Consider the following 57,671-nt stretch of genomic DNA (forward strand, 5'->3'; position numbering starts at 1 on the left):
GTGCTGCTTGCTCTTTTGTTTATTTACATCCGTTTGATTTTATGATAATTTGATTGTCCACTTTTTCATAAGTGGATTCTAGTGCTAGGCAAATCAACTTTATTTTTTCAAGCAATGGCTCGTCCGATAAATAGGCAGTGAGCTTGCAGTGTGAAAGCTTTTCTTTATCGTAGATGATCTGCACATTATATGCGTTTTCTAAAATATTGAAAATCTCGGGTGCTGGTTTGTCATCAAAATCAAAACCGAGCTTTTGAATTGGCATTAAAAGTTCTGAAGGCTCAACTTTTAATGGTTGTCCAATTTTATAGTCATTTCGATTTATGGAAACTTTTTCATTGGCACTTAAAACCATACCTGTTAAATTATTTCCATTTAACTTTTCTTCTTTATCAACATCATTTTGCATAAAAACAGCCACTTTTCCCGTTTTTACAATCACCTGTGTCTCTTCTGATTTTGGCTGTGCTATTATGGTAAAACTTGTACCTAATACTTTTGTAATCATTTCATTAGAATAGACAACGAAAGGTACATTTGCATTTTTCTGAACTTCAAAAAAGGCTTCTCCCGAAAGAATCACTTCTCTTTTAATCAAATTATATTCTTTTGGCGAATAGCTAATTTTACCATTGGGTTGGAGCAAAACAGTACTATTATCTGGTAAGCTCACCAGTAAAGGCTCTTGGGATAAATTAATTTTTTCATAAGTTTCCCCTGCCACCATTTTAGTCTGCTTCACCAGTTTATCGTACGAATTATTATTGTTTTTTGGTAAATAGTTAAAACCTATCAGGCTTAAAATAAACACAATAGAAGCCGCGGAAAACCAGTAATAATTAACACTAATTCTCCACTTTTTTTGCTTGACAACTACACTTCCCTTCGTAACATTTGAAGATGCTATTTTTTCCTTTATTCTAACTCTACCATTTTCTGGATTGAATGTATATTGAGGATGTTCAGATTCCCATTGATTTAGAAACTGATAGTATAGTTCCTTGTTTCCGTTATCCTTTAGCCATTCTTCTATCATTTTATATTGAATAGTAGAATGCTTCCCATCAAAGTAGTCGAATAGTATTTTTTTTGCTTGAGATGAGTTCATCTTTTTTTGAAGTTATGTATAGTTTTTAGCTTAAAATGAAAAACAAAGTAGCACTGAGAAGCCATTCGGATCTGAGCTCTTTTCGAATTGTTGATAATGCTCGGCTTATCAACTTCTCCACGGCACTTAAAGTAATCTGCAACTCCGCCGCTACCTCGGCATACTTTTTCCCTTCAAGTCTGTTTAATTGAAATGCTTTTCTTGCTTGTTGAGGAAGATTTTGAATTGCGAAATCTAATTTCTTTGTTAACTCATCAAAATGAAGAATTTCGTCCGGTTGAAGAACCAATGAGTCCTCGGAGTGTAAGTTGTCTTTAAAATTTGATTTACGATTAATTTCGAATTTTATAGTGTTATATGCACGAAATCTAATCGATGAATACAAATAGGAACGGTAAGATGTGGAGATGTTTTTATAGACACTATTTTGCCAAAAATTTGCAAAAACTTCTGCAACTATATCTTCAGCAGCCTCTTTGGAATACACAAACCTTACGGTGTGGTTGCATAAATTGGTATAATACTTCTTAAAAAGTAAGTCAAACCCCTTTTGAGGCGATTCCAAAAAACTTCGTTCTATAAAATATTCGTCTGAAATAACCTTGGTTTCCTCTACATTTTCAGAGAGATCCAATATTTCATGATTGAAGCTTATTTTATCTCGCTTTTTTGATAGCATTATTCCTAATTATTTTTGACTAATTCTAAGACAAACTTTTCCTGTTTTACCTCACATACAATTCAATATATTTTCAAAATAGATTTAGAGCTTAAACCAATTAGAAGACTTTTAGTGATTCAAACCAATATGATATTCATACCGTACAGAGGCGTGAACACAGAACAGCATGCTTAACTAAGAAGTTGATTTTATGGATTTTACATCAATATTAGACTAAATATTTTTGAATCCATATAAGTGGTTCAAAACTTTATTTCTCATCAAAAACAATTTTCGAATTAAATAAATAAATATTTGAGTCTAGACGGAAAGTCCGTCGGTTCGGCGATAAAATTAGTGTTATTATCGTTTGGATTTCTGAAATGTTCCAAACATTCCATAGTCATGTGGCGGGACGACATTTCCTTGACTACATCAACGGAAATTTGATACCACATTAATTGACAACCAATGCTTCACTATATACCTACTACTCCAGTGATAGTCACTGTGCTTTTACAAAAAAAGCCTCTAGAAAAAAAGATATGGTTTTGTTTACCTTTTTCTCCAAAGACCTTTATTATTAAAAAATTAATTGAGGAATGTTTTTACTCAACTATGGGTTTACCTTCATAATTGACATTTCTGTAAGGCACCGTTTCTGTTTCATCTACCAAATAATTCCACTTTTTAACATACTCCATACCTGGCAGAAACGCATCTTTTCTCTTGACCAATTCTTTGTTCAAATCACCATCAAGCGTTTTTTGTAGTTTTGTATAATTGGGGTTATCAATCAAATTATTGAGTTGAAAAGGATCCTTTTCGTTATCAAAGAGTAACCAAGGACCATCTAAATCTCTGGTATATGTGTACTGCTGCGTTACGATTCCGCGAAACTCCTTTCCTCCAATTTTCCTATGCCACTGCCCAAAAGGTTGAGCACATGAAATAAGGGTTTGTTTCACTTTATCTTTTTTCTCACCCGTCAAAACTTTCGAAAAATCAATGCCTTCCACTGTATTTGGAATTGGTATTCCACTCAAACCTAGAAGCGTAGGCATAATATCAGGCGAATTGATCAATGCAGGTGACGTTTTGCCTGATTTGCCAAATAATTTTGGATAATGAATCAGGAATGGCACACGAATACTTTCCTCATAAGGTTGCTGTTTATTCCACGAACCATGAGCCCCAAGCAAGTCACCATGATCTGCCGAAAAAACGATAATCGTATTGTCATCGATACCTAAGTCTTTAATGGTTTGCCACATTTTACCAATACAATCGTCAATAGCAGCTATGTGAGCATAATACCCACGTAGGTCATTTTTAACTTTTTCTCGCTTTTCTAGCGGCACATTTTCATTAATAACGATGTCTTTGTCCGCAAACATTTGTCGATATTTTTCTGGGGCAGTCTGATAAGGATCATGCGGACTACCGATAGAAATAAACATCAAAAACGGCTCTTCTTCCTTGGCCTGTTCTGTGAGATAGTTACAGGCATCTTCTGTTTGAGCTATGACATCATAACCTTTCCAAAACAGTTTTTTGTTTGAATCTCCCGCATAATAAGCCGAATTGTTATAATCGTGCGTACATTCTAGGGTTTTCCAATAGGCAAACCCCTGCTGACGAGTAGGCGGAATATAGGTGTTTCTACCGTGGCCATCTAAGTGCCATTTTCCCACAAAACCCGTGTTATACCCTTGATTTTTATACACTTTGGCTATCGTGGTGGCATTGGTATCCAGCAGTACATCATTCATAAATACACCATTAGTTAGCGGGTATTGTCCCGTCATTAAAGATGCTCGATGCGGCGTACAAACAGGTGTTCCAGAAACGGCATTTTTCAGATTTAGACTTTCAGAAGCTAATCGGTCTAGATTAGGGCTATAAACATTTTTATCCCCGGCATAGCCCGTCGCTTGAGCCCGCCATTGGTCCACAAGAATGTATAACACATTGGGTTTCGTGTCCTTTTGAGCAAGTAGTTCTTGACCGCTAATGCACATTAGTATCAAAAACGATATTCTTATTATTCTCATGTATTAATAACCAGGGTTTTGCTGTAACTTATTAATAGAAACCTCATTTACTGGAATTGGAGCTAATAATTTGTTTGAGCTCAAAGCGTAAGATTCTGGATAGAGAAATGTCTTTTTAGCTTTTTCACGAATACCGTGTGCCGTCATAACTTCTACCGCTTTTCCAGTTCTTTTGAGATCATACCATCTCTGGTTTTCAAAGCAAAACTCTACTTGACGCTCTTTTGCAATCACACTTTTAATAGCCTCTTTAGACAATCCTCCTAAAGAATTAGTCAAACCGGCCCTGTTTCTAACTTGCTCTATATAAGAAATAGCTTCGCTAGATTTACCGATTTCATTCAAAGCTTCGGCATACATCAACAAGACATCAGAATAACGTAGTATTGGAAGATTATCTCCACTGCGGTCGTCTGGTGCAGAAATTGGTGCTTTATATTTTGCACAGTAAGGAATTTGACGCACTTGATTATCCCAATCTAAGCCATTCCAATAACCTATTGAAACACCTTTACGTTTATCGCCAGGTTCAAAGGCATCAATGAGGTCTTGAGTGGGTTGATTCCATCCTGCACCTACAATATTTACATTCGGACGCCCAGTAACCGCACCGCCTGATGTATGAGGAGCAAACCAAAAAATAAATCTGTTGGATAACTCTACACTGTTTTCTGAATACTGAATAGAAAAAATAGTTTCTTGAAAATCCTTTTTAGAAGGATTAAAAACATCGGCATAGTTTGCTAAAAGTGTATATTTACCAGAAGAAATCACAGATTTTAAAGTTTGTTCCGCTTCGGTGTATTTACCTGTTGTTAAATATACTTTGCCTAACAAAGCCAATGCACTCATTTCGTTGGCACGACCAACTTCTTCAACGTCTTTGGCATTAGAAAACAGTATGGCGGCTTCTTTCAAGTCATTAATAATGCTTTCATAAACTTGAGCCTCAGTAGAGCGTTTTACGGCAACTGCATCTTGCGAAGAAATAGGTTCCAACACTAAAGGAACACCACCAAACTGGCGTACAAGGTTGAAATAATAAAGCGACCTTAAGAATAAGGCTTCAGCCCTACAACGGTCTTTTATAGACAATTTGGACCAATTCACACCTTCTCTATCTAATTCGCTCAACAGCTTATTAGATCTTGTAATACCGTTATACGAAAAATTCCAAAATGTAGAATAAGCAATATTATCCCCCACTAAAATAAACTGGTCTATCACCCCTCTGGTGGCTTCACCCGTTCTAACATTATTCTGAAAGCTGGCATTATCGGAAATTAATTCAGCCAAAACCCAGTGGTTCGTCTTTTCATAATCACGCATGGGCACATAGCAGCCATTCGCCAACAGCACATATTCCACCTCAGATTGATAGAAGTTCCCCTCATTCAACGTAGCTTTTGGATAAATCTCTAAAAAACTACTTGAACAACCCGATAACAATAAAACAACAAAAGCATATACGATATTTTTCATAATAGTAGAGTTTAAAAAGTTAGATTAACACCAATTGAGGAAGTTCTAGAAAGTGGATAAGACGACATGTCAAATCCTGGTGAAAGCGTATTGTCAATATTTCTTGACTGTGCTTCTGGATTGGCTCCTTGGTATTTTGTAAACATCGCCGCATTTCTAACGGTTAAGTAAAAACGACAATTATTAACGATGTTGGTCTTTTTAACAAACTTGTCTGGAAGTGTATAGCCCAAAGAAATATTAGAAATTCTTAAGAAAGACGCATCTTCCACCCATCTGCTGTTTACACGGTGACCCCAGCTCGGAGTTAACTTAGGTACACCATATAATGTTCCATCACCTGGCTCTTCTGTGCTTTTCCATCTGTTTGCAAACTCTTTGTTTACATTAAAAAAGCCTTGTAGGTTGTCTGTTGTCTGACGTAAACCATTCATTACTTGACCACCATACATACCGTTCATGATTATTCCTAGACTAAGTTTTTTGTAGGAGAAGTTGTTTGAAAAGCCAAAAATAAACTTAGGATGAGGGTTACCGATTAGGGTATAATCCAAAAAGTCATTGATAGTTCCGTCACCGTTTACATCCTTGTATTTGGAGTTTCCTTCATACACTTGGGTGGTTTTTATGAGTTCTGGATTGGCCATATCTTCTGCGGTATAAACACCTTCAGAAATAAATCCAAAAAATTGCCCGATGGGCTTTCCTACCACCGTTACGTGCGTTGGATTGTTGTCATTATTTCCAGATAAAACCCTATCTCCATTTTCATTTAAGGAAAGTACCATGTTACGGTTAAATGCAAAGTTCAGGTTGGTATCCCAGTTCAACGCCCCTGAAACAGGCGTGCCTCCAAGCGATATTTCGATACCTCTATTTCTAACATTTCCCTTGTTGACAACTTGCGAGTTGAAACCTGTAATACCAGGGATAATATCATTAAGTAGCATATTTTTACTCACACGGTTATAGAAATCTAAAACCACTGATAACCTATTATTGAAAAGTTCAACATCTAAACCGGCGTCAAATTGATTGGACTCTTCCCAAGTAAGATATGGATTTGACAAACCCACAAAAGATGCAGAAACTTGATTGGTTCCAAAAACATAAGTGCCCGGACTAATAGAAGCTAAATGAGAATAATTTCCAATGTTATTATTTCCACTAATACCATAACTCGCTCTTAGTTTTAAGTCACTGATAACCTTACTGTTTTTCATAAAATCCTCTTCCGACACTCTCCAAGCTCCAGCCACAGATGGGAAATTGGCATATCTGTTTTTAATTCCAAATCGAGAAGAGCCATCAGTACGGAAAGTTCCGGTTAAAAGATACTTTTCGTTAAACCCATAATTTATTCTTCCTAAATAGGAAATAATACTCCATGCTTCTACATTTTGGTTCCAACTGGTAATGGCTTGAGCTGCATTTATAGTTTCTATCAAGTCATTTGAAAAAGGACTCGCTACTAAGCTGGTGGAATTCGAAACACTCTTTTGGGTTGAATATCCGCCTAATACATTGATTCTATGTTTTCCAAATGTTTTATCATAAGTAAGCGTATTCTCGATCAACCAATTAAAATTATTCGAATTGACCTCAGAAGCTCTACCTGTGCCTGGCAAAGGCTTAACATTAGATCGCCCCACGGTACTCGGCACGTATTGATCAAACTTGGAGGTACTCCAGATGGTATTCAGAGCAGTTTTTGCTTTTAAATTTGGTAAAACAGTCCATTCCATAAATGCAGAACCTAGATTTTGGAATTGGTTTTGGTTTTGAGAAGTTTCTCGTAATACAAAAAGCGGATTGGCGAAACTCCAGGAAGAGTGGTATTTGCTTTGCGGAGAAACCAAATAAGGAACCAGGTTGCCATCACTGTCGTAAGGAGAAACAACTGGATTGGCCCAGTTGGCCACACCAATCACATCTTCACGGTTTGAATTTGTGCTGGTACGTGTTTGATTGATAAAAGTGGGTTGCAAAGAAACACCTATGGTAAGGTTGTTGCTGATGTTTGACTCCATACCTAGTTTTGCATTGTATCTTTCCACTCCCGTGTATTTCAATACACCCTCTTGGTTAAAATAACCGAAGCTAAAGTTTAAACGAGAATCTTCATTCCCTTTTTGCATATTTACGGTATGCTCTTGTATAGCTGCCGATTGCAGCAATAAATCGTACCAGTCTGTACCATCTCCAACCAAATTTTCAGGATTTCGGTATTCCACAGGATAGTCGTTGAGTGTAGTGGCTCTGTTTTCTGCTCTAAGAACTGCTATATCAATTTTATTTCGTTGCAAATCAACAAACTCCTGCTGGTTCATCAGATTAGGTCTCCCTTTCTGCGGAACTTGCTGTACACCTACCATAGACGATACCGTTACTTTCAACTGATTGAATTGTCCTTTTTTGGTTGTAATCATAATGACACCATTTGCACCACGCGAGCCATAAATGGCGGTAGAAGAGGCGTCTTTTAAGATCGATATAGATTCAATATCATTAGGATCTATTAATAAAAGTGGGTTAAAGTCTTGATTTAAACCTGCCGAATAAGGCATTCCATCTACAACATATAAAGGCTCATTACCTGCACCCAATGACCCACTTCCACGAATACGAATAGAGGTACCTGCTCCAGGAGCTCCAGACAATTGCTGAATTTGCACCCCAGCAACTTGTCCAATCATTTTTTGATCAACCGAAGACACTGGCAAATCCTTAATGGTACTTTGGTTTATTGTTGCCACCGAACCCGTTACATCTTTTAGGCGTTGCGTGCCATAACCTACCACCACAATTTCGTTTAGCGTCTTTGTATCTGTCGAAAGAATAATATCGATTCGAGTGCGATTACCCACTTCCACTTCTTGTGGCTCATAACCCACAAAACTAAAAACCAGTTTAGATTTTTCATTTTGCACCGAAATTTTGAATTCTCCATTCTCATCGGTTATGGTACCGTTAGTAGTCCCTTTCACGACCACACTAACTCCAGGTATTCCTTCTTTGCTTCCCGTTTCAGTTACTTTTCCTTTAACACTAATCTCAGCGTTAATAAGGTCAATTCTATCCATCTCTCTAACCCTACTCATTTTGTCAAAAGACACCAATGAAGCGTTAAGGAAGCCTAGCTCCTTAAGTTTTTCTATAGAATTTAGTCCAACTTTATTATCCTTACTTACAAATATGGTGTACGACGTTCGATTGATTTTTTTGTATTTTAAACCAAAAGGAATTAATAAAATGTCCAGATTTTGTTCTAGACTTAAGCCTTTATTAATCGATTTATTAGTAATTGATATTCCTTCTACCGTTTTGGCTTCAAACAAAATATCAGCGTTGTAATGAGACTTAAGCTCATTAAGAACTTCGCCCAGCTTACGCTTGGTGGATTGATTCGGCACTTCCGTGTTTAAGATTTGGCTCGTCATAGCAATCATTTGCGAGCGACCCGGGAATCCTGCAAATAGCAGGAGTACTAAAAACCCCAAACTAGAGGCATTTTTTAGATTTTTTGTCATTGTTTATAGGTTTATTAAGTTGAATATTATTTTTCTGAAAGGTGTACTTTATCTTCTTGTCGCACCACATTTAAATCTAGGAGTTCCGAAATTGTCACTAAAAGCTCGTCTACGTTTTCCGCTCTAAATGAGCCCATTAACTTTCTATGGGCAAGCTCAGGACTTTCAATTGTCACTTTCAATCCGTAAGTTTCTTCCAACATTTGAGCTACATCCGAAAGCATTGTTTCTTCAAAAACAAATCGCTTTTCTTTCCATAAAGACAAATGATTTGTTTGCGTTACTTTTTTAACCAAAGCCTGATTTTGTTTATTAAAAGAAACCAGCTCCCCTGGCTTCATGACGATCTGTTTGTGGGTTTTGCCTTCGTTATAGTTGACCAAAACTTTACCTTTTTTCAACACCACATTAGCTCCTCTAGAACGAGAAAAAACCGAAAACTCTGTTCCCAAAACCACGACTTCAAAGCCCTTATTGGTTTTTACAATAAACTTCTGATTACTTGGCGTATGTGTGACAGAAAAAGCAGCCTCACCATTTAAAGATACCCTACGGGTTGACTCCCCAAATCCAAACCGAGGCACGCTCAATTGAGAATTTGCATTGAGGGTAATCTGTGTGCCGTCCCTAAGAATAAATGACTTTACTTCCCCAAATGTGGTTTGGTAAGATTTGTAGTAGATATTGTCTTGATATTGCCAAAAAGCAATTCCCAAAAGAAAAAAGATGGAAGCAGCAGCTGACCAACGAACTACATGTTTAGTTTGCAGTTTAAATCGCCATTTATGTTTGGGTTGTTCCACCTCAAGTGGACCAGCATTATTACTAAAAAAATCTGTGTAACGCTTAATTAAAGCTTCGCTGTCAGGAGAATATTCCAGATTCTGGTTTTCCCAATCCTCTAGCCATTTATAATATTGTTCCTCGTTTGATATCGATTGTAACCACGTATCAATCTGTTTTCGCTGCAAAGGGGTCGTCTTATTGGCAAAATTATCAAATATTAATTCTTTTGATATTTCTATATTCATGTTCTAAGTGGATGTTTTACTTTAATAATATTAAAAGCAAACTCAATGAAAAACTCAGGTAATCCTTCAATCCCTTTTTTATGGTACTTAAACCCTTGGTTAAATGCGTTTCGATGGTTTTAATAGAAAGCCCCATTTCTTGAGCAATTTCTGGAGCTTTTTTCCCTTCGAATCTGCTCATCAAAAACACCTTTTTACACTGCGGTGGCAAAGCGTCTACCAGTTCTTTTACTCGGTTAAATGATTCATCATATTGCGTGATATTATCTGGACGGAGACTGTCAGAACCTTTGGTGTATATAGAATCATCTAAGCTGGTAAAATCTTTAAATTCAGACTTTAAATAAGAAAAGGCCTCATTTCTTACAGATCGAAAAATATAAAACCGGTAAGAAGAGCTAATGGTTAGGTAAGATTGATTTTTCCAGAATTTACAGAACACATTGCTGACAATATCCTCGGCTATTTCTTTAGAATAAACATACCGCACTGCATGACTGCATAGTGCGATGTGGTATCGACGAAATAGCAACTCACAACCTTTTTCAGGGCTAATCTTGAAGGCCTCTTTAATAAACAATTCATCATCTAAAGAAGTCGCATTTTGGTTTTCAGAATCAGACAAAACCTTACAATCCTTATTTACATAAAGCTTCGATTTTGGCTCACGCTCTGAAAACCTATTATTTTGTGCTTGTTCCATTAAATAAACCTTAAAATTATAATCATAAAATAAATTCGAATAATCATAAAATCTAACCCTATAACTACCAAGACTAAATTCTTCTAAAAAACCCTTAGTCTAAAATATCTTTTTTTTCAAAACGCCTTATATCTACTTGATTTTCAGAAATATAAAACCCGAATATTCTTTATCGGAATATCCATCATAAGGTCTTTTAAAGTTGTATGAGGTAAGATTCTACCTGCTTTTGGCGTAAAACTGGCTTTAGATTTCAAACCATAACGCTATCTACCAAAGAATTAGAAAAACACAGTCCTGCACTTACCCGCTCTAAACCTGTTAGCGTGATATAAGCACCTTTGAATTTTATCCTATCCTATATTGTAATTGGAAATCAGACCTAAATTGGGGGAGCGAGGTATCGCAAAAAAAAAGCCGTCTCAAATAAATGAGACGGCTTTGCTTAGATTATATGTACAGATTTAGTTGTATCCAGGATTATGTTTAAAATTAGGATTGGCATCAATTTCGTTTTGAGGAATGTCAATGTATTCTCTTCCCGGCTGATAAGCACCAGTACCACTGCTAGATGATTTAAGTTCTGGATGTTTCACCAGTCTTTCTTCTATTAAACCCCATCTTAATAAATCGTGATATCTTGTTCTTTCTAACGAAAGCTCTTTTACACGCTCATCTTCTATATCCTTCATCGTCATTGACAATCCCAATGGTGGCATATTAACACGAGCTCTGACTTGATTCACGGCATCTACAGCTGCCTGAGTAGCTGCTCCGCCTTTCCAGCCTCCTATTTCTGCCTCGGCGTACATTAATAGTACATCGGCATATCGCATTAATCGTAAATTATTTCCCGACTGGTGCCAACCTTCCGATTGAGAACCTGTAAAACCTTGTTTCACGTCCAGATGCTTGCTAGCGTAAATGGTTTTTCTACCATCGCTATAAACATCTTTGTAAGATTTTCCTAAATAGGTGCTAGATTTCAAGGTCCTACCTTTATAAGTCGTTGTTTCATTGGTATCCCAAAATAAAGTTTCAAATGCACGTGGGTCAATTTGACCATCTACCGTTTTCTCATCTAAGAAAAGGTCTAAAGTCCATTTGTTTATCTGCATGCCATCTTGACCTGTGAAACCGGCTGGCGATAAGTCTGGATGAAAAGCCGCCCCTTTACCTGTTCCAGCAGCATCTCCACCCCAGCCCTGATTTCCATCAGCAATAAACTGAATCTCGAAAATGGACTCCGCGTTATTCTCGGTATCTTCTGAAAAGTTATCGCCATAATCGGCTGTCAACTTATATTTACCACTATCAATTACTTTTTTCAGTTCCGTTTTTGCATTGGCATAATCTGATTGGTAAAGATATGCCTTACCCAAGAAAGAAGTGGCTGCACCCCAAGTGGCTCTTCCCAAATTGGCAGAATCCCAATCTTTCGGCAACAAGCCTTGAGCAGCTTTAAAATCAGCTATAACCTGTTTCCAAGTTTCTTCTGGAGCCGCTTGAGCAATAGCTTCCGGGTCTGCTATTTCAGAAAAAGGCTTCAAAATCAAAGGAACATTTCTCCAGTTATTCACCAACTGAAAATAATGATATCCTCTTAAGAAATGGGCTTCGCCAACTATGGCGTCCTTCATAGCCTGATCCATTTCAATATTTGGCACATTAAAAATGACCTCATTAGCTCGTGTGATAGCCTGATAATGCGTACTCCAAACCCAAAATGTACCATTACTGGTAGAAATACCATTAAATGCTCCTACTGCTGTCCTTTCTGAAGTACCGTAAGCATTCACCACATCATCGCGATAATCCGAAACAAAAATCTCAAACCTTGAATAATTCCAGATGTGTGTAAAAGGGCTGTAAGCTCCTAATATACCCTTTGTGGCATCATCCGCGGTCTTCCAAAAAGACTTGGGAGTGATGGCATTCGGATTATTCTGTTCTAATATATCTTCATTACAAGAATAGAAAACTCCCGTGCTGAGCAGCATAAATAATGCTGATGTTATTTTCCAATTTATTTTCATAATCTTATTTCTTTAAGTCTCTTTTAAAAATTCACTTGTAATCCTATTTGATAATTCTTTGGCATAGGATATGCTCCTTCATCCACACCCTCATTAAATAATCTTGGATTACTTCTCGTATTACTTCCTACCTCAGGATAATATCCCGTATACTTTGAAAGCGTTAATAGGTTTTGGCTACTGACATAAATCCTGGCACTAGTCATTCCTATTTTGGTTAACATATCGTTAGAAATGCTATAACCTACCTGTACGTTTTTAAGTCTAAAGAAAGAACCATCTTCTAAGTAAAAATCAGAGAATCTTCTATTATAACCTGGGTCTGTTTGCGTATTTCTTGGCACATCCGTGTTGGTATTTGAAGGCGTCCATCCGTTCAAGGCATCGGCCAAATAATTACCTTCTGTATCAAAATACCCTCTATATCTTGTTCCGTTCAATATTTCGTTACCAGCAACACCATCAAACAAGAATGTCATATCGAAACTCTTGTATTCTCCACTGAAATTCAAACCATAGATGATTCCAGGTGCAGGATTACCAATGTATGTCTGGTCACTGTTGTCTATTTTACCATCGCCGTTGAGATCTTTAAACTTTAAATCTCCAGCCTGTGGTTTGTTAAAATCCTTAGCCGCTAAGGCTTCCTCATCTGACTGATAAATACCGTCTGTTACGAAACCATAAAACGCTCCGATTGGATGACCTACGTCTGTTTTAGTAGACTTAAGCCCGTTTGAAGTAAACTGACCTTGAATAATTGGCGTAGCTCTACCTAAAGCAGTCACTTCGTTTTGAAGGGTCGTAAAATTGGCACTTACAGAGTATTTGAAGCTTTTACCGAAGTTGTCGTAATAGTTGGCTTGAAATTCAAAACCGTTATTTTTTATACTCGCGGTATTGAAAGGTACCGCATTTCCAAAACCAGTATAAAGAGGTAAAGAAAGAGCGACTAAAACATCTTCAGAGTTTTTATTGAAATAATCCATCGTAAACTGAAGCTTATTTTGAAGCATATTAAATTCTACTCCAATATCAGTGGTTTTCGTTGTCTCCCAAGTAATATTAGGATTCACTCCTTTAGTAATAGAATACCCTTGGTATCTTGTCTGTCCCGCTCCAATGATATAGTCAGAGTTCAGATTTAATTCAGGGTCGATAGCGTAAGCATTGACGTTATTAGAACCAATCTCACCATAACTTGCTCTCAATTTAAGATTCGTTATAGCGGTTACGTTTTGCATAAAAGACTCATTACTAATATTCCAACCTACAGCTGCTGATGGGAAGGTACCCCATCTTAAATCTTCTCTAAACAAGGAAGAACCATCTCTTCTTAAAGTAGCCGTAAGAAGGTATTTACCATCAATAGTTACATTGGCACGTCCAAAATAAGACAACAAACCAGTTTCATAAGCATTTGAAGGAGCTTGAGCTCTATCAGAAGCAGCAGAAGCCACCCTTATGTCGTTACTAGGGAAGTTTCTTGCGACTATACCTAATGAGCGACCTTTTCCTACTTGGGAAGAATACCCCCCTAAAACATCTACTTGTGTCTTGCCTAATGTTTTAAAGTAGTTCAAAGTATGCTCGGTTAGATAGGACAAAAAGTTAGAATTACTTTCATTTAATTCTGCAAAAGGCTTATTACCCATTGGGGTATCATTATGCTTGTATTTCGGCGTAAAAGTGTAATTATTTGAGTTAGACATATCCACACCCACATTAAACCTATACTTAAGACCTTTCAGTATTTCCAAAGTAGCATCTACGTTTCCAAGTAAGCCATTGCTGGTTACTGTTCTATCTTCAATAGTGGCTAAGCCTAAAGAGTTAATCAAATTACCCACTCCTGAATAATTACCTAAACTTATAGTTTGTCCTGCTGGTACGTTTGTTCCAGTAAACGCTCCGTTCTCATCATAAATAGGCACGGTAGGAATTTGGTCTCTTTCGCGGCTAAAATAATTATTAGGATTATTCACCGAACGGTTTACGCCTAAGGTCTGCTGTAATTTGAATCTACCTTTTGTATAACTTGAATTAACCCTGATGTTTGTTCGTGAGAAATCAGACTCTTTCACAATACCTACTTGTTCCATGTGATTCATAGAGAAATTCATAGTTGTATTTTTAGAACCACCACCCATACTTAATCCAATATTGGAAATTGGTGCATTTCTCAAACTTTCACGTTGAATATCTGAATCTACATTTGGATTAAACTGAGCATCGTTTGAAGGGAATCTTGGATTGCCGTCATTATCTCTCGCTCTGTTCACTATATCTGCATATTGACGTGCATTTGCCCAATCTATCAAATTAGCTGCTTTTTGAATTCCTGTACTTGCATTAAAATTAACAGTCATATCGCCACTTCTTCCTTTTTTAGTGGTTACAATGATAACGCCATTAGCCGCTCTAGAACCATAAATGGCTGTGGCAGAAGCATCTTTAAGTACTGAAACACTTTCTATGTCTTGTGGATTTAAAGAACCCATTCCACTAGTAAGCATACCATCTATAACATATAAAGGACTAGCATCCGATAGTGTACCTGAACCTCTAATTGTGATTTTCATAGGTGAATCTGGTGAACCTCCCTGTGGAGATACTCTCACGCCCGCCATTCTACCTTGAAGCGTTCCTGCCGCATTTGAAGTGGCAAACTTGCCCAGTTCTTCTGCGTTTACTGAGCTCACAGAACCAGTCATGTCGCTTTTCTTCTGGCTTCCGTATCCTATAACCACTACTTCACTAAGTGCATTGGCATCCTCTGCCAATGTTATATTAATGATCGACTGGTTACCCACCACCACCTCTTGGTCTATAAAGCCGATATAACTGAATATTAATTTAGAATCCGCTCCACTAACGTTAATCTTAAAATTCCCATCGAGGTCTGTCATAACCCCATTACTAGTGCCGCTTTGTAGCACACTTGCACTTGGCAAACCAGACTTATCGGCTCCTGAAACAACTTTTCCGGTAACTTGTCTAGACTGTCCAAAAGATTGCCCAATAAATAAACTCAGAACAAAAGCAGTCATTGGAACAGCCTTCATCCAGAGCTTTCGAAATTCATGTAATTTTCTTCTCATAATTAAGAATAGTTTGGTTGTTTTTTAATTCTATTTATCTTCTACCTACGGTTCATCCATTTTAAAACAATGAAACCTCCGATGAAACTGAAAGACTTTGGCCTAGCCCAGAATCAACTTTACAAAATTCTATTATTTATCAGAATTAGTCTATTAATGAAAAAGCATAAGACAATACTATATTACCCTTAGACCAAACGGAGTACAATTGAACTTAAACTAGAAATTAATGTAAATTAGAAGTGTAAATGCCCTTTGAAGAGATATAAATGAGAAAACATGGACTTATTAAGCATAAGTACCGAAAGTAAAATAAATGTTCGATAAGTATTATATCGGGTATATAAAAAACCAAAAACATAGGAATATGCCTCTTTCACTAGAGACATATTCTTTAACTTCACATAATATTATACGTTGTGAAAGATAAAATCGCTTGATTCTCAGGTGCCCGCTAAACCTATGTTTTATCTAATAAAATAGTACTAGTCATTAAGACTCCATATTCACCAAAGCTAATATAGTACTACATTTTACTCATTTGGTTCAACAAAATGCGAGATCTTATCCCTTCAAAGATCAGAGGGAAAGGCGAGTATACCATAAGATATAGGAGACCCAATCAGGCAGTATAACAAACCTTAGTCATAAAAAAAAGGGTGAATCCCTTTTGGAAATTCACCCGATTTACGACTTAAATTTTTAACTATTCGTTATGGCATCTACAATTTCGTCAAAAAGAGATTCTGTCAAAACGCCCGCCTGCCAATCTGAAATAGTGGATGTAATCTGCTCTATTTTTCTAGCACCCATAACCACCCTATTGGCCTCTGTCATAGAAAACAAAAAACGCTGAGCCAGGGTGGAGATCTTCATGCCTTCTCTATCTGCGATGGCTTTAATTATTTCTGCGTTCCGGACATCCTGTTCTGATATCCACTCGTCGTTTGGTGGATTTGTAACATACTGATCGTATTTATTTCCTAAAAGAGAAAAATGAAGTGCAGAAGCCGCATAATAAGCAACCCCTTCTTTATGATTATGTGGTAAATCCTTCTTAAAACCATCTAGATTACATGCATCCACTTTTAAAAAGCCAGAGACGGCTTGGAAATTATCGCTGGTAATATAAGGTCTGAAACCATCTGTCGGGTTTCCTCCTACGCCTAGTGAACGAACATAGCCGTCGGCCACAAAGCCCTTCAATGTATCCAGAATTTCCTCTATCTTATTTAAAGGCACTAAATAGGGCTCATGTAGAAACAATAGATCCACGTAGTCTACACCAAGTGTATCTAAGCTCTCTTCCACACTTTGTCTCATTCTAGCGGCACTATAATCTACAACAGTGTCATGAGCGTTTTCACTTTTTAATCTACCCACTTTGGTAGAAATAAATGGTCTTTCCCCCTTCCATTGCTTAAGAGCTTTTCCCACAACCGTCTCAGACTGATTATAAGACGGCGAAGTATCCAGCGATTTTATACCGTTTTCAAAAGCATATAATAAGCAATCTACAGACTCCTCATAGTTGGTTTCTCCCCACACTCCCCCAAGACCAGAGCAGCCGTACACCAATCTAGAACCATGGGTGAAATCAAAATTCTCTTCGTTAATATCTTTTAAATAAGTCGGTTTCATTATTCAATAGTATTCAATTCGTTGCTCGTCAAAATAGCATCTCTTGCACAAACAACATTATTATAAAACTATCCTCAGATAGACAATGCAAAATTATATGACCCTTCCTAGGTGGCTTGCAGCCCATTTGGCATTTGCAGATATTATTTTGGGAAATACCTATTCTAAGATGAAAATCACCCCTACACACGGATCCCAATAAATCACAAAATCTTGATTTCAACCCACTTACGAACATTTAACCTACACCTGATTGGCCTCTAATCTATAGGTAGTGGCAGATTTACCAGAAAGTTTTTTGAAAACTTTAGAGAAATAGGTTCTATTCTCAAAACCTACTTTGTACCCAATTTCATTGATGCTGAGATCTGAAAATAATAGCAAATGCTGAGCCCTTTCTATACGGACTCTATTGATATAAACAAGAGGCCTAACGCCTATGAACTTCAAGAAAAGTCGACTAAAATAGTCTTCATTATGATGCACAATGCCCGCTATTTTTTTAACAGTTAAATCCTTATCATAATTCTCGTGTATATAAAGGAGTACTTCCGACATCTTATTTAATCCGGCCAGCTCCTTTCTTTCAGAGCCGATCTCAATATGTACAAACCTTGACATCAACTGAAGCACAATACCATTGGTCTCCATAATCCCCGACTCCAAAGACGCTGCCTGAATACTACTCTGTGTCAAATCTACACCCACCTTAGGATTCCAATTCGTCAAGGCTTTTTTTGAATTAATTGACAATAACCTTTCAAGTAATGCCTTATCCAGCTCCGTTACTTTGACTTCGAAAAGCAGTGTATTTCTTTGCTTTAAGGAGGCTTGCGACTTTAGGACCTCTTCTATATGGACATAATGTTGTGTAAAATGAGAAAAGCAATTATAATTGGAAAGTGTAAAGCTGGGAATGAGGTACATATAGCCCTTCTTTATTGTCCTTACCTTATTATCAAAAGTCACTTCCGCTGCTCCATCACTTATATAATAAAGTCGGTAAAATGGACTTATTACATTTTTGTAATTCCAGTTTTCATCTAATTCTAGCTTGCCCGTATTTAGCAATTTAAAGTCGTTCATTGTCCTATATCCTCTTAAATACTAAAAATACATTACCCTATCCGAAGATAAAAATAACACAAAAGTCGGATTTGTTAACTACAAAGTCTTTTTTGATAAATTGCTTTCTTTTAAAGTAAGCTACCTTTATTATCCAATTCAAAACACCTATTTAAATACTTCTAATTAATGACTGGAAGATTCATTCAGCATATAAAGCACACAGGCAAAGCACTGGCATTACTTACATTAATAGCCTGTGGACCAGAGTTGCCACCAGAGTTAGAGCAAGCCCTAGATGAGCTACCGAAAGAATTAGACTATAATATTCATGTTAAGCCTATTTTGTCTGACAAGTGTTTTGCCTGCCACGGACCTGATAAGGCTAAACAAAAAGCAGGACTGAGGCTCGATTTGGCTGTAGGAGCTTATGGCGAATTGCCCGAGAATCCTGGCAAGGTGGCTATAGACCCGGGAAGCTTAAATGGCAGTGAAGTTTTTCATAGAATTACGTCTACAGACCCTGATGTGGTTATGCCCTCACCTGAATCTCATCTCTCACTTTCTGATTATGAAAAAGCCGTACTCATTAGGTGGATAGATGAAGGAGCAGAATACAAAGAACATTGGGCATTTGTAAAACCAGAAATGCCGAAGATACCTTCAGTCAAAAACGAAGAATGGATTAAATCTCCGATTGACAATTTTATTCTAAGCAAAATTGAAGAAAAGAAGCTCACCCCATCTGCTCCGGCAGACAAAGAAACCTTAATCCGGAGAGTCACTTTTGACTTGATAGGTCTTCCTCCTACCTTGAAAGAAATAGAAAACTTTAAAAACGATAAAAGCCCAGAAGCCTTTGAAAAAATAGTAGACAGGCTCCTTAATTCGCCTCATTATGGAGAAAGAATGGCCACAGACTGGCTAGACATAGCCCGTTTTGCAGACACCCACGGGTATACTGTAGACAGGCTTCGAGATATGTCGCCGTATAGAGACTGGGTCATAAAAGCATTTAACGAAAATCAGCCTTACGATAAATTCATTCATTGGCAATTGGCAGGAGACCTCATGCCCAACCCAAGCAAAGAAATGCTAATAGCCACGGCCTTTAACCGTAATCATCAGCAAAACATGGAAGGAGGTATTATAGAAGAAGAGTTTAAAGCCGAGTATGTTATGGACAGGACAAACACGCTGGGAGATGCCTTCTTAGGGCTCTCCGTAGGCTGTGCCAAATGTCACGATCACAAGTATGACCCTTTTTCTCAAAAAAATTACTTTGAGCTTTTTAGCTTTTTCAATAATGTAAAAGAAGCAGGTCAAATCTCATGGGACGACGCACTTCCCACTCCCACGTTATTGCTTCCTACCCAAAAGCAGGAAGAAATTATAAGCTTTATCAATGGGGAGTTGACTTCAGAAGAAGCGAAGCTTGAAAAAATCATTAATAGCGGACAAAAAAACTTCCAAAACTGGATAGAGAAAGAAGGCTATAAGCGTCTTAAAAATCAAAGCATTCCGGAAAGTGGGCTAACCGCCAAATACACCTTTGACCAGAAAAATATTAACAATGCTTTAAATGCGAATCAAAAGGGATTCATGAGCATAGAATCTGGGGCAAAAGAGCAGCCCATTTTTATACCTAGCCCTAACGGAAATGGTTTAAAATTAAATGGAGATGCTTGGCTAAATACCGGAGGTGCAGGAATATTTGGTAAATCAGACGCTTTCACCATCTCTTTAAATACATTTATTCCTACAGAATTCACCGAAGGTGTCATTTTCCATAAAGGAATTTCAGAACGCCTTTACAACTTTAGAGGATACCATGTTTACATCCGGAAGGATGGTATTTTGGAAGCAAACATCGCTCACAATGCTCCCTCCAATGCTATTCTAAAGTCTAGCAAAATAATTATACCAAAGAATAAATGGATCAACTTATCCATGACCTATGACGGCTCCTCAAAGGCCAAGGGACTCCGTATATTTCTGGATGGCAAGGAATTGGAAATGAAAACGGAAACAGATGAATTGACAAAAGACATACTGTTTGACCCTCAAAACTTTAAAAACCAACCATCGCTTCAAATTGGAGCTTGGAGCCGAGGGTATGGTCTTAAAAATGGTCTAGTAGATGACATTTTGATCTATAAAAGAGCATTGATCCCCTTCGAAATCAAAGTGATTGCTAAAACGAATAAATGGGCAGTAATCGCCAATAAAGCTCCTACAGCACTCTCAAAGGAAGAAAAGGATATACTTAGACAATATTATTTCGGGGTCGTTTATGAACCTGCCACCCTACAATTGGCCAAAATCCAAGTTAAACGAAAAACCTTAGCCGACTCCACCGAAAATATTGAGGAAATCATGGTCATGAAAGAAATGGCAGAACCACGTCAAAGCTTTATTATGGAACGCGGAAGCTATGATGCCAGAGGTGAAGACGTTTTCCCAAACACTCCTGAAAGCATTTTACCGATGCCAAAAGACCTTCCTAAAAACAGATATGGGCTGGCACAATGGCTTACAAATCCAGAACACCCGCTAACGGCCAGAGTGGCGGTGAATAGAATATGGCAGAATATTTACGGTAGCGGTTTAGTAAAAACATCTGAGGACTTTGGAAATCAAGGAGAGATGCCCTCCCATCCTAAATTACTGGATTATTTGGCGATTGGCTTCATGGAATCTGGCTGGGATGTAAAGAAACTGGTGAAAGACATGGTAATGACGGCCACCTATCAGCAAAGCTCTACAGCTACAGATCAGCACAGAGAAAAAGATTTAGAAAATCGTTTTTTAGCCAGAGGACCAGCCAATAGACTCACGGCAGAAATGATGAGAGATAACGCATTGGCGGCCTCCGGATTGCTGGTAAAAGACATTGGTGGTAAAAGCGTAAAACCCTACCAGCCTAAGGGACTCTGGGAAATTAACAATACTACTTATACGCCAGACAGTACTGATGCCGTTTATCGCAGAAGCTTATATGTACTCATAAAACGCTCAGTACCAAATCCAACATTGGCTACTTTTGATGGAAACTCTAGGAGTTATTGTGTCATAAGACGTCAAAAAACCAATACGCCTTTACAAGCTCTGGTTACCCTAAACGACCCCACCTATGTGGAAGCATCTAAGGTGATGGGAGAAGAAATGTCAAAAATAAGTGACCCTAAAAAGGCCATCAGCTCTGCTTACATGAAATTAACAGGCAAAACACCAGACAAGAGAGAACTTGATTTGCTTTTAAGTGTACAAGCTAAAGAGTTGGAGAACTTCAAAAAACATCCCGAAAAAACGAAAGGCTGGCTAGAAGCCGGTTATTATAAAGTAGATCAGAAAACGGAGCCTTCTCTTATAGCATCTAATGCAGTAGTTGCGAATCTCATCATGAATTCTGACGCCACCTTAATGAAAAGATAAAATGAGCCATCATCATCACAAAGATTTCAGAATAGATTCGCCAGAGTTTGGCGAAATAAATAAAAAAATTGACCGGAGAAATTTCCTAAACAAGACCTCTCTAGGTTTAGGCACCTTAGCATTAGGCTCCCTGTTTGGTTTTGATAAAATAAATTCAAAATCTCAATCAAGCACAGGAGTCATTTCTGACGAAGAAATGCAGCAGCAAATCTTGGCTAGCCTACCCCATTTTGCACCCAAAGCAAAAAGAGTCGTTTATATGTTTATGAGTGGAGGGCCTTCCCAGTTTGAGACCTTTGATTATAAACCAAAGCTGGTGGATATGATGGGACAAGACCTGCCTGAATCTGTCAGAGGTGGACAAAGACTCACTGGAATGAGTGCCTCTCAAAGTTCCTTACCCATCGCACCTTCTTTTACGGGATTTAAAAAATATGGTGAATCTCAAACCTGGGTGAGTGATTTGCTTCCACATACCGCACAGGTAGTAGACGACCTCTGTATTGTAAAGTCCGTTTATACAGAACATATTAACCACGACCCAGCCATTACGTTTTTTCAAACAGGTCATCAGCTACCCGGGAGGCCTTCCATGGGTTCTTGGATGAGTTATGGCCTAGGTTCCGATAACGAAAATCTGCCCTCTTTTATAGTCCTTGTTTCAAAGAACGGCGGAAAAGACCAGCCACTTTATTCTCGACTATGGGGAAACGGTTTTTTACCAACTGAGCATCAAGGCGTACAGTTTAGAGCAGGGAATGACCCTGTACTCTTCTTAAACAACCCGGAAGGTTATGACGGAAAAGACCGGGAAGAGATGCTAGGCTATTTGAAAAAACTCAATAAGTTTCAAAATGAAGATATCAACGACCCTGAAATTGATGCCAGAATAGCACAGTACGAAATGGCCTTCAGGATGCAAACCTCTGTACCGGAAGTCATGGATACGGCTGGGGAAAGTGAGGCTACTTTTGAAATGTATGGCCCAGATAGCAGAGATTCTGGCACCTATGCTGCCAATTGCCTTTTAGCCAGAAAACTGCTAGAAAAAGACGTGAAATTTGTTCAATTATACCACCAAGGATGGGACCATCACGGAGGTCTACCAGGCGGGATAACCAAACAATGTCAAAACACCGACCAAGCCACTGCAGCATTTATCAAAGACTTGAAACAGCGAGGTTTATTAGAAGATACCTTGGTGGTTTGGGGAGGCGAATTTGGTAGAACTGTTTACTCTCAAGGTAAACTTACTAAAGATAATTATGGCAGAGATCACCATCCAAGATGCTTCACCATGTGGATGGCAGGAGCAGGTGTAAAAAGTGGTTTTAGCTACGGCGAAACGGATGATTTTTCTTACAACATCACCAAAGACCCTGTACATGTTCACGACTTCCATGCGACCTTAATGAAACTCATGGGGGTTGACCATGAAAGACTCACTTTTAAATCTCAAGGAAGACGTTTTAGACTGACCGACGTACACGGAAAAATAGTAAACGACATTCTAAGTTAAATTTCAAACCCTATGCAAAAAAGAAGAAATTTCATAAAAAACACGACGCTTCTAGGTGCAATTGCCGCCATAGGCTCACCTATAAAAAGCTTCGGCATCTTACATCAAAACTTAGCAGAAGAAACCGTGATTGGGCATGGAGGTTTTAAATACAAAGTGGATAAAGCTTGGGCAAAATTGAGCGTAAGCTACAACCCACTTTTAAACTGCCACGAAATGGTGCAAGACAGCCAAGGCCGTCTTATCATGATAGGTGACCATACCAATAACAACATCCTGATTTTTGATAAATCTGGAAAACTCCTAGACACTTGGGGACACGCCTTTCCTGGTGGCCACGGACTTTCCATTGGTAAAGACCAAGGAGAAGATTTTTTACTTATTACCGACTGCGGATGGTTTCAAAACAAAACGGGAAAGTATGAAAAGCAAGCTGGTCAAGTGGTTAAAACTGATTTAGATGGCAGGTTGCAATTTGCCCTAGGACATCCTAAAACCATTGGTATTTACCGAGAAGACGAACCTTTCATGCCTACAGAAACTGCCGTAGCACCAAATGGAGACATCTATGTAGCAGACGGTTACGGCAGCGATTATATCATTCAGTATGATAGTAAAGGCCAATACATCAGGCATTTTGGCGGTCATCATAATGAGAACAAAGAGCATAATTTATCCAATGCACATGGGGTGGCCATAGACTTAAGAAACCCTGCAAAGCCAACTTTGATTTGCACCTCAAGAAACGAAAACTGTTTTAAGGTTTTCACGCTAGATGGTCAATTTATTGAGAGAATTGACTTACCAGGTATGCATGTGTGTAGACCTGTATTGCATCATCAAAACATTTATGCAGGCGTATGTTGGAGCAAAGACGAGGAAGGCAAAACAAATTGGGGCGACTCTGGATTTGTGACCATACTAGACCAAAACAATAAGGTAATTAGTAACCCTGGCGGACAAGCACCTAAATATACAGCAGGTAAACTGCAGGCTACCACCAACCTAAAGAATCCAATTTTTGCTCACGGTCATGATGTCTGTATAGATGAGGACGACAGCATTTATGTATGCCAATGGAACGCCAACCATACCGCACCCATTAAACTAACTCGCGTCTAAAATGATATTACTGGATATAAGTACTTTTCTTGGGAGAATGCACCCATTGGTGGTGCATTTGCCTATTGGCTTCTTATTAATAGCAGGCATTTTTCATTTGGCTTCTTATTTTCCAAAATATAATAACTTTGGGAAAGCAACAGAACTGGCCCTTCTTTTAGGTTCACTCTCGGGGATTGCGGCCTGTTTTTTGGGTTGGCTTTTATCAAAATCAGGGGATTACTCCTATCAATTATTAGAGAACCATAAATGGAGTGGCATAGGCTTAACGGCTATTAGTTTAATCCTGCTTTTCTTATTAAGCGAAAAGGGAAAATCTATGGTTAAGGTGCCTAAACAAGCCACTTCCGTCTTGTTTCTAAGCATAGTGGCACTGATGAGCTATGTGGGTCACCAGGGTGGAAACCTGACCCACGGTACAGAATATTTAACCTTGGCTACTTTAACAGAAACCAAAAGAGAAATACCGGAAAAAATAGAAGATGTACTGGTCTTTGAGGATTTGGTTCAACCCATTTTGGACAAAAAATGCACACAGTGCCATCAATCGGGTAAAAAGAAGGGTGAACTGGTACTTAGCTCTTATGAAACCATCATAAAAGGCGGTAAAAATGGGCCCATATTGGTGTCAGGAAAAATAGACGAAAGTGAAATAATCCGAAGAGTCACTTTAGAAAAAGAGCATGAGGAATTTATGCCAACGGATGGCAAAACGCCACTGACCAAAGAAGAACTAGCCATTTTGAAATGGTGGATTACAAATGATGCGGTGAACAAAGAGGTGGCCTTTTTAGGCTTGGAAAACCATAAAGAAGTTCTAGACAATGTAGAAGTATACCTGGGCTATAAAAAAGCTACACCTGGCGGTGAAAATAATTTGGTAAGCTATAATCCCAATATTCCTGCCAATGCCGACCTGAGTTTGTTACCAGAAATTGAAAAAGGAGGCTTTACTTTTAGAGTGATGAATCATGAGCCTTTAATGCTTGATATTGCGATTGACAGAAATAGGCTGAGGGATAAAATAGATGTAAAAGGACTTTTACCTTTGGCCAAAAACATCGTTTGGCTTAACCTAGCGGATGCAGCCCTTTCAAGTTCAGAGATTCAAGACATTAGCCAACTAGAGAACCTTGAAAAGGTCAAACTGAATGGAAATAAAATTGAAGACTCTTTTCTTCCTAAACTAGCCTCACTCAAATATTTGAATGCCATTAATTTGAATGACACGCCCATTACAAATAAAGGCTTAAGCTCCTTTCAAGGACATGAAAACGTGAAACATATTTATATTTGGCGTAGCCAAGTAAATAAGGCAGAAGCTGCTAAATTTACAGAAGAGAACCCGCAGATAGAGGTGGTTTTGTAAACTTTTCAATTGGCTCTATTGGAAATAAATGAAATAATTTTATTCCTAATATTGCCCTGTACTGTCTGAGCACCAACAAAATTCATAAAACAAATGTTATTGCTCTATTTTAGAATTTTGTTGGTGTGAGTTTACAGGGTGCTGTTTTTTGGGGCGGTCGGCCACTGCCGTTCGTTTTTCTTCGTACGGTGCGGCGACCCGCAAAAATGAAGTTCCCGCCCAGTCTACCGACAGGCAGGTGAAAAGCGAGCGTTGAAAAGGTTATTGCGGTTATGAGATTATGGAAAAATTTACTTCTCTTGTTTTTCAATACATTAAAACGGAAGTAAACTAAAAATATGAAAAGAAGAAACTTTCTTATAGCCAGCTTGGCAGTTCTTAGCATTCCTGCTTACGCGAGTACTAAGAAAAAGAAAATTGCCTTTATAGGCGATAGCATAACTGCTAATGGTGGTTATATAGATTTCCTGAGGGAAAATACTCCAATATCGACAAAGTTTGATTTAGTGAACTTTGGGAAAAGTAGTGAAACTGTTTCCGGGCTTTCAGAAGCATTTCATGATCCTAAACGACCTTATCTTTTTGACAGATTAGACAGTATTTTAGCAGAAGACCATTTTGATGTTTGCTTTCTTTATTATGGTATAAATGATGCTATTTATAGCCCATTTGACCAGAAACGCTTTAAAGCGTATAAAAAAGGAATTGCAAAGGCTGTTAAAACCATCGCCAAAACGGGAGCCAAAGTAATTCTGCTCACTCCTACGCCTTTTATGGAAACGGGCATGAAGCCTAATGGCGATTTGCCATTGGATAGCTACAGCTATAAAGAGCCTTATTATAAATACAATTCTGAGGTTATTAGTCGCTATGCATCGTTTATTTCTACCTATACCCACAAGAATGTACTCAAAACAATAGACACTTACCATCCCGTTTTAGAAAACGCCACCATTTCTTTTGGCCAAGACCGCATTCATCCATTGACGGCTGGGCATAGGGTTATTGCGGAAACGATATTCGAGGCCATTGATTGGTTAAAGCTTTAAACTAAAAAAAGAACTTTTTGGGGAATTAAAGGGCTTGCAAAAGCAGTATGGAGATGAGTTGGTTTTAGCTTATATGAATCTGTAAATCGGAAGCATAAAAGTGCAAATCCAAGCAAAAATATCCATTGCTACAATTTGTTTATCAACTATTTAAAAATCTTATTTTAACTATTAAGTTTTCTCAAAAAAAAGTATGCATAATTATAAATGGCTGATAACAATGAGTGATTAGAAATCTCTATATTAACGCAATTAACGCGAAATCTAAACCTATGAATTTAATGAAAAAAGCTCTGATACTTTTAGGTTTATTTTTGGCTGGTTGCAGCGGCTCAAATGAACTCAAAAAAGAATTGATGACTCTTGATAGTTCATTTGCTCCCTATGTGGCAGCTTATACCTCTGGAGAAATCAGAAAGAATGAGGAAATTAGAATAAAACTCCAACAAAGCCCAGGAGAATTTGATCAAAACATATTCCATATTTCACCCAAAGTTGAAGGAAATTTAAGCCTGGCAGAAGATGCCAGAACCTTGGTATTCACACCAAACGAAAATCTAAAAAATGGGCAAGTCTATGAAATAGGATTGGATCTTGATGAAATTGTTCCAAATATTGACAACAAATTTTCTTCCTTTTCTTACCAACTAAAAGTAATAGAACAAGACTTTTCATTGGAAATTGATGGGATAGAACCTTATAATTCGACGGATAAGATTATAAATAAATTCTCAGGTACGCTTTTCACAGCAGACCAAATAAATACCGAAGAATTAGACCAAATCCTAAAGATAAAATTAAAAAAAGGATCCTTAAAGATTCAATGGGAATCAAATAGCGAAGGCACTAAACATCAGTTTGTTGTAGATAGCATTAGAAGAGAAACGGACGACATGAAATTAGAAGTTCTAGTTGACGGGGAGCCAATTGACATCGATAGAAACTTCGAAAAATCATTTCTCATTCCAGCATTAGATAGTTATCAAATACTGTCGGTTGAAAACTCATCGAAAATAGAAAATTTCACAAGCATTCGCTTTTCTGATGCCCTTATGAATCAGGATTTAAATGGCCTGATTAGATTTAAAGATGATTTGCCAGCAATACGCCAAATGGAAGTTTATCTTAATGAGATTAAGATTTATACAGATGAAGGAATTGCCGGTACGTTTGAACTTATTATAGACCGAGGAGTAAAAAATTTCGAGGACAAAGAATTAGCAGGAGAGTTTAGAAAAGAATTGACCTTTGATAGCAGTTTGCCTCAAATTATCTTGCTGGGTAACGGAAATATAATCCCTAAATCGAATCAATTGTTATTTCCATTTGAAACCATTGGTCTTAAAGGAGTTAATGTTCAGATTTATAAAATTTATGAAGATAATATTTTACAGTTTTTTCAACAGAATGATATCAACGGCAGTTACAATTTAAGAGAAGTAGCTTCCCCTGTTTTTGATAAAGATATTATTTTCAACGAAACGGGAAATGTAAACCTAAATCATAAGAACAAATTTAGTCTTGATTTAGCTGCATTTATTGAACCAGAACCAGGAGCCATTTATAAGGTTCAGCTGAACATGGCACCTCATCTATCTAATATGGCTTGTTTTGAAAAAACGACAAAACAACAACAGCTCGTCATGTCTAAACCAAATGAGGATTGGTCTGTATTTGAAAGTGAGGACTATTACGACGATTATTTCTATCCTGAGGGATACGAATGGAGCAAAAGAGATGACCCTTGCGATGTCTCTTATTATACTTCTGAGAAGTCTCAATCCAGAAATATTTTGGCATCTAATTTCGGTATAATAGCAAAGATATCTGGTGAAAAAGAGCTGGATGTAAGTGTTTCAAATCTTCTTGACACCAAGCCAATGGATGGGGTAAACATTAAGGTATATAACTACCAAAGAAGGCTTATTGGCGATGGAAAAACAGACAGTGATGGATTTTATAAACTTAAATTAAAAGAGAAACCTTTTATTTTGGTTGCTACCAAAAACAATGAAAAAGGCTACTTAAAATTAGGTGAGGGTAATTCCATAAACATGAGTCGTTTTCCTATCGACGGTACTATCCCCGAAGATGGCCTAAAAGGATTTATCTATGGAGAAAGAGGGGTTTGGAGGCCTGGCGACAGTATTTATGTCACTTGTGTACTTCAAAACAACTTAAAAGAAATTCCTAATAATTATCCTTTAAGGCTTGAGTTTTACTCTCCAGATAATCAACTATATGAACAAACTGTTCGTACCAATGGCCAAAATGGTTTCTATGTCTTTAAACTAAAAACGCCTGAAAATGCTAAAACCGGCAGGTGGTACGTAAAGGCTGTAGCAGGAAATTTTGAGTTCTATAAAAACATTAACATTGAAACAATTAAGCCCAATAAGTTAAAAATAAATCTTGATTTTGAGAATAAAGAACTTAGCAATAAAACCAATACTACCAATCTAAAAGTGGCTTGGCTAAATGGCTCAAAAGCATCCGATCTTAGAACGAATGTGACGGCTTCTTTCTTTCCACAAGAAACGAGTTTTTCAAAATATCCAAATTTCATTTTTGATGACCCCACCAAAGATTTCAAACAGGAAGAACTTGTAGTTTTCGACGGCAAAATCAATTCTAATGGAACCGCGAGTTTTCCTTTAAACATGAAGCTTTCTCAATTGCCATCTGGGAAGCTCAAAGTAGGTCTTTTCACTAAGGTATTTGAAAAAGGCGGAGATTTCAGTACCAACTATTCCAGCATAGAATATTCTCCATATTCTTCTTATGTAGGTTTTCACATTGATTATAGTAGTATGGATTGGGAAATGTTAGAGACAGGCAAAAATCATAAAATCACGGTGCTAAATATCAATTCCAGTGGGCAAGCCTTAAATAATAAAGAAATCAAGGTATCCCTTTATAGATTAAAAAGCAGGTGGTGGTATTCTCAAGAAGACGAGCAGGTGGAGTTTATGTCTAGTGAATATAGCACGCTTATTTCCACCGAAACCTTAACAACCGTTAATGGCAAAGCAACCTATGCTATCAAAGTAGAAAATGATGATTGGGGTAAATATTTTTTAAGAATTGAAGATTCCGAAAGTGGGCACAGTGCAGCACAATTACTATCCATCGATTGGCCTAATTGGCGATCTCGTGGAAATATAGGGGAAGACGCCTCAATATTGGCTTTTAAAACCGACAAGGAAATCTATCAAGTAGGAGAAACTGCTGAAATCGTTATACCGACTCATGAAGAAGGTAGAATTCTTTTAAGTATAGAGAACGGTACTGCTATTTTGGAAAAGCGATGGATTAAAACCGAAGCCGGACAAACGAAGATTAAGATAGCGATAAAACCAGAGATGCGGCCGAATGTGTATGCTTCAATTTCACTCATTCAGCCACATTATCAAACCGCTAATGACTTGCCTATTAGAATGTTTGGTGTAACGCCGATAATGGTAAATGACCAAAACTCACATTTGGAACCCATCATAAGTGCACCTAAGAGTGTGGAACCACAAAAAAACTTTACGATAGCCGTGAAGGAAAAAATGGGGAAAGAAATGACCTATACACTGGCAATTGTGGATGAAGGTTTATTGGATATTACAAGTTTCAAAACACCAAACATTTGGAGCCATTTCAATCAAAAAGAGGCCTTAGGAGTAAAAACTTGGGATTTATATCAATCTGTTTTAGGTGCCTTTAATGGCAAATTTGCCAATATTTATGCTATTGGAGGTGGTGACGAAGCCGTGCAAGCTCTGGACAAAGGAAAAGTAAATAGGTTCAAACCTGTTGTTATATATTTGGGACCTTTCACCTTAGGCAAAAACGGCAGTAGAAATCATAAAATTAACCTACCAAATTATTTAGGAAGTGTGAAGATTATGGTGGTTGCTGGGAATCAAAAGAATCAGTTCGGTCAAGCCGAGCAAAACTTGTTGGTTCGCAAACCTCTAATGTTAACGGCCACTTTACCACGGGTTCTGAGCCCTGGAGAAAACATAAATGTACCAATCACAATTTTTGCAGAGCCAAATATCAAACAAGCCACGGTAACGTTTAGCACCAATAAATTGCTTCATTCGGACAATAAATCCTATAACGTTATTTTGAATAAAAATGCGGAAACCATTCTAAATATCCCGCTTAGGGTCAATGAAGAATTAGGTACTGGACAGGTTAAAGTAACCGTGAAGTCGGGCTCCTTTAGTTCCTATGACGAAATTGAAATACCTATACGATTGCCAAATCCTCTTATTACTAAAAAGGCGGATAAGATATTGGAAAGTGGAAAATCGGAGTCTTTTCAATTTGAGCCATTTGGAATCTTAGGGGCTTCCAAAATTGAACTGCAAGTATCAACAGCCCCTCCAATTAATCTATCTAAACGAATTAATTATCTAATTTCTTACCCACATGGCTGTGTGGAACAGATAAGTTCTACAGGATTGGGACAATTGTTTTTAGGAAACCTCATTGAACTTTCGCCGAAAGAACTAAAGGAGATTGAACAAAACATCAAAGCTGCTATAGCTCGCTTGAAGTCATTTCAAATGAGTAATGGAGGGCTTGGTTATTGGCCAAATGCACAAATTGCTGATGATTGGGGAAGTTCCTATGCAGGGCATTTTTTAATTGAAGCTGAGAAAAAAGGGTATGCCTTACCTACTGGTTTAAAAACGAATTGGATTAAATATCAATCTTTGAGAGCTGACCAATGGAATGCTACGGCATCTGAGCGATGGGTCAGTTTAGAACAACACCAATTGGCTCAAGCTTACAGATTATTTACATTGGCTTTGGCCAATAAGGCAAACTTAGGAGCCATGAACCGACTTAGAAATACGGAGAATCTAGGGGCTTTGGCAGCAAACAGACTTGCAGCTACCTACGCATTGCTCGGAAAAAGGGATATTGCTCGGGAGTTATTGAAGATAAAGGAAAGTACAAAGTCCAGTTATTATGCCTCTTTCACTTATGGGTCAGAAGAAAGAGATTTGGCAATGAAACTGGAAACGTATACGCTCCTCAAAGATAATGCATTAGCTAGCGTTGTGCTAAAATCCTTATCTGCTAGACTTAATACTGACAAATGGTTAAGTACTCATTCAACAGCATTCTCGCTCATGGCCATTGCCAAATTCTTAGGAGATAAGCCTAGCAAAAATCTGAATTTCGAGTATATGCTGAATGGAAAAAAACAGGTGTATAATTCTTCCAACGTATCTTCAACAGGATTAGAACTTCCACTCAAAAAAGGAACAGTTTCCATAACTAATACCTCAGGAGCTAAGTTATTTGTCAGTTTAGTAAATTCTGGTATTCCTGTAAGAGAAAATGTAGAGCCGCAGCAAAAAAATCTTACCATGCAGATTTTATATAAGGATATGGATAATAAGGTGCTAAATATTTCAAAACTAAGGCAAGGGACAGATTTCAAAGCAGTGGTTACCATTAGTAATCCCAATACCATTGGCGATTATAGCAACCTTGCTCTAAGTCAATTATTTCCATCAGGTTGGGAAATCATCAATCAAAGAATGAATGAGGGGACTACATTTACTCAAAGTGACGCTGCTACCTATCAAGACATACGAGATGACAGGATTTATACTTATTTTGACCTGAAAAAGAGCCAATCTAAAACCTTTGTAGTTTTATTAAATGCAGCATATAAAGGCTCTTATATTTTGCCTGCAGTACAGTGCCAAGCCATGTACAATGATGATGTGAAGGCCATTGTGGCTGGTGGAAGAGCATCGGTTGATTAATGATAAAAAAGGTAAAATATTGGAGCATTATCAGTTTATTGATAGCAAGTTCAGTTTGGTATCTGGTATTTGCATTACCTAGACCTTTATTTGACAAACCTACGTCTACCATCATAGAAAGCTCCGAAGGCATCCTTCTTGGTGGTTCTATAGCAGCAGATGGGCAATGGCGATTTCCAGAGATTGAAGAAGTCCCTGATAAAATTGCTTTGGCTGTTACGCACTTTGAGGATGAATATTTTTATTGGCATCCTGGATTCAATCCTTTTTCACTTTTACGGGCTGCAAGACAAAATTTAAGAAAAGGAAGTATACATAGTGGTGGCTCAACGATTAGCATGCAGACCATTCGGCTGGCAAGTGGAAACCCCGCACGCTCCTATTTTCAGAAACTGAAAGAACTTATTCTTGCTACCAGATTAGAATTAGGTTATTCAAAAGAAGAAATATTAGCCATGTATGTTTCCAACGCACCTTTCGGTGGAAATGTAGTTGGAATAGAGGCAGCCGCTTGGCGATATTATAAAAGAAAACCTTCTGAACTCTCGTGGTCTGAGGCAGCAACTTTGGCCGTTTTACCCAACGCTCCGTCGCTTATTTATCCTGGTAAAAACCAATCAATTCTTCTTAAAAAAAGAAATCGATTATTGTATAAATTATGGCAAAACAAAGTAATTGACGAGAGCAGCTATATGTTGGCCCTGGAAGAACTTCTTCCACAAAAACCAAATGCCTTGCCTCAGTTTGCACCCCATCTTTTAGATTTGGCAGATAAAAAATCAAAAGGCAAAAAGGTAATAACTACAGTGAAGAATGAGCTCCAAGAACATGTTAATAATGTGGTTTCCAAGCATCATAATCAGCTAAGACTTCAAGAAATACATAACCTTGCCTGTATCGTGGTTTCTATCGAAAATGCTGAAATTTTGGCTTATATTGGTAACTCCAATGACCCCAAAAACGAACACGCCAACATGGTGGATATCATCCAATCTCCACGAAGTAGCGGAAGTATTTTAAAGCCATTTCTGTATCAAAAAATGTTAGATGAAGGCTACATTTTGCCCAAAACTTTACTTCCCGATGTTCCTTTAAAAGCCTTTGAAAATTATAGTAGAGACTATGAAGGAGCAGTTCCTGCAGATGAGGCACTCGCTCGCTCGCTGAATCTCCCTGCTGTACATATGCTGAGGACCTTTGGTGTTCAAAAGTTTAAAAATGTACTAGAAAATTATGGTTTTCAGCATTTTACACAATCCAGCAGTCATTATGGTCTTTCATTGATCATTGGTGGCGGTGAAATTACTTTGATGGAACTTGCCCAAGCATACGCCAATATGGCGAGGCAATTAAACTATCCTAAAAAGAATCAAAACGATTTTCTTGAAAACACATATATCAAAAATGTTCAAAATGCAAAACATGAGGTCAAGTATGCAAACACTTGGGCCACGTATCAAACATTAAATGCTCTTAAAGAAGTAGTAAGACCAGAATCAGAAGCGGGTTGGCAAAATTTCAAGTCAAACAGTATTTCATGGAAAACGGGAACCAGTCATGGTTTCAGAGATGCGTGGGCCGTTGGCATTAATTCGAAATATGTGGTGGCTGTTTGGGTAGGAAATGCAGATGGCGAAGGCCGACCAAATATGACCGGAACTAGCGTAGCTGCACCCGTTTTATTTGATGTTTTTGAACAGTTGGTTTCTGAAACGGGTCATAAACCTTCCAAAGAACCAACTATTCCTTTAAAAATATGCAAACAAAGCTCCTATCTCTGGACAGAGGCTTGCCCAGAATTTGAAGTTATATATGTGCCTTCATCAAATCTGAAAATTACTTCTTGCCCCTACCACAAAGAAATATTTCTAGATAAAACCGACCAATACCAAGTGAATAGTTCGTGCTATGCTATAAATGAAATGCATAAAAAAAAGTGGTTTGTATTACCACCTCAAATGGCCTGGTATTATCAGAAAAAGCACCCTACTTACCTCTCTCCCCCTCCCTATTTATCTGACTGCAATAATTTTAGTACTGGATTTGCATTGATTTACCCCAAAGACCTTTCGAAAATATATGTTCCAATCAACCTTGGAAACGAAAGAGAAAAAGTGATTTTTGAAGCTGTACATGCCCAAAAAGAAGCTGTACTATATTGGCAAATGGATAATGAATACCTAACCGAAACGCATGGCATTCATAAAATTGAGATAGCCCCTACAAGAGGCACTCATTTACTCAGCATTACCGACCAAAACGGAACAAGTATACTGAATCAATTTATGGTGTTGAATTGATGGTTACAAACTCATTGTCTATCCAAAAGCAAATGCCATCAAGCCTTTTCACCTAAAAAACGCCCCCAACCAAATGCATGACATTTCAAAGCTCCAGAAAACGCAGGTAAAATATAAAAAGCTGTTTGGGGAATTAAAGGGCTTGCAGAAGCAGTTTGGAGATGTTTGGTTTGGGCAGGTTTTAGATTTTTAATCATTAAGGAGTTAAGGTTCATTAAGCTCATAACAAGGCTGTTGGATTATTCTTAAATCACCTCAAAAAGGCCAGCCGGCATAAGGTTATTGCGGAAACGATACTACAAAACGGGAACAGCCTTTAAAAATAAAGAGGCTGTTTCTCTATCGTGAAACAACCTCTTACCTTACCAGGAGAAGGGTCTTATTCAATCAATCCTTTTACTCCTTAGTTTCTTTAATTTATCTTAAGACCATAAGCAAAATCGCATGGTCTGTAAGAAGGTAAAATCACTTTTAATCCTTCCTTAGTTTGTTTAAACTTGATAGTTTCGTCAGAACCCATCATGGTGATAGCGTTAATTTTCGCCGTATAATTAGGGTTCCCTTTTGCTAAGGTCTTGATTAATATTTCGTTGCTTTTTGGCCACTCCATAAAGAAAGCATAAAGCTGCTCCCCTTGCATGGTGTATCTGATATCTTCAGCACCTAAGTCTTTGTTGTTTCCTTCAGAAAGGTGTCCTTCTACTATTTTAGTAGGACCTTCGCCGTAAATTTTGAAAGGTCGGCTACCGTAAATGGCTTCTCCGTTAATTTTCAACCAGTCGCCCATTTCTAGTAAAACCTTCTGTTGGTCGTAAGGAATAGTTCCGTCAGCTTTCGGGCCAACATTTAATAGCATACTTCCGTTTTTACTTACAATATCCACTAAATCGTCTATCAGCGTATTGGTTTCTTTAGACTCCCAGTTGCTCACATAACCCCATGAATTTTTACCAACTGAAGTGTCTGTTTGCCAGAAAAATTCTCTAATCACAGCAGATTTACTTCTTTCCATGTCATGCACATAGGCTCCTTCTGCCAGTGACTCATACTTATGATTTTTCCCCTGTAATACTACTTCTTTGTTCCAGTCAAGAGCTTTATTATAATAGTGAGTTGTCAATTTCAAATGCTCAGGAGCATACTCTGGTCTGTCCCAGCCAAAGTCAAACCACAAAATATCTGGCTGATAGTTATCAATTAACTCGGTAGTTCTTTTCATCCACATATCTTTAAACTCGGCAGTGGGAGCTTCATTACTGCTTTTCATTATTGGACCGTACAATTGCTCATACTTAGGAGCGGTATTTCCCAACTCTGGCTTCTTAGTAAAAAAGTCTTGATTAAAGGCCAAGTGTGAAGATACCCCGAACTTCATTCCCCTCTTTGCTGTCTCTTTTTTAAGCTCGCCGATGATATCTCTTTTAGGCCCCATATCCACAGAATTCCAAATGGTATAAGAGGAGTTATACATAGCAAAAGCATCATGATGCTCCGCCACGGGCACAATGTACTTTGCACCGGACTTCTCAAAGATATCTAGCCACTCAGCAGCATCAAATTGCTCCGCCTTAAACATGGGTATAAAATCTTTGTAGCCAAACTTACTAGGATGCCCATAAGTCTTTACATGATGTAGGTAAACATCTGATGGCCCCTGTTGTCCTTTATTGCCATGATAAGAAGTATTTGAATTTTCATCTATATACATATTACGAGCATACCACTCTGAGCCATAAGCTGGAACAGAATACACACCCCAGTGAATGAAAATACCGAATTTGGCATCTTTAAACCACTCAGGAATCTCATATTTCTGAGCGATAAGGTCCCAGTCTTCTCGGTATCTTTCCTGAGAAAATGCGGATACAAAACCCACCAATAATAAAAGCGTCAATGCTATTTTTTTCATACTTTTTTTGAATGCTTAAGACACACAAAAAGAGAGAAAATCTCTCTTTTTGTAATCTTTAACTCTATTAACTAAACATTATATGTAACCTATTACATCAAAACAATATAGTATTAACAAAAAATATACTCCATCATATTTTCTTTGTCTAATATTAATCTATAACAAAATTATACCATTTAGAGGTGGATATTTACCATAATTCGAGCATAACATAATATCATTTTAGCATTTATGCTTTTACTTGAACTTATCTGATATCAGAATTACGTATGCTGTAGTATTTAAGGGGGCTGTCATTGGCACCTACTATCAGGTTTTGCCCCCCATTTATGAGTTTCATAGACCTCACATCACCTTTTAGAAATAATCCTGAAGAATAAGAAGGCATAGAAAGCCATCCTTTCCCTTTCTGATTTATTAAAACTGTTCCATAGGAAGCATCCGATCTGCCAGTACTCACCTCTGTATGATATTCATTCCCTGCCAAAATGATATCAACAAAACCATCCGCGTTTACATCCGTTATTTCTATGGCGTTTACAGGGGCAAACTGTGCTTCTTTGGGCAATGCATGCCTTATGAACTTCCCCCCTCCCAAGTTTTCAAACCATGCCGTACTTAAGTATTCACACTTTAATTCCGTTAGATCTTCCCTACCAAAGTAATCTAGAATTTCGTTCAAGTTTGCTTTAGAATAAGCTTCATATTTGGCATAACCCTGTCTTATTTTAGGAGTTTGCTCCGCGAACTGATCTCTACTTAAATCCGGGTAAAGTTCATATTGACCCTTAATACCCTTGATGAAATAAGCAGGAATAAGCTCCTTAATGCCATTATTATCCAAATCTTTTGCGAACAAGTAAGCCGAACGAGATGCTGAAACATGATATTTATTATTGTCTCCAAAATTACCAGCCACAATATCTAAATCACCGTCATTATCCAAATCAGCCAGTTTCAAACTTCTCCACCAACCATGATTCCCTTTTAATCCTGTTTCTTGCGTTAAACGCTTAAAACCTTTTCTTGTATTTTTAAAAAACTCCAGTTCCATATAGTCTCCACAGAGCACAAGGTCTTGCAAGCCATCTTGATCAAAATCCAAACTAACGGCATCTGTAACCATTCCTACATGTTTCAAATCTAGAGAAGTAATATCTTTAAATTTTCCGTTTACATTTTCAAACAAATAGCTCTCTGGACTGCTTGGAAAAATAGCGTTATCTATACGCCCACCAATAAAGAGATCGTCATCGCCATCCTTATCATAATCCATGGCGGCTATCGTGGACGAAAACACTTTAAAGTTCTCTGGGAAAAGATTTTCTGTAAGCTTAAAACCACCCCTAGCATCGTTCAAATAAACCGATACTTTCTGCTGTCCAGAACCCGACAACTCTGTACTTCCGCCTACAGTTACTAAATCCAAGTCGCCATCTTTGTCTAAATCTAAAAAGGCGGCATCCAAATCTTCCATTTCAAGACTTCCAGCCAAACTTTTTTTCGCAAAAAAGCCATGCTTATTTTGGATATAAATTGAAGATTCTTGGCCCTTTGCTCCACCAATAAAAATATCCTCTAATCCATCACCGTTTAGATCTGCTTTTGCCATGGCAGGTCCGAGTTGAGAATACTTCTGTGGCTGCATTCTTCTTAAAGAATAATCAGAAAAAATATTTTCTTTATGTGGCTCAAAGCTTCCAGAAGAAAGTTCTTTAAAAAGTGGCGTAGCTCCCTTTAAAAAACGCCAAAATGAAGCGTCTTTAGCCTCTTTTTCCGTTATGACAATTTCCTGATTCGCTTTTATGTTTACCAAAAAACTAAGCTTACCAGAACTCCAAAGCACCTTTACTGAGTCTGCATTTTGTAGTTCTCCTAAGCCTACATGAATCCTTTTATCTACACTCGAAGCATAACCTCTGGTAGATGTTTCCTCAAAAATCTGGCTATCTTCTCCAGAATACACCAATATTTTGGCACCTATTCCATTTACGTTTCCTGCAAGCCCTTCCAGTCTAATTCTTAAGAAATTATTCGTAGAATCTTTCTCTGTTCCTCTTAGTTCGTTTCTATAAATGAAGGCCTCTTGATTCATGTTATTGACCACCAAATCCAAGTCTCCGTCATTATCAAAATCGGCGTAAGCAGCCCCCTGAGAAACAGACTTTTCTCCTTTTCCTAAAAGCTCTGATTTATTTGTAAAATTTAAATCCTTTTCATTGACAAAGAGGAAATTCTGCTCGCTTACCGAGCCAAATTTATCCAGCTGTTTTGTCCATTTGATTACCTCTTCTTGCGAAACACCTCTTTCAGAGGAACCACCAAAAAATGACTGCTTCGACAGCTCTTCACTGGTAAAAGAAATGAAATCATTATTCGTTAAATCCTTCCCTAGGCCATTGGAAATGTGAATATCTTTCCAGCGATCATTGTTAAAATCGGCAAAAAGAATACTCCAACTCCAATCTGTTTCAGATATTTCAGCGAGCTGACCTACCTCCGAAAAAACAGGAACATTCCCTGAAGGAATTCCCTGATTCACTTGAAGCATATTTCTACTGTACTGGTGATGATAGCCTGCTCTTCTTTGCATATCATACTTATCTGGACTGAAGCCCAAAGACATCATCTTTTTCCTTTCGTTGGTGTTTGGCATCATATCCAGTACGCCAATGTCGGGCAGCAAATCGTTGTTAATATCAGCAATGTCCACTCCCATACTGCTAAAGCTTTGATGCCTGGTAGCCGTATTTATATGATTTTCAAATCCACCTTTGCCATTATTAATCCAGAGGTAATCATTGCTTAAGTAATCATTTGCGACATAAATGTCTGGAAGGTTATCTTGATTAACATCCGAGATAACGACACCTAGCCCATAACCATCTTCCTTTATTCCAGCAACATGAGACACATCCACAAAAAATGGATGCTCTAAACCACCCTCATTTCTAAAAAGCTTATCTGCAGAAGCAGATAGCCCAGAAGTATCTATCCTTACTATCCTATTAGGCTGTGAGTCAAAAAGCTTATGATTAAGTAAATACATATCCAAATCGCCATCTTTGTCGTAATCAAAAAAGGCGGCATTGCTCGAAAAACCGGTATCTGCCAAACCGTAAGCTTCGGCAGATTCTATAAATTTGAGTTCTGCGGTGCCTTGATTTATAAATAGGAGATTTCTTCTCTCGAGCGGATTTCTAAAATGTGAAACACAAAGATATATGTCGTCCCAGCCATCTTGATTGACGTCCTCTACGGTCACCCCGGTAATCCATTCGGTATGGGTAATACCTGCCGCAAGGGTCACATCTTCAAATTCAAAATTACCTTTGTTTAAATAAAGCTTACTCTCCACTTGACTACCTCCAAAGAAAATATCCTGAAGACCGTCTTTATTAAAATCACCCACCCCTACACCTGAACCGATATAGATATACTCATTATGGTAAAAGTTGAGGGAGTCGTCTTCTATAATTACATTATTAAAAGTGATACCAGAATGACTGGAAGATATTTGTGTAAACTTCAGTTCACCCGTCTTCACCTCATTAGTGCAGCTTAAAGCAGCAATCAAACCGCTTATTGCCACCAGAAAAACCCAATACGCATGAAGACGACAAGTCATAAAACATTACACTAAAGTTCAATAATAGCCTTTATAACCTCTTGACTTGGTTCTAAAAAACTCTCAAATTTATCTGGCATATCCTCGAAACTAGTGCGATGCGATAGCCACGGATTTGTATCAATAACCTTTTGTTCTATCAGAGAAATAATCTCTTTAAAGTCTTTTGGTAGACAATTTCTACTGGACATCAGCGTCAATTCTCTTTTATGAAAATTAGGGTCAAAAAACGTGACGTCACCTTGGAATAAACCCACAAAAACCACTCGGCCACCATGAGCCACAATATTAAATGTGTTTAACATAGAGTTTTTATTTCCAGTAGCATCAATCACCACAGATGGCAATTCTCCTCCCAATGCAGCCCTTAAATCTTCCTCTTCTAACTTACCAGAAACCTCAATGCTACTTTCTGAAAGGCCTAATTTTTCAATAAAACGTAAGCGACTCGTAGAAATGTCGGCCATGCACACCTGTGCCCCCTTCAATTTACTAAACTGTGCGACTCCCAAACCTATAGGACCAGCCCCAATAATCAGAACCTTTTCTCCTTGGCTTAAATTAGCCCTATTAACCGCATGTAAACCAATACCCAAGGTCTCCACCAATGCCAACTGGTCAAAACTCATAGTATCTGACTTATGAATTTTATTTAATGGAATAGAGATATATTCTGCCATACCACCGTCTGAATGAACACCAATAACTTGGATTTTCTCACAGCAATTAATATGTCCAGAATTACATGCCTGACATGCTCCACAATTCAAATAAGGTTCAATAGCGACCTTATCCCCTACCTTTAAATTGTGCTTAGCAGAACCTTCAGAAATGGAAACTATTTCGCCCCCTAACTCATGCCCTAAAATTCTCGGATAAGTAAAAAATGGCTGGTCTCCCTTAAACGCGTGATAGTCTGTGCCACAGATACCTATTCGTTTAATTTTAACAATTGCTTTGTTTTCTTCAGCTTTAACTTCGTCTTGCTCTATAAAACTAAACTGTCCTGGTTCTTTAAGAATAATTGCTCTCAATGTCCTATTTTTTATTTCTATGACTTATTCAAATGTAGGTAAAACTTCCTTTTGCTAAGAAAATTTTTCACTTCTCTCAGATTTACAATTAAATATTACTTTATTTGTCCCTCTATTAGATTTAAACAAAATAACCACAGAAAAAGACAACAATTCGTAAAAATATTAGCAATACGTAATACTATATAAGCAAGTCATAAATAGTTTAAAAATGAAAGCTCAATTACTCAAAATTTCGAACAAAATAGAGCAGTCCTTTAGCATAAGGCATGATGAAGTACCGGTCTATCATAACAGGTGGCATTACCATCCGGAAATAGAAATTATCCTTATAAGAAAGGGTAAGGGCACTTTTATTATAGGAGATGCTGTATCTCCATTTGAGGAAAATGACATTTTTATGCTCGGCTCTAATTTGCCCCACTTATTCCGATATGACACTACGGAAGACCAAAACTATTCCGATGCTTTTGTGATTCACTTTTTGCCCTCATTTTTCAATAACGACTTTCTTTCATTTCCTGAAATGAAGGCTATTAGAGAAATCATCTCAAAAGCAATCAGAGGTATTCAAATAAAAAACAACGACCCCATCCAGAACAATTTTATATTTGAATCTCTGCACGACTCGCAAGGGCTTCAGAGGATAATAAAATTATTCAATGTAATGGCTCATATTACGGAGAACTCAAACAATACATTGTTGAGCTCTTTGGGCTTCTCTCAAACCTACGACTCCATTGACAGTGAGCGACTTGACAACATTTACCAGTATGTTTTAAGTAACTTTGATAGAGAAATTAGCTTGGAAGAAATATCCAATGTGGCGAACTTAAGCGTCAACTCTTTTTGTAGATATTTCAAAACCAAAACCAATAAAACTTTCACTAATTTCTTACTTGAAATCAGGATTGGTCATGCCTGTAAATTGCTGCTAGAAACAGACTTGAACATTTCACAAATATGTTTCGAATGTGGCTTTAATAACCTATCCAATTTCAATAGATATTTTAAGAAATTTGTAAAGAAAACGCCAACCGAATATCTAAAAAAAGTTAAGTAGATCTCTTCGAGCTCCTATTCATTAACTGGTATTATATAAGCATAATACACTTGTTTTTTCTCGCCAGAATCTAAACGAAAAGAAGCCTCCATAATTTGCTTTCCTTTTTTTAGTTCAAGATTAAAAACAGCTTTGTCGCCTATGTTCTTTGGCGAAATAAAATGGGTTTCCTTGTCCACGATAAGTTCCGCTCCATTAATTAACCACTTCTCTCCTTCTAAGTATTGATTTTTCCCAGGGATATCATCTCCCTTCGGTGCAGCATCTCTTAAACCTAAAGCAGACTCCTTTGGCCATCGGCATAGTTCCACTTCGTAGAATCCATCATTTTTAACCTCTATTGGCCAGTAACCCCTAGCTCCCGAACCACTTCTTACTTGAGATTGTGACCAGGTAGGGTGCCCCACCGGGGTATGTAAATCATGGCTATTTAACTGAACCAACTCCGGAATATCCTTTCCAACAGGAATATAGCTCATATGTGCAGCTGCCTTTTCACTTCCTTTCCACCACGTTTCATAAGCCGTTTTTAGGCTATCCATTAAAGCTGGATGCAGCTGAGCAAGATTATTTTTTTGTCCTGGATCGTTTTTAATATTATAGAGTTCGTTTTCTCCTATCATCCTCCATTTATCTTTAATAATAGAAGGCTGTTTCCACTTTATTAAATCATCCTCTCGCTGTGTATCTACCACTAAAACCCTGTCTGGATTTTCATTCTTATAAATTACATTTTTAAGCGAAATGCCATCCAGCTTAGCAGAAGGACTTGAAAGCCCACATAAATCTGCTAAGGTTGGAAAAAAGTCTACATAAGATGTCAGCGTATTGATCTCTTTTCTTTGGGCAAGATGACCATTAGGCCAATGCATAATAAACGGCACGCGATGCCCTCCTTCATATTCTGAGCCTTTGGTTCCTCTCATTCCTGCATTAAATCCTTTTTTCACTTCGCCATTTTTATCAAAAGAAACACCCGCTGCCGTGCCATTGTCCGACATATAAATAAAAATGGTATTCTCTGCCAATCCTTTCTCAGCTAAAAAAGCTCTGAGTTGACCAACGTTTTCATCAATATTGGTTATCATCCCGTAAAACTCTGGATTAGGAACTTCTTTCTGTCCTGCATATAAAGCACTGTATTTTTTAGGAACATTATACGGGCTGTGAGGAGCGTTAAGTGCGATATAGCAGAAAAAAGGCTCATCCTTACGCTGCTCTATAAACTTTTTAGCCTCTGAAAACCAAACATCAGTGCAATAACCATCAAATTGCTCTGCCACACCATTTCTAAAATAAGTATCGGAGAAATAATCGTTATTCCAGTAGTCTGGCTGTTGTCCTACACCACCGCCTTTATGAATTACAGATTCGTCAAAACCTCTATCTTGAGGTCTGAAAGGATAGTTATCTCCCAAATGCCATTTACCAAACATGGAGGTTTTATAGCCATTTTTTTGAAAATATTCTGCCATAGTGGCTTCATTCTCATTCAAAATCTCTCTACCCATAATGGTATGCCATACCCCCACATTATTGCTGAATTTACCCGTCATTAAACCGCCACGGCTAGGAGCACAAGTGGTTCCTACATGATAATCTGAAAACGATATACTTTCGTTTTGAAGAGCATCAATATTTGGCGTTTGAATCCATGGATTGCCATTGCAGCCTAAATCACCATAGCCTTGGTCGTCTGTTAGAATAAAAACCACATTAGGCTTAGCACTAATCTTGGCCTTTTTCTCTACACAACTTAACAAAATAAAACCTAAACACAGTAGGGCAAAAAGTGGATTTTTAATAATTTTCATGTTTACTTTTTTACAAATCAGGGTTCTTGATAGCATGCTGTTGCCATTACTTCTTCCAACTTTTACTTTGGGCTGTAATTTCTACATCCCAAATCTGAGCTGGATTGCTAGTATAAATAGGCTCAGCATCTTCAGCTGGAAAGTTAATAATTTCTCCCACCAATTTATTATAACTCCTTTTACTTTCTGCCGTGTTTAAGTTATCCTTTATATCCACTATTTCATCTGGGTCAATCTTTAAGTCTACAAACTTTACCACTTCCCTTTTTGAATCTACAAATAGCTTAAAGCGTTCGTCACGAAGTACCCTATCCCGAAAAACATATTGGTTTTCTACGCCCTTATCGGTCAGCTTCGCATTATTCCCTCCACCCATTCCTAGAATATATGCTTTATCAGATTTGTCAGACTCGCCCAAAAGCACTTTTTTAAAAGACTTACCATCTAGGGTATACGAAGAGCTATTTTTACCATTTATCAAATCAAGCGTAGTAGGTAATATATCTGTAATATCAATGAGTGCCTGCGAAACCTGCCCTTTTTTAATCTTTGAAGGCCAGCTCACAATAAATGGCTCATTTATACCTGACTCATTCGTGGATCCTTTGCCCCCATTTACCGTTCTCCCATCCAAAGTTCCAGTGATACTTCCAGACGTACCGTTATCTGTTGTCCATATAATGACGGTATTTTCTAAAATTCCGGCTTCTTTTAAAGTCGCCACTATCTGACCAGTAAGTTTATCTGCATATCTCACCATGGCCTTATGTTTTCCTAAAACCGTGTCTGCCTCTTCGTCTGGTGTGTTTACAAATGGCGAATGCGTAAGCACCATTGGATAGTAAATGAACATTGGCTTCTCTTTGTTCTCATTTATGAAAGTTTTCACAAAACCAGAGAAAACATCAGGTCCAAATTTGTCTCTATACGTTCTAGAACTCTCCTTATCTGAAAAGATGTAAGGGTCTTGGTATCTATTTGCACTGGCTTCAATACCGCCCTCATAACCAGTCCACATACAAAAATTATCAAATCCACTTTTAATTAAGGCATCTGGCTCCACTCTAAAATCGTCTATTTGCCATTTTCCGGCTATACACGTTTTATAACCTGCGTCTCTAATATTTCGTACCAATGACGGATTCAAAATTTCGTCAAAATGAGCTCCTCCACCCCATCTAGGTACGTCCCAATGGTTTACCCAACCATGTCTAAAGGGATATTGAGCTGTTAAAAGACTAACCCTGGTAGGTGTGCATTGCGGCATGGAATAAAAATTATTGAAAACCATGCCGCTTGCTGCCAGCTCATCAATATTTGGTGTTTCTATATCATCGGCTCCAAAAGAACTCACCCACTCTTTCCCTAAATCATCCACCAGAATAAAAACCACATTGGGCTTTTGATAGGCTACGGAATCATTTGCTTTTTGATGACAAGACATCAGCAGCAGAGCACTGACAAAAACAAATATTTTTTTCATGGCCATAACCTCCTTAATGGCTATTTACTAAACCCTTATTATTTCAATTGGCTTGGATATAAAATCCGATACTAAATCTATTTTACCTCAGTCATTCCAGTGTGCTTTTATAACACTTTCAATATTGGGGTAGGCTTTATCCTCTTCATTATATTTTGTTCTTTGAGATAATATCTCCAGCTTTAATTTCTCTATTTCAGCTTTATACTTTGGGTCTTTATATCTGTTCACCACCTCTTTCGGATCCAAACTTAGATCATAAAATTCCCATGCCGCTGGTGTAGGCTCAAAGTGATACGACTCATTTGGATCACTCACCCAAGTAAAACTATTTTGACCATAAAGATCCGTATTATAATGCTGACCATAATAGAAGATGAGCTTTGACTTATCTGTTCTCACACCAAAATGAGCAGGCACATCATGATGTGTTAAATGCATCCAATATCTGTAATAAGTTGCAGCTCTAAAGTCCTGAGTAGGATTTGATAATACATTCTTAAAACTTTCTCCTTGCATATAAGAAGGTACTTTTCCCCCTGCTAGCTCTAATAAAGTTGGGGCATAATCTGTATTGTTTATAATCGCTTTGGTTCTACTATTAGCCTTAATCAATTTCGGATATTTAATGATAAAAGGCATTCTCATAGACTCCTCGTACATCCATCTTTTATCCATATAATCATGCTCTCCAAGCATCATCCCTTGGTCACTGGTATACACGATAATGGTGTTATCCCACAGATCATTTTCTTTCAAATATTTGAACAGTCTACCCAAATTATCATCCACGCCTTTTACGCATCTTAAATAACGTTTTGTGTATTCCTGATAAGCTTGATGTGTACGTTCATCTTGATTTGCAATGCTATCTAAACCATACTGACGAGAATAATTACGATATGGGTGCCTAGATGAAACAGAAGTTCCTATCCTATCTCTCAGGGTATTATTTCTCCCTAAAGTAGCTTCCGACCCAAAAAATGGTTGAGCATACATACTGGCAGGTTCTGGAATGTCCACATCTGCCAAGTAAGGCTGATATCTTTCTGGATACTCAAAATCGTCGTGCGGTGCTTTATGATGATGCATTAAGAAGAAAGGCTTTGTTTTATCCCTCTTCTTTAGATATTCTAAGGTGATATCCGTGATAATATCGGATACATAACCCTTATGAGATTGCATATTGTCTGGCCAATTCCCTTCTGTACTCACCCTAAAACTGGGAGCAAAGTAATTTCCTTGACCGGGCAACACATTATAATAATCGAAAGCCGCAGGCTCATCTTTTAAATGCCATTTACCAATCATAGCTGTTTGATAACCCAGCTTTTTCATTTCAATAGGTAAAAACTGCCTTTCTGGCGGCAAATTTCCATCTAAATCAAGTACTCCGTTGGTTTGGCTGTACTGACCCGTCATGACGTTGGCTCTACTGGGAGTACAAATAGAATTGGTACAGAAAGCATTTTCAAAGACCATGCCCTCTCTGGCAAACGCATCAATTACGGGAGTTGGATTAAGGGAAGATAAAGCTCCACCATAAATCCCAATCGCCTGACTGGTATGGTCGTCGCTCATGATATAAATGATATTAGGTTTCTTTTGAGCTAATCCACTTACAGTATAGCAGCAGAATGCCAACACTAAACTTAAACCTCGAAAAACTGATTTGAATTTACGCATACTTTTATTTCAATAGAATTTATAAATCATGATTTGAATCAAACATCCAGCACTTTAAAGCAAAAGCCCTGAACATAATAATATTATACCACCGTTTTCTAGCATATTCCTTTACAATGAAACTATATTACTGAGAAGTATAATTTTTCCGCAAATTATGGACATTTTTAGACTGGAATCCTCTATTTATTGGCAATAGCTAATATTAAATTAACTAAGGAGTGGCTAATTACGCATTTTGAAGAGTTTTTGGAATAAAAATCAAGAAAGTCTTAGCCGTATATATCCAAAACAAATCATTCTGTAAAATCAACCAAATACAAATCAAGCTCAAAAGAAGAGCAGTTTTCGGTAAGAAAACTCTAAATCCCCCAATTACGTCGTTTTAAAGCGAATTGACGCATTCAAGAATCTGTATTTGTAAAAAAAAATTATAAATTGATTCGAAATTTCAACCATCATAATAAATACTTAGATCTGAATGTTAAATTCTTTCATTCGAAACCTTAGCCTTTGCCTTTTGGTAGCTATCGTTTTTATTGGCTGCAAGCCAGAGAAAAACTATCTTGAACTCACCCAAAACGCTCACATCACACTTATTGGAAATAACCTATGCTCCAGTATGTTGAACTATGGGTATTTTGAGACAGAAATGCACCTTAGGAATCCTGAGAAAAACCTATACATAAGAAATATGTGCGATGGCGGAGATACACCAGGCTTCCGTCCTCATTCTGGAAGAGTTTCTCCTTGGGCATTTCCTGGTGCTGAAAAGTTTCAAACAGATTTAGCTCAGAAATCTGACAGCCGAGGTCATTTTGAAACACCAGATGAGTGGATAGGCAAGCATAAAACGGATATTATCATTGCATGCTTTGGTTTTTCTGAATCTTATGCTGGTGCAGCTGGATTAGATAATTTCAAAGCAGAACTTTCTGCTTTTATTGAGCATACTTTGGCTCAAAAATATAATGATACACTGGCTCCTCAGCTAGCTTTAGTGTCTCCTATAGCATTTCAAGACCTTTCGGATAAATATGATTTACCAAATGGCAAAGCCGAAAACGAAAATTTAGCCATGTACGCAAAGGCTATTGAAGAAGTAGCTGGTAAATATGAGGTGCTTTTCTTGGATGCCTTCACTCCTTCACAAGACTGGTTCGTTTCAGGGGAGCAATTAACCAGTAACGGTCAACAATTAAATGACGACGGATATAAAAGATTCTCTGAATTACTAGTAGATGGTGTTTTTGGAAAAGCTTCTGTTAAAAATGAGGACTTAAGAGAAGTCGTTAAAGAGTCGGTTTTGGAGAAAAACTGGTTCTGGCATAATGACTATAAAATCCCTAATGGCGTTCACGTTTATGGAAGGAGGTATGATCCTTTTGGAAGCGATAATTATCCAGAGGAATTGATTAAGGTAAGACAAATGACCGCTATAAGAGATACCTTAATATGGCAGACGGTGAATGGAAAACCTTTCGATTTAGCGGCGGCAGATGCCCAAACGCAAGACCTACATACCATAGAAACGAACTTCAAGCTTAAAGATAAGACGAGGTATTTAGATAAAGATGAAATCATGGACGCCTTTACCATGGCTCCGGGTTATAAGATTGACCTTTTCGCTTCTGAAGCAGAATTTCCGGAGTTGGCCAATCCTTCACAAATATCTTTCGATAATAAAGGCAGACTTTGGGTGGCTGTAATGCCTACCTACCCTCATTATAAACCGGGTGATGCTAGACCAAACGACAAATTAATAATCTTAGAAGATACTGACGGCGACTACAAAGCGGATAAGTTGACCGTTTTTGCGGATAAACTTCACATTCCTGCTGGTTTTGAGTTTGCACCAGAAGGTGTCTATATCTCTCAAGGAACCAACCTAAAATTATATACCGATACCGACGGTGACGATGTAGCTGATAAGTCTGAGATCGTATTAAGCGGTTTTGACGACCACGACACCCACCATGTCATTAGTGCATTTTGTGCAGACCCTTCTGGAGCTCTTTATATGGGAGAAGGTGTCTTTTTACATACCAATGTAGAAACGCCTTATGGTACCGTTAGAGCTACCAATGGTGGTTTTTATAGATATTCTCCACAAAAACATAAACTAGAAAGAACCGCTCAGCTGTCTATACCTAATCCATGGGGAATAGCTTTTGACCAGTGGGGACAGAACTTTTTTGCACATACTTCTGGTCCAGACATGAACTGGATGATGCCAGGAACCATTAAATCTAAATACGGATTGTCAAATCCAGGTTCTAGAAACTTGATTGAAGATGCACATCGCGTAAGACCTACTTCTGGCTTGGAATTTATTCATAGCAGACATTTCCCAGATGAAGTGCAAGGTGATTTCCTGATTAATAACACCATTGGTTTTTTAGGAACCAAAATGCACACTATGGTGGATGATGGCACGGGTTATAAATCTAAACACAGAATGGATTTAGTTAAAAGCTCTGATACCAATTTTAGACCTGTGGATATGGAGTTTGCTCCAGATGGCTCTTTATATCTAGCAGACTGGCATAACGTATTAGTAGGACACATGCAGCATAATGCAAGAGACCCACTGCGTGACCACGTTCATGGCAAAATATATAGAATTACGTATCCTTCAAGACCGCTGGTGACTCCTGCTAAAGTTTATGGTGCCAGTATCACGGAGTTATTGGACAATCTCAAACTTCCAGAATACAGAACGAGATATAGAAGCAGAAGAGTATTAAGAGAGAAGAACCAAGATGAAGTGCTTTCAGCCTTGAAAACATGGTTAGCTAACTTAGACAAGTCTGATAAGAATTATGAGCATAACCTATTAGAAGGACTTTGGGTAAGCTGGGGTTTGAATAAGATTGATGAAGAAGTACTAAAACAAGCACTGGCTGCTAAAGATCATAAAGTAAGAGCTGCGGCAGTAAAAGTCCTAAGATATTCAGGAAATGAAATACCAGACCAGCTAGACTTATTGAAAATAGCGGCTGCCGACCCACATGGCAGAGTAAGACTGGAAGCTTTTGTAGCAGGTTCATGGTTGGATGATACCTCTTCAAAAGAAATACTCAAAATAGCTGGAGAACAGCCTCTAGACGACTGGATGGACAAAACCTATCAGGCCGTAATAGATCATATGGTTCCTTTTAATCCGACAGAAAACCCAGATAAAGTGGCTCCTCTGGTTGAAAGTGTGGCCAAAAGAGACGTTGTTTTAAACGGAAAAGAAATTTTTGAGAGAGATGGATTCTGTGCCACCTGTCATCAGCCAAATGGTAAAGGTTTAGAGTCTTCTGGATTCCCTCCATTGACTAAAAACGAGTGGGTATCTGGCAGTGAAGATCGCCTTATAAAATTGGTTATGAAAGGCATTTATGGTCCCATCACCGTTAGTGGTAAACAATATCCTGGTCAGGTTCCGATGACACCTTTTGGAGCCATGCTAACCGACGATGAATTGGCATCCGTTTTAACCTATGTAAGAGGCTCTTTTGGAAATAATGCAAGTGCTATTACGAGCAAGAAAGTGGCGGATATTAGAGCACAGATAGCATCGAAAGATGGTTTTTACACACCTGAAGAATTACTAAAAGAACACCCTATAACCGAATAATTTTATGTTTTCAAGAGTATTAAGTATTGCTGCGGCTGTATTCATAGGCTTTAGCTCATGTACCAGTTCAAAAGCTAAAACTGAGAAACCACCCCATATTGTTTTTGTAATAGGTGATGAAGAATACCGCTCAGAAGAATCTATGCCTATGTTGGCCAAAATCCTAAAAAGAGATCTAAACGCCAAAATAACGCTATGTTACTCCGTAGACAGTGCAGGCTTTGCTGACCCTAATCGCTTAGATCATATTCAGGGATTGGAAGCTTTAGAAACTGCAGATTTGATGGTGATGTTTACCAGGTTCAGAGCTTTGCCGAAAGATGAAGCCAAATACATTACAGATTATGCCGAATCTGGAAAACCAATGGTAGGTTTTAGAACAACCACTCATACTTTTATGTACAAAAATGATTCTACCATGATGCACCTCAACAACGAATGGCCAACCAAAGTTTTTGGTCAGCAATGGATAACCCATCACGGACATTTTGCCGATGGTCATGGAGAATTAACTTCTGTGAGTTTATTACCAAATGTTAAATCACCAATCTTAAATGGTGTAGAACCTTTTGACGCCTTTTCATGGCTTTACCATGTGGATGGCGGGGATTGGAAATTATCTGGTGACAGCAAACCGCTATTAGAAGGTCTTTCTTTAAAGTCAAATCATGAAGCCAAAGGAGAGCTAGACAAATTTCCATTAACTAATCCAGTGGCATGGACCAAAACCTACACAGGACAGAGTGGTACGCCTGCCAGAGTGTTTTTCACCACCTTAGGGCATCCTTATGATTTCAAAAAGGAGTCTATGAGAAAACTAGCTTTAAATGGTATCTACTGGGCTTTAGGAAAAGAAGCTGATATTCCAGAGAATGGAGCCAATGCTGAATTTGTAGATACTTATGAGCCGAATAATTCTGGTATGGGAAATAAATTTAAGCACGAATTAAAACCATTGGTAGTTGAATGATCAATCTTAAAGGCAAGAAAACCCTGAAAAAGGTGTGGTTTGTTGGTTTATCTTTTCTTTGCTTAGGCAGTTTTCAAAGTTGTAAGAATGCTACAAAGCAAATAAAGGATGGCAGTAATACAGCCACAGAAGCCTCCATAAATCTAGGAAGAAACGTTTTTGAAAGTAACTGTGCGGCGTGTCATAATTTTGAAAGAGATGGTATTGGACCTAATTTGGCTGGCTTAACAAGGCATCTTAGCTCCGAAGAGATTATGGACTTCATTTCTAATCCAAAGAAAGTTATTGACGCAGGAAATGCCAGAGCCGTTGACCTTCAGAAAAAATACAAAACCGTTATGCCCTCCTACGCTATGCTAGGAAAGGAAAAAATTTCAAGTTTAGTATCCTATATACATACCTATAAAGATGTACCAAAACCTGTTGATATCAATGAAGAGGGTATTTTGGAAGACCCCATTCCTCAGCAGATTGATAAGGCGGATTTTGTAGTTAATCTTAATTTCGCATTTCAGATACCGGCCTCTAACGATGAGATACCCAATACAAGAATAACAAAGCTGGAATCTCAACCAAATACGCATGATATTTTTGTTTTGGATATTAACGGTAAACTCTATCGTGTAAAAAACAATAAGCCAGAAGTGTACATGGACATGCAGGCATTAATGCCAAACTTTAAGCAAAAGTCGGGTTGGGCTACTGGTTTTGGAAGCTTTGCTTTTCATCCTGATTTCGAAAATAATGGTTTGCTTTATACCACGCATACAGAACCAAAATATACGGAAAAGGCAGACTACGCTTTACCAGAAGAATTATCGAGCCAACTGCAATGGATAGTTCAAGAATGGAAAACAGATGCTCCAGCAAGTGTTCCTTTTAAAGGTACGAACAGAGAATTGTTTAGAATAGACATGGCCACACAAGCTCATGGTATGCAAAACATTGACTTTAACCCTACGGCTAAAAAAGGCGACAAAGATTATGGAAACCTATATATAGGTATAGGCGATGGTGGTGCTGTAGAAAGGAAATCCCCTGAGGTAACCTCCGGAAAGCATTCTCCTTGGGGAAGTATTTTAAGGATAAACCCAATGGGAAATAATAGCGATAATGGATTGTATGGCATTCCATCTGACAATCCCTTTGTGAATATCACAGGAGAAAAGATAGCTAAAGAAGTTTACGCCAATGGTTTTAGAAACCCGCATCGTTTTACATGGACTAAATCGGGTAAAATGATTTCGGCCAATATAGGTCAACATAACATTGAATCGGTATATGTTGTTGAGCCCGGTGCTAACCATGGCTGGCCTAAGAGAGAAGGGTCTTTTGGTTTAAACCCGAAAGAGAGTGTTAGGAAAATATATAAACTCACCGAAGACGAAATGAAGGATGGTATCACCTACCCTACATTAGAATATGACCATGATGAAGGAAATGCCGTTTGTGGTGGTTTTGTCTATGCCGGCACAAACATTCCTTCTTTAACTGGAAAGTACATTTTTGGCGATATTTTAAAGGGCAGACTATTCTTTGCTGAAGAAAGTGAAATGAAGGCTGGAAAAGCCATTGATTTTAAAGAAATGAGAATTGCCCTGAAAGGAAAAGAGACTACGCTTTTAAAAATGACTAACTCCGGTCATGCCAAATTGAGATTGGGTCAAGATTATAATGGAGACATTTATTTGTTTTCCATGAATGATGGTAAAGTATACAAAATGATAGGAGAGAAATAATTCGATCTGAACATTAAAAAGTAGATGAGTCACGAATCTTCAATTCGGGTTGAAAAACCTCGGTTCGTGGCTCAAATTCTTCTTCAGAATTTAGTTGCTCTATAAAAAGTCGAGCTGCCATTTTACCCATTTCAAAAGCAGGCTGAGAAACACTTGAAATAGAAGGTGACAATAAACTCATGATAGGTTCATCATTAAAGCCTACCAAAGCAATATCTTCGGGCATTTTCAATCCTTTATCTTTTATGGCCATATATGCACCAAGTGCTAATCTATCACTAATGGCAAAAATGGCATCCGGAATTACTTTCGAACGCAATAGCTCCATAGTCTTAAGATAGGCATTGTCTTTCTCAAACTTCCCATGCACTATTAAGGACTCATCAACGCTCATGTTGGCCTCCTTTAATGCTTTTAAATAACCTTGCTCTCTAGAGTTACTTATTTGTAGGTTTTTCTCAGCACCTAAATATGCTATCCTTTTACAGCCTTGATTGATCAAATGCTTCACAGCTTTGTAAGCACCCAGTTCATTATCTAGCACCACTTTTGATGCTCTAATATCCGGTGTATCTCTATCAAAAAACACCACTGGTTTATTCCTTTTAAGAATCTTCCTTATATGATCTGTATTTTGAGTTTCGCTACTTAAAGAAACTATAAGCCCTTCTACCTGACTACTCATAATTCTTTGTGTATTGGCTAGTTCCCTTCCATAAGATTCATTGGATTGACTAATTACTACGGTGTATCCAGCCTCCATGGCCGCTTCATCAATCCCTTTAACCGCAGAAGCAAAGAAGTAATCCATGTTTGGAACGATAACCCCTATTAAACGTGAATTCTGATTCACGAGGCTAGTAGCGACCATATTGGGTTGATAATCTACCTCCTCTGCAAACTTCAATATACGCTCTTTCGTTTCAGGGTTTACTTCAGGCATATCTCTTAATGCTCTAGAAACGGTGGATATAGAAACGCCAAGTTCCTTGGCTATTAGTTTTATGGTTGGTGCCTTTCCTTTCATTTATGAATTCGTTTTAAACACATGTGAAATTGTATTTTTATCAGAAACCCACAAGGTTCCCATAATTTTTCAAAAACGCTCTAAATCACTCTTAACATTTTCAAAAACTAAATTAAGTTATAAAATTGTAGTTTACCAATAATTAAGTGTTAAATAAGAATAAAAATGCAAACGTTGCCGGAAACGTTTGCAGTCTATTTTTGTACTTTTATGTGTTTTTATTTCAGTATTCTCCTTGAAAACGTGCTTCAGGCTAGTAACTTTATATAAGAAACAGCATTAAATATTACTATTGAAACAATCTTAATATTGCATTATTCTTATATTCAAAACCTTAATTAACATTATGAATTCAAAACATGTACTTAACATGAGATGGCTCACAAAATCAATTTTAACCATAGGATTGGTTACAGCTTTGGCGTCATTTTCTTTTGCAGCAGACCGACAGGTGTCGGGTAAAGTAACTTCGGGTGAAGATAACATGGCACTTCCAGGTGTTAGCGTAACCGTAAAAGGAACAACAACGGGTACCATTACGGATATTGACGGAAACTACTCCTTAAATACGCCAGATAACGGAACCTTAGTGTTTAGCTTCATTGGCTATAAAAAAATGGAAGTGACCCTAGGAAGTCAAAGCAAAATTGACATCGTACTTATGGAAGACACTGGACTGTTAGAAGAAGTGGTGGTTGTTGGTTATGGCTCACAAAAAAAGAGCGACATCACGGGTTCCGTATCGTCCATTAAAGCAGAAGAAATAGACGCATTTCCATTGGCAAATGCAGAACAAGCCCTTCAAGGACGTGCAGCAGGTGTAGTGGTTCAGTCCAATAATGGTGGAGAGCCAGGTGCTCCTATTAGCATAAAAATCAGAGGTAACACTTCAATTAGTGCAAGCAGTACGCCGCTGATTGTTGTGGATGGTTTTGTGGGTGCCACAATGCCTCAACCTAACGATATAGCCTCTATAGAGGTTTTAAAAGATGCCTCTGCCACAGCAATATATGGGTCTAGAGGATCCAATGGTGTCGTTATGGTTACGACTAAAAAAGGTAAAAGTGGTAAATTGTCTGTTGAATTGAATTCAAACTATTCAGTTCAAAATACTGCCAATAGACTAGATCTACTAAATGCAGATGAATTTGCGGCTTATCAGCAATCCATTAATCCTAATTATGTTCAAGGTCCTGCAAATACAGATTGGCAAGATTTATTGTACAGAACTGGTAATACTCAAAACCATCAGTTTTCTTTCTCTGGCGGAAAAGATAATGTCAATTTTTATGCTTCAGCCAATTACTTTAAGCAGAATGGAGTAATTACGAATTCTGATTTTGAAAAAATAACTTTCTTGTCAAATATTGATTCACAAGTTACTGATAAACTGAAACTTGGATTTAATCTTTTTGGCAATAGGTCTGAAAAAGATGGTGTTCCTACACAATCAACCGGTGAAACTGCCAATGGTGGTGGTGACGATGTAATTTCCTTGATGTTTAGATTTATGCCTGATTTAGGTGTTAAAAATGCTAACGGTTTAAACTCAACTAACTCTATTGGTGATAACATTGATAATCCATATGCTGTTGCCACGGAAAGTGTAAACAATACTAAAAATGATCAGTATAGAGCCAACCTTTATGCCAATTATGATATTATTAAAAACCTTACTTTCAAGACTACCTTGGGCTTTAGTGCCTCAAACGAGACTTTTGGCCTTTTTAGACCATCTACATTAATTATTACTGCTGGTGGTGGTACCGGAGGAAAAGCAAGTATATCAAACTTTAGAAAAACCAACATACTGAATGAGAATTACTTAACTTATACTAGAGGTATAGGAAAAGGTAATTTAGCTCTTTTGGCCGGTTATTCTTATCAAAAAACGGCTACAGAAAGATTTGCCGCAGGTGCTTCCGGTTTTACTTCAGATAGCTTTTCTTTCTATAATTTGGCCGGAAGTTCAGTGACTACTGTACCTACTTCTTCTTTTACGGAACAAGAAATTCAATCTCAATTTGGAAGATTAAATTTTGATTATGATGATAAATATTTAGTTACTGCTACGGTAAGAAGAGACGGTGCATCCAACTTTGCTGCCAATAACAAATATGCCATCTTCCCTTCTGGTGCCTTAGGATGGAGAATATCCAATGAAGAGTTCTTGAAAAACAGTACAAGCATTTCTAACTTAAAACTTAGAGCTAGTTATGGTGTAACGGGTAACCAGGCCATTGATGCCTACCAATCTTTAGCAAAATTTGCGACTATTTTTACTGGAATTAATGGACAATCAGTGAATGCCATTGTGCCAGATCAATCGGCCAACCTTAATCTTAAATGGGAAACTTCTTACCAAACAAATATTGGTTTAGATTTAGGCCTTTTCAATAATAGAGTTGCTTTAGCATTAGATTATTATAACATTGACACCAAAGATCTTCTTTTAGCAGACCAAAGTCAGCCAGAATATCTTGGTTTTCAAACATTGGCTAGTATCAGAAACGTGGGAGAGATTAATAACAAGGGATTTGAAGTTACTTTAAATACCAGAAACGTTAATAAAGATGATTTCAGCTGGTCTACAGATTTAAACTGGTCTACCAATAAAAATAAGGTGGTATCCTTGATTAATGGCATAGATGTATTCTTAGATGCCTCTCCAGGATATTTTAGTGTTGCTCGTACTCACGTTTTA

31 protein-coding genes (1 of these 31 running past the window's edge) are annotated in these 57,671 nt (G+C 37.8%); 12 read left to right on the forward strand and 19 right to left on the reverse strand.

Annotated elements, in window-relative coordinates:
- Positions 1-19 precede the first annotated feature (19 nt).
- The 11 genes from ACTBZY_RS05675 to ACTBZY_RS05725 form a co-directional block, all read right to left on the reverse strand.
- Positions 20-1,108, reverse strand: coding sequence for a FecR family protein (locus tag ACTBZY_RS05675; protein ID WP_463045375.1), 1,089 nt, complete (start codon positions 1,106-1,108; stop codon positions 20-22).
- A gap of 25 nt (positions 1,109-1,133) precedes the next feature.
- Positions 1,134-1,787, reverse strand: a complete 654-nt coding sequence (locus ACTBZY_RS05680) for a sigma-70 family RNA polymerase sigma factor (RefSeq protein ID WP_463045376.1) — start codon at positions 1,785-1,787, stop codon at positions 1,134-1,136.
- Between the two features lie 590 nt (positions 1,788-2,377).
- Positions 2,378-3,823 (reverse strand): sulfatase family protein, encoded by a 1,446-nt coding sequence (locus ACTBZY_RS05685; protein ID WP_463045377.1) that lies wholly within the window; start codon positions 3,821-3,823, stop codon positions 2,378-2,380.
- 3 nt (positions 3,824-3,826) lie between these two features.
- On the reverse strand, positions 3,827-5,305 hold the full coding sequence (locus tag ACTBZY_RS05690; RefSeq protein ID WP_463045378.1) for a RagB/SusD family nutrient uptake outer membrane protein: 1,479 nt from the start codon (positions 5,303-5,305) through the stop codon (positions 3,827-3,829).
- An 11-nt stretch (positions 5,306-5,316) separates the two neighbouring features.
- The gene (locus ACTBZY_RS05695; protein ID WP_463045379.1) at positions 5,317-8,835 is read right to left on the reverse strand and encodes a SusC/RagA family TonB-linked outer membrane protein; all 3,519 of its coding nucleotides are present in this window, start codon (positions 8,833-8,835) and stop codon (positions 5,317-5,319) included.
- 26 nt (positions 8,836-8,861) lie between these two features.
- Entirely contained in the window at positions 8,862-9,866 is a 1,005-nt protein-coding gene (locus tag ACTBZY_RS05700; protein WP_463045380.1) for a FecR family protein, read from the reverse strand.
- 16 nt (positions 9,867-9,882) lie between these two features.
- Positions 9,883-10,569 carry an RNA polymerase sigma-70 factor gene (locus ACTBZY_RS05705; protein ID WP_463045381.1) on the reverse strand — a complete coding sequence of 229 codons (687 nt, stop codon included), beginning with the start codon at positions 10,567-10,569 and terminating at the stop codon, positions 9,883-9,885.
- Positions 10,570-11,033: 464 nt separating this feature from the next.
- Entirely contained in the window at positions 11,034-12,605 is a 1,572-nt protein-coding gene (locus ACTBZY_RS05710; RefSeq protein WP_463045382.1) for a RagB/SusD family nutrient uptake outer membrane protein, read from the reverse strand.
- 23 nt (positions 12,606-12,628) lie between these two features.
- Positions 12,629-15,706 (reverse strand): SusC/RagA family TonB-linked outer membrane protein, encoded by a 3,078-nt coding sequence (locus ACTBZY_RS05715; protein ID WP_463045383.1) that lies wholly within the window; start codon positions 15,704-15,706, stop codon positions 12,629-12,631.
- A 702-nt stretch (positions 15,707-16,408) separates the two neighbouring features.
- The gene (locus ACTBZY_RS05720) at positions 16,409-17,347 is read right to left on the reverse strand and encodes an aldo/keto reductase (protein WP_463045384.1); all 939 of its coding nucleotides are present in this window, start codon (positions 17,345-17,347) and stop codon (positions 16,409-16,411) included.
- A gap of 243 nt (positions 17,348-17,590) precedes the next feature.
- A complete protein-coding gene (locus ACTBZY_RS05725; protein WP_463045385.1) occupies positions 17,591-18,433 on the reverse strand; it encodes a helix-turn-helix transcriptional regulator in 843 nt (280 codons plus the stop codon).
- A 168-nt stretch (positions 18,434-18,601) separates the two neighbouring features.
- On the opposite strand from ACTBZY_RS05725, the gene ACTBZY_RS05730 reads away from it, so the two are divergent.
- From ACTBZY_RS05730 to pbpC, 7 genes are all read left to right on the forward strand, one after another.
- The gene (locus tag ACTBZY_RS05730) at positions 18,602-21,847 is read left to right on the forward strand and encodes a DUF1553 domain-containing protein (protein WP_463045386.1); all 3,246 of its coding nucleotides are present in this window, start codon (positions 18,602-18,604) and stop codon (positions 21,845-21,847) included.
- Between the two features lies 1 nt (position 21,848).
- Positions 21,849-23,366 (forward strand): DUF1501 domain-containing protein, encoded by a 1,518-nt coding sequence (locus ACTBZY_RS05735; protein WP_463045387.1) that lies wholly within the window; start codon positions 21,849-21,851, stop codon positions 23,364-23,366.
- Positions 23,367-23,378: 12 nt separating this feature from the next.
- Entirely contained in the window at positions 23,379-24,488 is a 1,110-nt protein-coding gene (locus ACTBZY_RS05740) for an NHL repeat-containing protein (protein WP_463045388.1), read from the forward strand.
- Position 24,489: 1 nt separating this feature from the next.
- Positions 24,490-25,857: a c-type cytochrome domain-containing protein gene (locus ACTBZY_RS05745; RefSeq protein WP_463045389.1), complete on the forward strand. Its 1,368-nt coding sequence runs from the start codon at positions 24,490-24,492 to the stop codon at positions 25,855-25,857.
- Positions 25,858-26,195: 338 nt separating this feature from the next.
- Positions 26,196-26,906 (forward strand): SGNH/GDSL hydrolase family protein, encoded by a 711-nt coding sequence (locus ACTBZY_RS05750; protein ID WP_463045390.1) that lies wholly within the window; start codon positions 26,196-26,198, stop codon positions 26,904-26,906.
- Positions 26,907-27,187: 281 nt separating this feature from the next.
- Positions 27,188-32,686: an alpha-2-macroglobulin family protein gene (locus ACTBZY_RS05755; protein ID WP_463045391.1), complete on the forward strand. Its 5,499-nt coding sequence runs from the start codon at positions 27,188-27,190 to the stop codon at positions 32,684-32,686.
- Positions 32,686-34,986 carry a penicillin-binding protein 1C gene (gene pbpC / locus ACTBZY_RS05760; RefSeq protein WP_463045392.1) on the forward strand — a complete coding sequence of 767 codons (2,301 nt, stop codon included), beginning with the start codon at positions 32,686-32,688 and terminating at the stop codon, positions 34,984-34,986. The genes ACTBZY_RS05755 and pbpC overlap by 1 nt, the downstream gene beginning before the upstream one ends.
- 38 nt (positions 34,987-35,024) lie before the next feature.
- On the opposite strand, the gene ACTBZY_RS05765 is transcribed toward pbpC, so the two are convergent.
- The 4 genes from ACTBZY_RS05765 to ACTBZY_RS05780 form a co-directional block, all read right to left on the reverse strand.
- Entirely contained in the window at positions 35,025-35,183 is a 159-nt protein-coding gene (locus ACTBZY_RS05765; protein WP_463045393.1) for a hypothetical protein, read from the reverse strand.
- Between the two features lie 215 nt (positions 35,184-35,398).
- Positions 35,399-36,895 (reverse strand): alpha-L-fucosidase, encoded by a 1,497-nt coding sequence (locus ACTBZY_RS05770; RefSeq protein WP_463045394.1) that lies wholly within the window; start codon positions 36,893-36,895, stop codon positions 35,399-35,401.
- 250 nt (positions 36,896-37,145) lie between these two features.
- Positions 37,146-40,526: a VCBS repeat-containing protein gene (locus ACTBZY_RS05775; RefSeq protein ID WP_463045395.1), complete on the reverse strand. Its 3,381-nt coding sequence runs from the start codon at positions 40,524-40,526 to the stop codon at positions 37,146-37,148.
- Positions 40,527-40,537: 11 nt separating this feature from the next.
- Complete coding sequence (locus ACTBZY_RS05780; protein WP_463045396.1) at positions 40,538-41,560, reverse strand: zinc-binding alcohol dehydrogenase family protein; 1,023 nt, start codon at positions 41,558-41,560, stop codon at positions 40,538-40,540.
- Between the two features lie 211 nt (positions 41,561-41,771).
- Between ACTBZY_RS05780 and ACTBZY_RS05785 the strand changes: the two genes are divergently transcribed.
- Entirely contained in the window at positions 41,772-42,623 is an 852-nt protein-coding gene (locus tag ACTBZY_RS05785) for an AraC family transcriptional regulator (protein ID WP_463045397.1), read from the forward strand.
- A gap of 14 nt (positions 42,624-42,637) precedes the next feature.
- Here ACTBZY_RS05785 and ACTBZY_RS05790 read toward each other — a convergent pair whose 3' ends face one another.
- From ACTBZY_RS05790 to ACTBZY_RS05800, 3 genes are all read right to left on the reverse strand, one after another.
- Positions 42,638-44,437: an arylsulfatase gene (locus ACTBZY_RS05790; RefSeq protein ID WP_463045398.1), complete on the reverse strand. Its 1,800-nt coding sequence runs from the start codon at positions 44,435-44,437 to the stop codon at positions 42,638-42,640.
- A 46-nt stretch (positions 44,438-44,483) separates the two neighbouring features.
- Positions 44,484-45,920, reverse strand: a complete 1,437-nt coding sequence (locus tag ACTBZY_RS05795) for a sulfatase-like hydrolase/transferase (RefSeq protein ID WP_463045399.1) — start codon at positions 45,918-45,920, stop codon at positions 44,484-44,486.
- An 87-nt stretch (positions 45,921-46,007) separates the two neighbouring features.
- Positions 46,008-47,606, reverse strand: coding sequence for a sulfatase family protein (locus ACTBZY_RS05800; RefSeq protein WP_463045400.1), 1,599 nt, complete (start codon positions 47,604-47,606; stop codon positions 46,008-46,010).
- Positions 47,607-48,087: 481 nt separating this feature from the next.
- Between ACTBZY_RS05800 and ACTBZY_RS05805 the strand changes: the two genes are divergently transcribed.
- Genes ACTBZY_RS05805 through ACTBZY_RS05815 form a run of 3 tightly spaced genes read left to right on the forward strand, consistent with a single transcriptional unit; the run spans position 48,088 to position 53,940 of the window.
- Positions 48,088-51,231, forward strand: coding sequence for a PVC-type heme-binding CxxCH protein (locus tag ACTBZY_RS05805; protein WP_463045401.1), 3,144 nt, complete (start codon positions 48,088-48,090; stop codon positions 51,229-51,231).
- A 4-nt stretch (positions 51,232-51,235) separates the two neighbouring features.
- Positions 51,236-52,201: a ThuA domain-containing protein gene (locus tag ACTBZY_RS05810; RefSeq protein WP_463045402.1), complete on the forward strand. Its 966-nt coding sequence runs from the start codon at positions 51,236-51,238 to the stop codon at positions 52,199-52,201.
- A complete protein-coding gene (locus tag ACTBZY_RS05815; RefSeq protein WP_463045403.1) occupies positions 52,198-53,940 on the forward strand; it encodes a PQQ-dependent sugar dehydrogenase in 1,743 nt (580 codons plus the stop codon). The genes ACTBZY_RS05810 and ACTBZY_RS05815 overlap by 4 nt, the downstream gene beginning before the upstream one ends.
- 13 nt (positions 53,941-53,953) lie before the next feature.
- On the opposite strand, the gene ACTBZY_RS05820 is transcribed toward ACTBZY_RS05815, so the two are convergent.
- Entirely contained in the window at positions 53,954-54,967 is a 1,014-nt protein-coding gene (locus ACTBZY_RS05820; RefSeq protein ID WP_463045404.1) for a LacI family DNA-binding transcriptional regulator, read from the reverse strand.
- 346 nt (positions 54,968-55,313) lie between these two features.
- Here ACTBZY_RS05820 and ACTBZY_RS05825 point away from each other — a divergent pair, with 346 nt between their 5' ends.
- On the forward strand, positions 55,314-57,671 hold the 5' portion of the coding sequence (locus ACTBZY_RS05825; protein ID WP_463045405.1) for a SusC/RagA family TonB-linked outer membrane protein. 690 nt of this gene lie beyond the right edge of the window; only the first 2,358 of its 3,048 coding nucleotides appear in the window; its start codon is at positions 55,314-55,316; its stop codon lies beyond the right edge, outside the window.

It is taken from the genome of Arcticibacterium sp. (genome assembly GCF_055134445.1).

Coding starts and splice junctions, on each gene's coding strand:
- ACTBZY_RS05675 (WP_463045375.1), bottom strand. CDS start 1,108: ATGAACTCATCTCAAGCAAAAAAAATACTATTCGACTACTTTGATGGG.
- ACTBZY_RS05680 (WP_463045376.1), bottom strand. CDS start 1,787: ATGCTATCAAAAAAGCGAGATAAAATAAGCTTCAATCATGAAATATTG.
- ACTBZY_RS05685 (WP_463045377.1), bottom strand. CDS start 3,823: ATGAGAATAATAAGAATATCGTTTTTGATACTAATGTGCATTAGCGGT.
- ACTBZY_RS05690 (WP_463045378.1), bottom strand. CDS start 5,305: ATGAAAAATATCGTATATGCTTTTGTTGTTTTATTGTTATCGGGTTGT.
- ACTBZY_RS05695 (WP_463045379.1), bottom strand. CDS start 8,835: ATGACAAAAAATCTAAAAAATGCCTCTAGTTTGGGGTTTTTAGTACTC.
- ACTBZY_RS05700 (WP_463045380.1), bottom strand. CDS start 9,866: ATGAATATAGAAATATCAAAAGAATTAATATTTGATAATTTTGCCAAT.
- ACTBZY_RS05705 (WP_463045381.1), bottom strand. CDS start 10,569: ATGGAACAAGCACAAAATAATAGGTTTTCAGAGCGTGAGCCAAAATCG.
- ACTBZY_RS05710 (WP_463045382.1), bottom strand. CDS start 12,605: ATGAAAATAAATTGGAAAATAACATCAGCATTATTTATGCTGCTCAGC.
- ACTBZY_RS05715 (WP_463045383.1), bottom strand. CDS start 15,706: ATGAGAAGAAAATTACATGAATTTCGAAAGCTCTGGATGAAGGCTGTT.
- ACTBZY_RS05720 (WP_463045384.1), bottom strand. CDS start 17,347: ATGAAACCGACTTATTTAAAAGATATTAACGAAGAGAATTTTGATTTC.
- ACTBZY_RS05725 (WP_463045385.1), bottom strand. CDS start 18,433: ATGAACGACTTTAAATTGCTAAATACGGGCAAGCTAGAATTAGATGAA.
- ACTBZY_RS05730 (WP_463045386.1), top strand. CDS start 18,602: ATGACTGGAAGATTCATTCAGCATATAAAGCACACAGGCAAAGCACTG.
- ACTBZY_RS05735 (WP_463045387.1), top strand. CDS start 21,849: ATGAGCCATCATCATCACAAAGATTTCAGAATAGATTCGCCAGAGTTT.
- ACTBZY_RS05740 (WP_463045388.1), top strand. CDS start 23,379: ATGCAAAAAAGAAGAAATTTCATAAAAAACACGACGCTTCTAGGTGCA.
- ACTBZY_RS05745 (WP_463045389.1), top strand. CDS start 24,490: ATGATATTACTGGATATAAGTACTTTTCTTGGGAGAATGCACCCATTG.
- ACTBZY_RS05750 (WP_463045390.1), top strand. CDS start 26,196: ATGAAAAGAAGAAACTTTCTTATAGCCAGCTTGGCAGTTCTTAGCATT.
- ACTBZY_RS05755 (WP_463045391.1), top strand. CDS start 27,188: ATGAAAAAAGCTCTGATACTTTTAGGTTTATTTTTGGCTGGTTGCAGC.
- pbpC (WP_463045392.1), top strand. CDS start 32,686: ATGATAAAAAAGGTAAAATATTGGAGCATTATCAGTTTATTGATAGCA.
- ACTBZY_RS05765 (WP_463045393.1), bottom strand. CDS start 35,183: ATGATTAAAAATCTAAAACCTGCCCAAACCAAACATCTCCAAACTGCT.
- ACTBZY_RS05770 (WP_463045394.1), bottom strand. CDS start 36,895: ATGAAAAAAATAGCATTGACGCTTTTATTATTGGTGGGTTTTGTATCC.
- ACTBZY_RS05775 (WP_463045395.1), bottom strand. CDS start 40,526: ATGACTTGTCGTCTTCATGCGTATTGGGTTTTTCTGGTGGCAATAAGC.
- ACTBZY_RS05785 (WP_463045397.1), top strand. CDS start 41,772: ATGAAAGCTCAATTACTCAAAATTTCGAACAAAATAGAGCAGTCCTTT.
- ACTBZY_RS05790 (WP_463045398.1), bottom strand. CDS start 44,437: ATGAAAATTATTAAAAATCCACTTTTTGCCCTACTGTGTTTAGGTTTT.
- ACTBZY_RS05795 (WP_463045399.1), bottom strand. CDS start 45,920: ATGAAAAAAATATTTGTTTTTGTCAGTGCTCTGCTGCTGATGTCTTGT.
- ACTBZY_RS05800 (WP_463045400.1), bottom strand. CDS start 47,606: ATGCGTAAATTCAAATCAGTTTTTCGAGGTTTAAGTTTAGTGTTGGCA.
- ACTBZY_RS05805 (WP_463045401.1), top strand. CDS start 48,088: ATGTTAAATTCTTTCATTCGAAACCTTAGCCTTTGCCTTTTGGTAGCT.
- ACTBZY_RS05810 (WP_463045402.1), top strand. CDS start 51,236: ATGTTTTCAAGAGTATTAAGTATTGCTGCGGCTGTATTCATAGGCTTT.
- ACTBZY_RS05815 (WP_463045403.1), top strand. CDS start 52,198: ATGATCAATCTTAAAGGCAAGAAAACCCTGAAAAAGGTGTGGTTTGTT.
- ACTBZY_RS05820 (WP_463045404.1), bottom strand. CDS start 54,967: ATGAAAGGAAAGGCACCAACCATAAAACTAATAGCCAAGGAACTTGGC.